The following is a 56,706-nucleotide window of genomic DNA, read 5'->3' on the forward strand; positions in this document are numbered from 1 at the left end:
CAGAGTGGTGAAGACGGACGCGGTACCGCGCAGTCGGGGGCGCGGGAGCAGGCGCACGGGTCGCGGCAGTCGCGGCACGAAGACCTCCGGGGGCGGTTCACGGGACACCGTCACCCAGACTGTGTGTGTTTGTCGTATTGCGCCCTGTTTTTCTGCACCAGACGAGTGAGGACGCGGAAAGCGGGCATCACCCCGGCACCGCCCCGCGCCGCCCCCGCACCGCCCCGACACCCCCGGAATTCTCACGGAACGTCACAAGCGGTCGCGAGCCCGCAGAACCGGTCCAGGTGCGGGCAGAAACGATCTGTCAGAACGGCGGGTTGTTCCGGGACACTGGGCATGGGCTGCGCGGGTCCCCGGGCAGCCTCTATGATCGGCAGACTTTCCTGCACGGACAGAGATCGAGTGCACTGCGGGAGCGAGCGGTGAGCGGAACGTCCGAAGGGCCGACGCCCGCGGCAGACCTCGACCGGTCAGCCGTCACAGAGAGTGACCTCAACAATACGAGCGGCGGGCCCGCGGCCTACCGGTCCGTCTTCGCGGCGGCGCCGCTCGCCATGGCCGTCGTCGACCGCGAGGGGCGGATCGTCGACGCCAACGCCGCGCTCGGCGCACTGCTCGGCGGCGGCGGCGTCCCACTGACCGGGCGGGTCGCCTCCGACCTGCTGGACCTGGCCTCCGACGCCCGGATCCGGCACGCCTACCGCGAGGTGCTGCGCGGCCGGCGGGCCAAGCTGCGCTGCACCCGGCGGCTGAAGCAGCCCGACGGGCACGCGCTGTGGGCGCAGGTCACCGTCTCACCGCTGGAGGCGCAGACCGCGGGGGCGGAGACGCCCGGGGTGCTGCTCTCCGTGGCCGACGTCAGCGCCCAGCGTGACCTGCAGGCGCGGCTGCGGCATCTGCAGATGCACGACCCGGTGACCCGGCTGGCCAACCGCACGCTGTTCTTCGAGCGGGTGTCGGCCGCGCTGGAGGCGGAGGCCGAGGCGGAGGCGTACGAGCAGGGCGGCACCGGCCGGATCGGCCTGTGCTACCTGGACCTGGACGGCTTCAAGGCGGTCAACGACACCCTCGGCCACCGGGTGGGCGACCGTCTGCTGGCCGCCGTCGCCGAGCGGCTGAACGGCTGCGCCGAGAACGCCGGGCGGACCAGGCCGAGCGTGCCGCTGGTGGCCCGGCTCGGCGGGGACGAGTTCGCCCTGCTGGTGGAGGACTCCACCGGCACCGACCAGCTCGCCGACCTCGCCGAGTCCGTGCTCAAGGCGCTCCAGGCCCCCTTCGACCTGGCCGGGCACCGGCTGAACGTGTCGGCGTCGATCGGGGTGGTGGAGCGGGCCGCGGCCGGCACCACCGCGACCGGTCTGATGCAGGCCGCCGACACCACTCTGTACTGGGCGAAGGTGGACGGCAAGGACCGCTGGACGCTGTTCGATCCCGAGCGCAACGCCCATCTGATGACCCGGCAGGCACTGGCCTCCACGCTGCGTCCGGCCATCGAGCGCGGCGAGTTCCGGCTCGACTACCAGCCGCTGGTCGGCATGTCGGACGGCCGGCTGCGCGGCGTGGAGGCGCTGGTCCGCTGGGACCACCCCCGGTTCGGACTGCTGTCGCCGAATCGGTTCGTCGCGCTGGCCGAGGAGGACGGCTCGATCGTCCCGCTCGGCCGATGGGTTCTGGCCACCGCCTGCCGCCAGGCACGGCAGTGGCAACTGGACAATCCGGACGATCCGCCGCTGTTCGTCAGCGTCAACGTGGCGGTGCGTCAGGTGTGGGACTCCGACCTGGTGGCCGACGTGGCGGAGATCCTCGCCGAGACCGGGCTCGCGCCGCACCTGCTCCAGCTGGAGCTGACCGAGTCGGCGGTGATGGGTTCGGCGGGACGGCCGTTGCAGGCGTTGCAGGCGCTCAGCGACATGGGCGTGGGCATCGCGATCGACGACTTCGGCACCGGCTACTCCAACCTCGCCTATCTGAGCCGGCTGCCGGTGTCGGTGCTGAAGCTGGACGGGTCCTTCGTGCGCGGCTTCCAGTACGAGAGCGACAAGGAGGGGGCCACCCCGCCGAACCCGGCAGACCAGGTCGTCGTCGAGGCGATGATCGACCTCGCCCACCGGCTGGGGCTGACCGTCACCGCCGAGTGCGTGGAGACGTCCGCGCAGGCGACCCGGCTGCGCAGCATCGGCTGCGACACCGGGCAGGGCTGGCTGTACTCCCGCCCGGTCTCGCCGGACCGCATCTCCGAGCTGCGCGGGACCGCCGAGTCCTACGCGGTCGGCAACCCGTAGGCGTCCGCGACGAGTTCGTAGGAGCGCAGTCGCAGGGCGCCGCGGTGGGCGTGACTGGTGAGCATCAACTCGTCGGCGCCGGTGCGCTTGTGCAGGTCGTCGAGGCCGGTGCGGACCTCGTCGGCGGTGCCGTGGATGATGTTCGCCGTCCACGAGTCGACGAACTCGCGCTCCAACGGGCCGAGTTCATACGCCTGCGCCTCCTCGGGGGACGGGAACAGGCCGGGGCGGCCGCTGCGCAGCCGGACCATGTTGACGCCGGTGGCCAGGACCTGGCGGCGGGCCTCGCGCTCGTCGTCGGCGGCGAGCACGGAGACGCCGATCAGGGCGTACGGCTCGGCGAGCACCGCGGAGGGCCGGAACGACGCCCGGTACAGGTCGAGGGCCGGCACGGTGTTCTGCGCGGAGAAGTGGTGCGCGAAGGCGAAGGGCAGACCGAGCGTGCCGGCCAGGCGGGCGCTGAAGCCGGAGGAGCCGAGCAGCCAGATCGGCGGCCGGTGCGCCGACTGCACTCCGCCGGGGGACGTCCCCTGGATCGGGCCCGGGATGGCGTGCACCCTGCGGTAGGGATGGCCGTCGGGGAAGTCGTCGTCCAGGAAGCGGGTGAGCTCGGCGAGCTGCTCGGGGAAGTCGTCGGCGCCCTCGCGCAGGGTGGCGGTCCGGCGCAGGGCGGCCGCGGTTCCTCCGTCGGTGCCCGGGGCGCGGCCGAGGCCGAGGTCGACGCGGCGGGGGGCCAGCGCCTCCAGGGTGCCGAACTGCTCGGCGATGACGAGGGGCGCGTGGTTGGGCAGCATCACGCCGCCGGAGCCGAGCCGGATGCGGTCGGTGTGGGCGGCGAGGTGGGCGAGGATCACCGCGGGCGAGGACGAGGCGACGCCGGGCATCGAGTGGTGCTCGGCGACCCAGTAGCGGTGGAAGCCGCGCGACTCGGCGAACCGCGCGAGGGCGACGCTGGTGCGCAGGGCGTCGGCGGCGGTGCTGCCGGAGCCGACGGTGACCAGGTCCAGTACGGACAGGGGGGTCGGGGCGCTGCCGTGTGCCGTGCCGCGGATCCCGTCCGCCGCCGTCGGGTCGGCCGGCTCGGCCTCTGCCGGCGTCTCTTCTGCGGCCACGGGGGTCCTCCTGTCGTCAGCCGTGTGCTGTCCTCGCAGCGCTAACAGGAGGCTGTCCCCGCTTATTCCCGGCGGGGACACGGGACGACGGCGATACGAGGCCTCGTACCGGGGCCCGCACCTCGTACCGGGGCCACGCACCTCGTGCCGGGCCTCACACCTGGACGACGGGCTCCCGGGTGAACAGGGTGCCGAGCCCGGGCGCGTTCACCCGCCGGTCGGTGAGGCGCAACGCCTCCCACACCGTGACCTGGTTGGCGGTGAGGACCGGCTTGCCGAGCTCCTTCTCCAGCTCCGGCAGACAGGCGACCGTGTGCAGGGCGGTGCCGGGCAGCAGGACCGCCTGCGCCTCGGGGGAGTCGGCAGCGCGAGCGAGGGCGAGCACCTCCGCCTCGCCCCACGCGCCGACCTCGGCCGCCGTGACGATCCCGGCGCTGTGGACGCCGGTCACCCGGACGCCGCCCACCGCGAGGAAGTCGGCGAAGAGGGCGGCCACGTCGTCCGGGTAGGCCGCCCCGACGGCCACCTGGGCGGCCCCGACCTCCCCGGCGGCCCGCACGAAGGCGAAGGAGGTCGAGGAGGCCGGCGTCCCCGCGCTGGTGGCCAGCGCGCGCACCTGCTGCTGGGCGCCCTCCCAGCCGTGCACGAACCCGCCGCTGGTGCTCGCCCACACGATCGCCTCGACGCCCGCGAGCCGCAGTTGCCCGACGCCGTCCGCCAGTCGCTCGGTCGCGCCCTTCTGCCGCAGGGCGTCGACCCGGTGGGCGTCCTCGCCGACGTCGGTGTGGACCAGGTCCAGCCGGACGTCGCTGCCCAGGAGCTGCTCCATGCGCGGGTAGTCGTCCTCGGCCGAGTGGCCCGGGTAGAGGAATCCGAGTGCGGTCATGTCCAGCCTTTCCTGCTGCTCTTCTTCCGGCAGTGCCGGCGGCGGGTCCGGCGGTGCGGGCCGGCCTCCGGCGGTTTCGGTGGGCCGCACGCGCGCGCCGGGATGTCCAGCAGCACTCCACGGTCCCATCGCCCGGGTACCCAGTCGGCGCAACGCCGCCCACGCGGTCACCTGGTTGGCCGAGATGAGCGGTATGTGCGGGGGGTCGCTGGGGCGGTGGGTCGCTGGGATGGTGGGGCGGCGGGGCCACCGGTCGCGGGGGCGCTCCGCATGCTCCGGCCGTGCACTCCCCCGGTGCCCGTCGGCTCCGCCGGGGCCCCTGCGGAGGGGACGGGCAAGGCGCCGCCGGCGCAGCCGTGTTGACGACGGTGGGTCCGGGTGCCACCGTGGTCCATCCGCGCAGGTCGGAATCCGCGCACGTCAGACGCGCCGGGGAAGGGACACCGGATGGCCGCCGTCCCCCCGTCTCCCGCCGCGCCGTCTCCCGCCACTCCTCCCACGCTCCTCGTCCTCGACGCCGATCCGCCGCCCCGGCTCGGGCGGCTCACCGGGCGGGTCCGGGTGGTGCACACCGACGAGGCCTCGCTCGCGGAGCGACTGCCGGCCGCCGACGTCCTGCTGGTCTGGGACTTCACCTCGCACGCGGTGCGCGCCGCCTGGCCGGGCGAGGGCCCGCGGCCGCGCTGGGTGCACACGGCGAGCGCGGGCGTGGACCACCTGATGTGTCCCGAACTCACCGCGTCGGACGCGGTGGTGACGAACGCCCGCGGCGTCTTCGACGAGCCGATCGCCGAGTACGTCGCCGCGCTGGTACTGGCGATGGCGAAGGACTTGCCGCTGACCTGGGAGTTCCAGCAGCGGGGCGAGTGGCGGCACCGGGAGGGCCGGCGGGTCGCCGGGACCCGGGCGGTCGTCGTCGGATCGGGGCCGATCGGGCGGGCCGTCGCCCGCACGCTGAAGGCGCTCGGCGTGACCGCGGCGGTCGTCGGCCGCGTCCCGCGGACCGGCATCCACGGCCCCGACGACCTGGACCGGCTGCTGGCCCGCGCCGACTGGGTGGTCGCGGCCGCCCCGCTCACGGAGCAGACGCGCGGCATGTTCGACCTTCGGCGGTTCGGCGTGATGCAGCCCTCGGCCCGGTTCGTGAACGTGGGCCGCGGACAGCTGGTCGTGGAGGAGGCGCTGGTGCAGGCCCTGGAGCGGCGGTGGATCGCCGGCGCCGCTCTGGACGTCCTCACCTCGGAGCCGCTCCCTGCCGACAGCCCGCTGTGGCGGGTGCCGGGGCTGCTGATCTCACCCCATATGAGCGGTGACACGGTCGGCTGGCGGGACGATCTCGGCGCGCAGTTCGTCGAGTTGTTCGAGCGGTGGGCGGTGGGTCGGCCGTTGCGGAACGTGGTCGACAAGCGACGCGGGTACGTGCCCGGACACTGACGTCCCCAGCGCGTGGGTGTCCGTCGCCCGGGGCGGCTCAGGCGTTGTCCGGGGCGGTCCGGCGCAGCTCGTCACGCCAGAGGACGCTGTCGACGTAGTGGTTGTCGTAGTGCTCGGAGCTCGCGCGGATCTCCTCGACGCTCGCCTCGCCCTGGTGCACGCGCTCCAGCAGCCGGTAGTAGTCGAAGCGGTGCAGTCCGGGCGTGAAGAGGACGAGCAGTTCGGCGGTGCTGCCGGGAGCCGGCGCGAAGGCGTGCGGGACGGTCGGCGGGACCGTCAGGAAGTCGCCCCGGTCCAGCGTGCGCACCTCGTCGCCGACCAGGAAGCGCATCCGGCCGTCCAGGACGTAGAACACCTCGGTCGCCTTGGTGTGGAAGTGCGCGGGGGCGCCGGGCGAGCCCTCGGAGAACGTCGCCTTGTTGGCGGTGAGGGCCTCGCCGGTGGCGTCCGCGTCGGCGAGCAGCGTGATCAGGCTGAGGGCGCCGTCCTGGAGGGTCTCGGCCTCACCGGAGCGGACGACGAGGGGGCTGACGGCGAGGGGGCTGGAGACGAGAGGGCTGGAGACGAGGGGGCTGGTCATGGGAACTCCCGGAGATCGGTGGGCGATGGACGGTGGGCGGCTGCCGGCCTGCGGCCGTTCGGACCCGTCACAGATGAATCTATGCCGCCGAAAGACCCGCCGAAGGGTGCATTGCAGTCCCGTTTTCATGGGTCAATCCGATCGCGTCCCGCCGCGCCGGCGGTGGTCGTCCCGCCGCGTCGCCGGTGGTCGTCCCGTCGCGTCGGCGGCAGCCGTCCCGCGTCCGGGCAGCGGGTGACGCGAGGCCCTTCGCGCACTCCCTCGTGACGAACGGGGCCGGAAGCGATCCGCATAACTCGCCGGAAGCCGGGTAGCGGCGCGCCCATGGCTCGACCACAAGCACACAGATCAGGAACCGGCCCCCGACCCCACAGAGGACCCAGCCGCCGTTCGCTGCTCGTCGCGGCGGTGTCGCTGAGCGCCGCGGCGGGTCTGGGGGCGGCCGGCTGCAGTCGCGTCCCGGACGACGGAAAGGTTCTCGGGGGCAGCCTTCTGGACGCCTTGCGGGAGCAGGGGTCCGTGAAGATCGGCATCGCGAGCGAGCCGCCCTTCGGGTACGTCGGGGACGACGGGCAGGCCACCGGGGAGGCGCCCGCGATCGCGAAGGTGATCTTCAAGCGGCTCGGCATCGACGAGGTGAAGCCGGTCCCGGTGGACTTCGGCGCCCTCATACCGGGACTCAAGGCCCGGCAGTTCGATGTGGTGTCCGCCGGGATGTACATCAACCCGGTCCGGTGCGAGCAGGTGCTGTTCGCCGACCCTGACTATCTGATGCTGGACTCCTTCATCGTCCGCAAGGGCAATCCGCACGGCATCAAGACGTACGACGACGTCAAGAAGAAGGGGCTCAAGCTCGCCTCCGGGAAGGCGTACGCCCAGATCGACTACGCCAAGGCCGCGGGCATCGGCGACGTGCTGGTGCTGCCGGACCAGGTGGCCGGTCTGGACGCGGTCGCCCAGGGCCGGGTGGACGCCTTCGCGGGCACCCGCATCACGGTGAAGTCGGCGGTGGAGAGCTCCGGACGGGTCTCCGCGACCGAGCCGTTCCAGCCAGTGGTGGACGGCGAACCGGCATACGGCGCGGGCGGCTTCGCCTTCCGGCAGTCCGAGAAGAACTTCCGTGACGCGTTCAACGAGGAGCTGCTGAAGCTCAAGAAGGACGACTACCGGGAACTCCTGCGGATCGTCGGCCCCTTCGGCTTCGAGAAGGCCGACATGACGGACCTCACGGCGAAGGAGCTGTGCGGCTGATGATGAGTTCCGAGTTCTTCACCACCTGGTTCCTGCCGGGCATCTGGGTCACCGTCCAGGTGACGGTGTACGCGGCGGCCCTCGGCGCGGCCGTCTCGTTCGCGATCGGACTGGCCCGCGGTTCGCGGTACTGGATCGTCCGCTTTGTCGCCGGGATCTACTTCGAGGTCTTCCGGGGCATGTCGGCGCTGGTGCTGATGTTCTGGATGTTCTTCGCGCTGCCCCTGTTCGGCTGGCAGCTGGTGCCCATGTGGGCCGGCGTCAGCGCGCTCGGCCTGACCTACGGAGCCTACGGCTCCGAGATCGTCCGCGGGTCCCTGGCCGCCGTCGCCCCGGCGCAGAAGGAGGCGGGCGTCGCGCTCAACTTCACCCGGCTGCAGCGGCTGCGCCTGATCGAACTGCCCCAGGCCTGGCCCGAGATGGTCCCGCCCTTCAACAACCTGCTGATCGAGCTGCTGAAGGGCACCGCCCTGGTCTCGGTCATCACCGTGGCCGACATGACGTTCGCCGGCAACCTGGTCCGGCTGGGCACCAACGAGACCACCCCGGTCTACACCCTGCTGCTGGTCCTGTACTTCGTCCTCGCGTTCCTCATCACCCGCGGCATGCGGCTGCTGGAGCGCAGGGCCAAGGCGGGGGTCGGGCAGCTGCCCGAGAAGCCCGGCGGGACCACCCGCACGGCCGGTGGAACGACCCGAACATCCGGCGGGAGCACCCGCACGTCCGACGCCCGCGGTGAACACCTGCCCGCCGGTTCGCGGTCCGCGGCAGGAGGCACGGCATGAACTGGGACTGGAACGTCGTGGACGACTTCATGCCGCGCTTCTGGGACGGCGTGCTCGTCACCCTCCAGGCGCTGGCCGTCGGCACGCTGATCGCCTTCGCGCTGGGACTGGTGTGGGCGCTGGCCCAGCGGTCCGGGCGGGTGTGGGTGCGCTGGCCGGTCGTCGCGGTCACGGAGTTCATCCGCAACACCCCGCTGCTGGTGCAGCTGTTCTTCCTCTTCTACGTGGTGCCGAACTTCGGCCTCTCGATGTCGCCGCTCACCACCGGCATCGTCGGCCTCGGTCTGCACTACTCCACCTACACCGCCGAGGTCTACCGCGCGGGCATCGACGGCGTGCCCGCCGGCCAGTGGGAGGCGGCCACGGCGCTGAGCCTGTCCAAGGGCCGCACCTGGCGGGTGGTGATCCTCCCGCAGGCGATCCGCCGGGTCGTCCCGCCGCTGGGCAACTACGTCATCGCCATGCTCAAGGACTCTCCGATGATCGCGACGATCGGCGCCTTCGACATGCTCGGCGAGGCCCAGACCTTCAGCAACGAGACCTTCACCACGGAGGCGCTGACCGTCGTCGGCGTGGCGTTCGTCGTCATCGCCTACCCCGCCTCCCTTCTGATCCGAGCCCTGGAGCGACGCCTTGTCCGCTGACACCGATCCCGCGCAGCCCCTCGAGTCCGTCGAGTCCGCCGAGTCCGCCCAGTCCGCCGAGTCCGCCGAGTCCGTCCGGTCCGCCCAGTCCGCCGAGTCCCTCGCCAACCCGCCGGTGGACGGCAGTGAGCTGATCCGCTTCGACAAGGTCACCAAGCGGTTCGGCGACCACACCGTCCTCGACCGGCTCGACTTCTCCGTCGACTCCGGCAAGCACGTCACGCTGATCGGCCCGTCGGGCTCCGGCAAGACGACGATCCTGCGGCTGCTGATGACCCTGGCCACGCCCGACGAGGGCACCATCCGGGTGGGCGGCGAGTACCTGACCCACGAGGAACGCGACGGCAGACTCGTCCCGGCCGGCGAGAAGCACGTCCGCGAGGTCCGCAAGAACATCGGGATGGTCTTCCAGCAGTTCAACCTCTTCCCGAACATGAAGGTGCTGCGCAACATCACGGAGGCGCCCGTCACCGTCCTCGGCCTGTCCCGGGACGAGGCCGAGCAGCGGGCGCGCGAGCTGCTCGAACTCGTCGGCCTGACCGAGCACATCGACAAGTACCCGAGCCAGCTGTCCGGCGGCCAGCAGCAGCGGGTGGCGATCGCGCGGGCGCTGGCGATGCGGCCGCAGGTCCTGCTGCTGGACGAGGTGACCTCCGCGCTCGACCCGGAGCTGGTCGCCGGCGTCCTGGACGTGCTGCGGGACATCGCCCGCACCACCGACATCACGATGCTCTGCGTGACCCACGAGATGGGCTTCGCCCGGGACATCTCGGACCAGGTGCTGATGTTCGACTCGGGCCGGGTCATCGAGTCGGGCACGCCGGAGAAGATGTTCAGCGACCCGGAGCAGGACCGGACACGGGAGTTCCTCAGCGCCGTGCTGTGACGCGCCGTGCCACCGTGCTGTGACGCGCCATGCCGTGGAGCGCCGTGTCGTGGAGCGCCGTGCCGTGGAGCGGGCTGGGCGGTTCCTCCGGTTCCTGCCTCTGATTCCTCCAATTCCTCCAATTCCTCCGGTTCCTGCCTCTGGCATATGACAAAGGAACAGTCTGCTGGAGAGGGGGTCGGCAATCCCGCCGAGACCCCTCCCCGCGGGCCCGTCGCCGGTTATCGTGATAACGGTTCACTGACCGGATTACGGCCCATAGGCAAGCGCAGCCGACACCGCGAGCGCAGGGGGAACCGTGGCGCTGAAACACGAGCCGACCGCGCCGTACCACTCGACCCAGCACGCCCTGCGCGTCCTGGAGAGCGTGGCACGGCACCCCACCGGAATCACCGACAGCCGACTCGCCCGCCTGACCGGCCTCAGCCCGGAGCGCCTGACCACGCTCCTGCGGATGCTCCGCCGCGAGGGATACGTCGAGCAACTCGCCGACGGGGTGTACGTGACCGGTGACGCCCTCACCCGCCTCGGCTCCGCGCAGGACCACGACCAGGCCCTGCGCGCGAGGCTCCAGCACACCCTCGACCGGCTGCGCGACTCCGTCGGCGCGGCCGTCTACATCAGCCGGTACGTCGACGGCGAGGTCACCATCACCCAGTACGCGGACGGCCCCGCCACCCCGTCCGTCAACGAGTGGTTCGACTTCCGCCGCTCCGCGCACGCCACCGCGCTCGGCAAGAGCCTGCTCGGCCAGCTCGACCACAACGGCCGCCGCGACCACCTCTCCCGGCACAAGATGGCCCGGCTCACCTCGCGCACCATCACCAGCGACAGGCTGCTGCTGTCCCGTCTGGAGGCCCAGGCGCCCACCGTCCCGGTGCTCGACCTCCAGGAGTACGCGGTCGGCACGGTCTGCGCGGCCGTCCCGATCACCGCCGGCTCCACGGCGGGCTGTCTGGCCCTCTCCCTGCCCGTCGCCCACGCCCACCGGCTCCGCCAGGCCGCCGAGACCCTGAACAGGAACGCGGCGCCGGTCCTGCTGTCGCTGGCCATCTGAGGCGCGTCCCCGGGGGTGCCGCCGCGTGGTCGGAAGCACCCTCGCGGACCAGGTAGTATTTTCTTCGTCGCAGGCCGCCGAAGGCGGAGGGCGAGAGTCATGCGCCGCTAGCTCAGTTGGTTAGAGCAGCTGACTCTTAATCAGCGGGTCCGGGGTTCGAGTCCCTGGCGGCGCACAGATGAAGGGCCTCTCGTGAACACGAGGGGCCCTTCGGCTTCCCCCGCCGTCAGCCTCCGGTAGGCGGACTCCCCCGGCGGCCGCCACCACACCGGGTCGGCGCAGCGCGGCCCCTCGCGGCGCAGCAGCGCCCGGTGGATCTTGTTCGTCGCGGTGACGGGCATCCGCTCCACCACCCGCACGAACCGGGGCGCCATCTTCGTGCCCAGGTCGGGCTGGGCGAGCAGGAACCCGGCGAAGCCCGCCGGGTCGAACGTCCCGGCCAGCGCCGCCATCACCTGGTCGCCGGTCACCGGGTCCGGCACGGCGTAGACGGCGACGGCGTCCGCCCCCTCGTACCGGGCGAGGATGTTCTCGATCATCGCGGCGGCCAGGTTCTCGCCGTCGACGCGCAGCCGGTCGTCCGTGCGGCCCGCGAAGTAGAGGAAGCCCTCGCGGTCCCGGTAGAAGAGGTCGCCGGTCCAGTACGCGCCGCCCTTCCGGCGCCGCTCCGCCTCCGCCGCCGGGTTGCGCCAGTAGCCCTCGAAGGGGTTCGGGCCCCGGTTGACCAGCTCCCCGATCGCCGCGTCGCCGTTCAGCAGCCGTCCCGCCGCGTCGAACACGGCCCGCGGACACTCCTCGCACGTCTCCGGGTCGAGGACGACGAGCCCCTCGCCCGCCCTGCCGACGGCACCCGGCGGAGTGCCGGGCGACCACTGCACCGCCGCCCCGCCCTCCGAGGAGCCGTACCCCTCCACCAGCCGGACCCCGAACCGCCGTTCGAAGGCGGCGGCGTCGACCGCTCCGGCCTCGGTGCCGAAGCCCAGCCGCAGCGCGTGGTCCCGGTCGTCCGGGCCGGGCTCGGTGGCCAGGACGTACTGGATCGCCCGTCCGACATAGGTGAAGTACGTCGCGCGGTGGCGTCGTACGTCCGCCAGGAAACCGGACGCCGAGAACCGCCGCCGCAGCGCCACGCCGGCGCCGGCCGTCAGCGCGGGCGCCCAGTCGGCGATCACCGCGTTGCCGTGGAACATCGGCATGCAGACGTAGTGCACGTCGTCCGGGCCGACGGCGAACTGCCCGGCCAGGGAACGCCCGGCGGCCGCCAGTCGGCCCTGGGTGCAGATCGCGGCCTTGGGGGCGCCGGTCGAGCCGGAGGTGAAGTAGAGCAGGAGCCGGTCGGCGGGCGTGGCACGGGACGGGTCCGGGCGGGCGTCCGCGTACGGGGCGAGGAGCGCGTCGTACTCCGGCGTACCGGTGATCAGCAGGCGGACGCCGGGCAGGTCGAGCCCTCTGAGCAGCGGCAGGTGGGCGTGCTCGGTGATCAGCAGCCGGCACTCGGTGTGCAGAACGTCCCGGGCCAGCTCGGGGCCGCGCCGGGTGGAGTTGATCCCGGCGACGGCCGCCCCGGCAAGGGCGGCGGCGGACAGCCAGAGCGGGAACTCCGGGGTGTTGTCCAGCAGCAGCCCGAGGTGCGGCGGGCCGTCCGGCGGCAACAGGTCGGTCAGCAGGGCCGCCCGGGCGGCGGCGCCGGCGGCGACCTCGTGGTGCGTGAGGACGGTGTCCTCGCACCACAGCCCCGGCCGGCGGTCGCCCCAGCGGGCGGCCACGAGTTCGGCGACGGTACCGGATCCGGGCCCGGGTCGGGTACCGGTGTTCCTGGTGGACTCCATGAGCGCGCACGGTAGTTGACGTATCGTCAGATGTGGAGGGTCGGGGGGAGCCAGGGAGAGCCGGGGGACCCGCGCCGTCGGATGTGCGGCGTCAGGGAACGCACCGTCAGGGCATCATGCTGTCCGCCTCGGAGAAGAAGGTGTGGGCGAAGACCATGAAGCCGATGCAGAAGGCGATGAACACGGCGCAGAGGGCCAGCAGACAGCCGGTGCCCGCGGCGAGCCTCCCCCGGTTCGGCCGTTGGGCCGTGGCCCCCTCCGGGTGGTCCGGCGCGTAGAAGACGGTGACGATGTCACCTTCGATGACGGTGCCCGGACCGCCGCCCTCGTCGAAGCGGTAGGCGCGGCCGTCCCTCGTCGTGAACTCGTAGACGTGGTGCAGGGTGGTGCTCACCGAGGTGTCGCCGCCCCCGCCGCTGGTGCGCGTGTAGGTCCGCAGACAACGGCCCTCGGCCGTGACCCCGCTGTCCCAGGCCGCTCTGACCTGCCGGGTCCGGCCGAGGGTCTTGTACGCGAGGAAGAGCATGACGGCGATCACGATGCTCGGCACGACATAGAAGAACGTTTCCATGAGCTCCCCCGGTGTTCTGAGATGTTCCCCCACGCCGGCCTGGTCTTGCCGGCGTGCAGGGAACGTACCCGTGCGCGGGCCCGGGGGAGCTCAAGCGATGCTCAGGAAAACCGGTCGGACGCTCAGAACGCGACGTCGGAGCAGGCGTAGAACGCGTTGGCCGTGTCGGCGATCGTCCACACGGCGACGATCATGTGCCGTCCGCTGAGCCCGGACGGCAGCGTGCCGCTGTGCGAGAGGGTCGACGGGGGCCGCTGACCGCCGTAGGGCACGGTCAGGAACGGCGTGAGGTCGAGGTCGGAGCGGGCCAGGTGGTGGTTCTGGTTCCAGCCCTGCCTGGTGACGTAGTACGCGAAGCCGGTCGTGGCGTGCATCGCGGTGAACTGCCAGCGGAAGGCGTAGCTCCGGCCGCCGTTCACCCGGGTGGCCGGCCACGCCCCGCCCGAGGGCGTCCGCGGACGGTCGAGCTGGGCGAAGCGGGTGTTGCCGCCGGAACATATCCGGCCGTCCGCCGGGCCCGAGCCCGGGAAGCCCTTCGGGCCCTCGACGCTCTGCGGCTCCCACTGGATGTCGCCGCAGCCGGTGACGGAACCGTTCTGGCAGAGCTTCTGCCGGCTGACGGGGAGGTCGGTGTAGCCGTGGCCGCTCGCGCCGCCGGCGGTGAACACGAGGGCCCCCGCCGTGGTGAGCCCGAGCGCGGCGGCGTACCACTTGGTCTTTTTGCGCATGCTGCCGCTCCTGGAGAACGTGGGGAGTTCAGTGAGCCGAGCCGAGCTGATCCCAGACGAGCTGAGCCGAGCCGAGCAATGCAGGTCTAGACCAAGTTCGAGATTATGGGCGAGCGCTGAACATGTCCATAGCCGTCGCGGGTTCTGTTCGACGGGCCGTCAGGGCGATCGCAGTTCCGTTTTGTTCGACGGGGCCGTCAGGGCGACTGTTCCCGGCCCGCGCAGAAGGCGACGGTCAGGTCCTTCACCAGCGCCTTGCGCTCGTAGTCGTCCAGTTCCACGAGCCCGCGCATGGTCAGCCGGGTCACTGTGTCCTCCACCGAGTCGACGACCGAGGTCAGCACGGTGGCCCGGTGCTGGGCGTCGAGCGCGGCGATCCGGCGGCGGTGCATCGCGGCGGCGACCTCGGGGGCGTACTCCACCCGGACCGGCTGCACCGAGAACACCTCGATGCCGACCACCCCCGCCTCCCGCGCGACCAGCCGGGTCAGCGCCTCCCCCGCCGCCTCCACCGAGCCCCGGCCCGCGCCCGGCGTCTCCACCGGGATCCGCGCCAGGGCCGCCTCGACGCACTCACGCAGATACGTCTCGTGGTCCTCCACCCCCAGCGTGGCCCGCGCCGTGTCCCGCACCCGCCACACCACCAGGGCCACCACCCGCAGCGCGACCCCGCTGCCGTCGGCGGCGAACAACGGCTCGCTGCGCCAGTGCCGCAGCCGCACGTCCACCCGGCGGCGCAGCAGCAGCGGGTTCACCCACAGCAGCCCGGTGCGCCGCACCGTGCCCCGGTAGCGGCCGAACAGGCCGAGCACCCAGGCACGCCCGGTCCGGCCGCGGGCGAGACCGCCGAAGCCGAACAGGGCGAGCGTGCCCGCGCCCGCGTACGCCGCCCACTGCGCCGGACCGAGGCCCGCACGGGCGATCCCCGGCAGCCGCAGCGCCGCCACCGCGAGCGGAGGTAGGACCCCGGCCCACCACGAGGCGGCCACACAGCCGGTCACGCCGCAGACCCCGGCGAGCACTCCCACGGCGCCGGGCAGCACCCTGGCCGGCCGCTCCGCCAGCTCGGGGTCCGGCTGCGGTCCGGGGCGGGGCTTCGCCGTCATCGGCCGGCGCAGCCTCGGTTGCTCCCCGGTGCCCGCCCGGCCGGCCACCACGGCGGGTCCGAGCGGCACCGGCCACGGCTCGGGCTCGTCGCGGAACAGCAGGTGGACGGGGATCTCGGTGGTCGCCTCGTTCTGGATGAGCCGCGCGGGCCTGGACGGCCCCTCGGACTCGGGTGTGGGAGAAGTGGTCGTGTGCATTGCGTGCCTCCAGCCTCCGCGCCAGATACGCCATGACAGTGGGGGGAACGGTGTGCGGGGAACGGTGTGTGGGGGAAGGGTGTACGGGGAACGGTGAGCCCGGGGACGGCGTGCGGGGGCGGCGGTTTACGAGAAGAGCCGCCGCCAGGTCTCGGGGCCCGGGTAGCCGTCGGCCGCGCCGCCGCGCCAGCCCTGGGCGCGCTGGAAGGCCTCGACCGCTCGCCGGTCCGCCTCGCCCCAGCGCGGTCCCGGGCCCGTCGCGTAGGACCTGCCGAATCCCTTCTTCACCAACTGCCGCCCCAACTCGGTGACATACGCGTCCTGCGCGCCGGGCCGGAACACGGCCCGGCCCGGATAGGCGGGGACGCGCGGCGCCGAGGGGGTGTGAGCGGCGGGTGGCCCCGGAACCGGGGGGATGTGCGGAACCGGCGGGACGTGCCGGGTCGTGATGTCCCTGCCCCTGCCGGTGACCAGCAGTGCCCAGGTCCGCGGGCCGGGCAGGCCGTCGGCGTCGGGGCCGCGCCAGCCCTGGGCCCGCTGGAAGGCCCGGGTGGCCCTGCCGTCGGCGGCCGTCCAGCGCGGGCCGGGTCCGGACGCGTAGAAGCGCTCGGCGCCGCGCTCGACGAGGAGCCGGCCGAGCAGGGTGATGTGCTTGTCGACCGCGCCGGGTCCGAACGCCGCCCGTCCCGGGAACGCCGGCAGCGCGGCCTGTCGCCCGCCGGGCTTGTCCCCGCCTTCGCCCGTGTTCGGGCCCGCGTTCGCGCCCGGGTTCCCGCTCATGGCGCCGGACTGCTCCCCGGCGCCCTTCGCGTCCCGCCCGCCCTTCGCGTCCTGCCCTGCCTTCGCGTCCTGCCCTGCCTGACCGAGGCCCTTGTAGCGATAGGGGATGTAGCGGTCGGAATGGCTCCAGTAGGCGTAAGGAGTGGCCTGGCTGCGAGCGGCGGGACGGGTCTGCTCGTACACGATGTAGTTACTGTGCGTGTAGTCCGTCCAGCCGCCGAAGAGGACGACGTGCGAGCCTTTCTCGGGGTCGGACGGATTGTGGAACAGCAGAATGTCGCCGGGCTGGAGTTCCTCCTTGGAAATCCTCGTCCCGTACTGGTGAAGACTGCTCGTCCACTCGTTCCGGGGCAGACCCCAGGCCATGGAGACGAAGCCGGAGCAGTCCTGCCGGTATCCGTCAGACCAGTAGGCGCGCATGCTGTACGGCACCTGCGCCGAAACCCATTCCTTGGCCCGTCTGATGATGTCGGCGCGGGTCGTCGGAGGCGTTATGACCGGTTCCGCCACCCCGTCGGGACGCGCCGGCTGCCCCGCGGGACCGTACAGTGGGGTCCTCACCCCCTGAGGCGTCTTGGGCTCGTCACCTGCGGGAACGCCGGGACGGTCGGGGGTCTGCGGAGCTGCGGCGGCGGGCGCCGCGACCGTCACCGTCGTCGCGGCCGTCGCGGCCGTCGCGGCCGTCGCGGCGGCCACGACCAGGGCGCGGTGAGCGGACGGGAAGCCGTTGAACGGGCCGGACGGGGAATTCCGGGGCACCCGTCGGTGTGCCGCACACCCGGGGCAGTCGCAGTCGCTCTCGGGATCGAATTCCTCGAACACCGGAGGCTCCATGCGATTCCCCTCACACCTCAGCTGGAAATGTCCGCGACTGCTCACATTCGCCAGTTTCGCAACTGTCTTGTCGACGCGCATGCTGACGGTCCGAATGACGTAAGCGGCGATGTGCGCGGCACTCTCCCGACCCGTCGGCCCGGGGCCCTGGACGGTCAAAAACACCCTCTCCGGTCCTGTAGAGTTACGACGTCAGTGCAAGCGCCGCTAGCTCAGTTGGTTAGAGCAGCTGACTCTTAATCAGCGGGTCCGGGGTTCGAGTCCCTGGCGGCGCACAGACGACGAAGGCCTCTCGCGCGAGCGAGGGGCCTTCGTCCGTTCACGGCAACAGCAACGGCAAGAGCAGAGACGTCACGCGCTCGTGCCGGTCAGGTACGCCGACACGATCACGTTGGCCGTGTAGCTGTGGCTGGCCCGGTCGAAGACGCCGCCACAGGTGACGAGGCGCAGTTCGGCGCGGCCCGCCCGGCGGACGCCGTAGGCCAGCCGGGCGTCGAAGCGGTCGCGCCGGACGACCTCGACGTCGTCGACGGTGAACTCGGCGACCTTCCCGTCGTCCCGGACCACGCGAACCTTCTCGCCGCCCCTGAGCGTGCTCAGCTTGTAGAAGACGGCGGGCCGGGTCTCGGTGTCGACGTGCCCCACCAGCAGGGCGGCGCCCCGCGCACCGGGTTTCGCGCCGCCGGCGTACCAGCCGACGACGCCCGCCTGGTCGAAGGGCGGCGGGTCGACGGCCCCGTTCCCGTCGAGGCCGCGGGCGACGACCGGGGCCTGCACGCCCAGCACGGGGATGTCGACGCGGCGCGGCAGCGCCTGTCCCAACGGCGCTGCGGCCGGTGGGAGCGGGACCGGCGGCCGGCCGGCCGCGGCCATGTCGCTGGCGGCGGGGACGGATCCGCCGGGCCGCACCTCGGTCACCTCGCGCCCCCACAACCACAGCCCGAGCAGCAGCACCGCCCAGGCCAGACCGGTCAGCACGCGGCCGGAAGCACGCCCGCGCTCACGGTCGCGGTCATGATCTCGATGGCGGTCGCGGTCCCGGTCGCGGTCACGTTCGCGGTCGGACACGGCTCAGTCCGTCCTGCGTCTCCGCCGCACGCCGCGGAAGACGACGGCGGCCACGGCGACGCCCGCCAGCACCAGCCCGATGATCGCCTGCACCGCGCCGGGACCGTCCACCCGGGCCTCCTCCACGGAGGCGAGCGGAGCCGTCCCGCCGCCGCCCGCGCGGACCGGGGCGACGGGAGAGGCGGCGACCGTCGGCTCGTCCAGCACCGCATGCCCGGGCGACTCCCGCGGCCGCGACGGATCGGCGGGCGACGGGGCGACGACGCTGATCCGGCCCTTGACCGTGAAGTCGACGCAGGTGATCCGCACGTCGTAGCCGCCGACCGCGACGGAGGAGCGGACCCGCGTGTCGCCGGCGAGCGAACCGCCGGAACCGCTGAGCCGCGCGTCCGAGACGAAGGCGTCCGAGGTCGCGGTGGCCGTGCGGCCGGCGCAGCCCGTGACCTTCAGTGTGATGTCGGCGCCGGGCGAGGGCTTGGACGGGGTGACCGAGACGGTGCCGTCACCCGAGGCGTGGGCCGTGGGGGCGTACGCCATGGGGACGAGCACGGCGGGGACGAGCACCGCGACAGCTGCCGCGGCGCCCGAACAGAGAGCGACCTTCAGTGAACTCATCGTGAACCTCCAGCTCTCTGGAGGGTCCCCCGCCGGGCCGCCGGACGCATCCCCTGGCGGGGTTTCCCTGCTCCGCACGGGTGGCAGGCACGGCCCCGCGGGTTTCGGATCCCGTCCGCGCCGCGCGTTTCGGATGCCCTAGGGCGCGTTTCGGGTCCCGTCGGGGCCGCGCGTCTCGGGTCCGGTCGATGCCGCGGGTTCAGATCCGGTCGACGAGGTCCGCGATGGAGTCCACGATCTTCGACGGCCGGTACGGGAAATCCTCGACCTGCTCGGGCCTGGTCAGGCCGGTGAGCACCAGGAACGTCTGCATGCCGGCCTCCATCCCGGCCAGCACGTCGGTGTCCATGCGGTCGCCGATCATCGCGCTGGTCTCGGAGTGGGCGCCGATGGCGTTCAGCCCGGTGCGCATCATCAGCGGATTCGGCTTGCCCGCGAAGTACGGGTTCTTGCCGGTCGCCTTGGTGATCAGCGCGGCGACGGCACCCGTGGCGGGCAGCGCGCCCTCGGCGGAGGGGCCGGTCTCGTCCGGGTTGGTGCAGATGAAACGCGCGCCGTCGTTGATGAGGCGGACCGCCTTCGTCATCGCCTCGAAGGAGTAGGTGCGGGTCTCGCCGAGGACGACGTAGTCGGGCTCGTGGTCGGTGAGGACGTAACCGATGTCGTGCAGCGCGGTGGTCAGGCCCGCCTCGCCGATGACGTACGCCGTGCCCTCGGGCCGCTGGTCGCCGAGGAACTGGGCGGTGGCCAGCGCGGAGGTCCAGATGTTGTCGATCGGCACGTCCAGGCCCATCCGGCGCAGCCGGGCGTGCAGGTCGCGCGGGGTGTAGATCGAGTTGTTGGTCAGGACGAGGAAGGGCTTGCCGGACTCCCGCAGCTTCTTCAGGAAGGCGTCGGCGCCGGGGATCGGCACGCCCTCGTGGATGAGCACACCGTCCATGTCGGTGAGCCATGACTCGATGGGCTTGCGGTCTGCCATGTGCGGGATCTCCCTGCCGTGCGCGAGGACGCAGTCGCTGCGTGCGCCCCACCCTAATCACAGGGCCGATCTTGGGGAATGGCCGCTTCCGGGCCGTCCACCTGCTGGGACGCGCCCCGCGACGTCAGCGTCGTCGGCGGGCCAGCAACAGGGCCGCGCCGACGATCAGGAAGCCGCAGCCGACGACGCCGAGGGCGGCGGGTGAGGACAGGCCTGTGCGGGCCAGCTCGGCGGCCTCATCGGCGAGGGAGAGCGCCCCGGTTTCGGCGGCGGAGGGGCGGGGGGAGGGCGTGACGGGCGGCGCGGTCTGCGGGGCGGCCGAACCGGAGCCCGGCTCGGCCTTCCCGGTCCCGGGTTCGGTGCCCGGTCCGGTGTCGGCACCGGGTTCGGTGCCCGGTCCGGTGTCGCGTCCGGGTTCCGTTTCGGGTGGGGTGCCGGGGGCGGTCCCCACGGTGAAGCGGTAGTCGTTCGACTGCCCGACCCAGTCGCCGTCGTCACCGTGCCGCTGGACGACCGCCGCGTTGGCGGTGACGACGTTCGGGGCGGTGCCCGCGGCGAGGGCCAGCCGCAGCTTCACCGTGAGGGTGCGGCCGGGGCCCACCCGGAACCCTGAGAAGCCGCCGGAGCCGGACCGGTGCTCGTCGGCGAAGACGCCGACCAGCTCGTCGTCGTCGGTGAGCTCGAAGCGGACCGGGTGCTGCCGTCCGCCGGCGTAGAACTCCAGGCGCGGCTGATCCGGTTTCAGCAGGTGCGCCTCGTCGACCAGGACGACGACCGGGTGGACGTCGTCACAGGTGCGGCGGGTGGTGTTGGTGAGGTCGAGGTACCAGGCGCCGAATCCGCCGCCGGGCCGGTAGGAGTCGGGACCGCCGCGCAGACGGGTGGTGAGCGGGAAGCCGTCGGCGCCGGACCCGGCACAACCCGGTCCGGCTTCCGCGTACGCGGGCACGGGGACTTCCGCGTACGCGGGCGCGGGAAGGAGGGCGGCGGCCGCGGCGAGACAGAGGAAGACAGGCGGGCACAGTCGCATGAACACGTGAGCTTGCACGATGATCCGACCGGACCGCCCCGCCACACCGCACGGCCGTACGCATCTCCCTCGTTCGCCCTTCGGTTCCCCCTCGTTCGGCGTACCGGGCTCGCCCGCCGGTCGGCCCCTGCGGTTCAACTCCGGTTCGACTCCGGTTCAGCCGGACTCCCGGCCGAACAGCGGGGCCAGGAGGAGCTGGGCCGGCCTGCGGGGTGCGAAAGTGGTGCTCATGACTGCACGCAAGACTGACGGGACTGACGGGACTGACGGGACTGACGGGACTGACGGGACTGACGGGATCCGCGGGACCGGCGGGACTCCTCTGCGCGTGGGCCTGATCGGGTACGGCCTCGCGGGCTCCGTCTTCCACGCCCCGCTGATCGCCGCCACCGAGGGCCTTGTGCTCGACACGGTGGTCACCTCGTACCCGGAGCGGCAGGAGCAGGCCCGCGCCGAGTTCCCGGACGTGCGCCTCGCCGCCGCCCCGGACGACCTCCTCGCCCGGTCCGGCGAGCTGGACCTGGTCGTCGTCGCGTCCCCGAACAAGACGCATGTGCCGCTCGCGACCGCCGCCCTCAAGGCCGGTCTGCCGGTCGTCGTCGACAAGCCGGTGGCGGGCACGGCGGCCGAGGCCCGTGCGCTGGCCGCCCTCGCCGAGGAGCGCGGGCTGCTCCTGTCCGTCTTCCAGAACCGGCGCTGGGACAACGACTTCCTGACCCTGCGCAAACTGCTGGACGAGGGCGCGCTGGGCGACGTCCAGCGCTTCGAGTCGCGGTTCGAGCGGTGGCGGCCGCAACTGAAGGGCGGCTGGCGGGAGTCCGGCGACCCGGCAGAGATCGGAGGTCTGCTCTACGACCTCGGCAGTCATGTCGTCGACCAGGCGCTGGTGCTCTTCGGCCCGGCGGTCCGCGTGTACGCGGAGGCGGACGTCCGCCGGGCGGGCGCGGAGACCGACGACGACACGTTCATCGCGATCACGCACGCGAACGGCGTCCGCTCCCACCTCCACGTCTCCGCGACGACCGCCCAACTCGGCCCGCGCTTTAGGGTGCTGGGCTCGCGGGCGGGGTACGTGAAGTACGGCCTGGACCCCCAGGAGGCCGCACTGCGCGAGGGCCTGCGGCCCGGCGGCTCGGACGGCCTGAGCAGCTCGACCGGCTCGGCCGGCTGGGGTACGGAACCGGAGGAGCTGTGGGGCCGGGTCGGCGCCGGAGAGTCCCCGCTGACCGGCGGTGGACGCCCTGTGCAAACCCTCCCCGGCGACTACCCGGCCTACTACGCTGCGGTGACCAAGGCACTGATCGACGGCGGCCCGGGCCCGGTGACCGCCGTCGAGGCGGCCGCCGCCCTCGACGTCCTGGAGGCGGCCCGCCGTTCGGCACGAGACAAGGTGGCGGTGACGCTGTAATGGGCACCCACGAGATCACCCCGAAGTTCACCCCGGAGATCACCCCGACCCTGGAGGAGCTGCAGACCCAGGAACGTCGGCTGGTCTTCCGCCAGTTCACCCACGACGACGCGTGGGCGCTCGGCTCACTGCTGGTGGAGCTGGCCCGGGAGCGCCAGGCGCCGGTGGCCGTCGACATCCACCGGTCGGGCCAGCAGCTCTTCCACGCCGCCCTGCCCGGCTCGACCCCCGACAACGACGCCTGGATCGCCCGCAAGCGCCGGGTGGTGGAACGCTTCGGCGCCTCGTCGTACCTGGTGGGCTCCCGCTTCCGCGCCAAGGGGACGACGTTCGAGGAGTCCTCCCGCCTCGACCCGGATGTCTACGCGGCCCACGGCGGCTCCTTCCCGGTCACCGTGGAGGGCGTGGGCGTCGTGGGCGCGGTGACGGTCTCGGGCCTCCCCCAACTCGAGGACCACCGCTTCGTGGTGGCGGCCCTGGAGCAGTTCCTGGAGAAGTACCTGTAACGAACGGCAGGGGCGAAGGGGGCGGCTGGGCAACCCCCTTTGGGGGCGCGGGGAACTGCGCGACCAGCCACTCCCGACCCGCACCCGCCCACCACGAGTCCCCCGCCCCCGTGGTCCGCCGGCCGACCCAGCGGAGCGCTACGCGTCGCCGAACACCTGCCGCTGCCGCCCCAGCCCCGAGATCTCGAGTTCCACCACGTCCCCGCCCCGCAGGAACGGCTTCGGGTCGGGCGCCCCGAGGGCCACCCCGGCCGGCGTCCCCGTGTTGATCACGTCCCCGGGGTACAGCGTCATGAACTGGCTGACGTACCGCACGACCTCCCCGACGGCGAAGATCTGCTCGGCCGTGGTGCCGTCCTGCTTCAGCTCCCCGTTGACCCAGAGCCTGAGGGAGAGGTCCTGCGGGTCGGCGATCTCGTCCGCCGTGACGAGCCAGGGGCCCAGCGGGTTGAACGTCTCGCAGTTCTTGCCCTTGTCCCAGGTCCCGCCGCGCTCGATCTGGAACTCCCGCTCGGACACGTCGTGCGCCACCGCGTACCCGGCGACGTGCGCGAGCCCCTCCTCGGCCGACTTCAGGTAGCGGGCCGTGCGCCCGACGACGACGGCCAGCTCCACCTCCCAGTCGGTCTTGACGGACCCGCGCGGGATCAGCACGGTGTCGTGCGGCCCGACGACGGTGTCCGCCGCCTTGAAGAAGATCACGGGCTCGGCGGGCGGCTCGGTCCCGGTCTCCCGGGCGTGGTCGTGGTAGTTCAGCCCGATGCACACGATCTTGCCGATCCGTGCCAGCGGCGGTCCGATCCGCAGCCCGGCGGCGTCCAGCGCCGGCAGCGCCCCGGATTCGGCGGCGGCCCGGACCCGGCCGAGCGCCGCGTCGTCGGCGAGCAGCGCCCCGTCGATGTCCTGGACGACTGCGGAGAGGTCCCGCAGGACCCCCTCGGAGTCGAGCAGCGCGGGACGCTCCGTGCCCTTCGCACCGACTCGCAGCAACTTCATGATGACCGTCTCCCTGGATCGCGGATCGTCCTCCGACGGGTGCAGCCATCGGAGGACTGGTCGATCGTCCAAGCCCGGCGTTCGCTCCGCAATACCCGGTTCACGTACTGGACCGTCACCGAAGCCACCGAAGTCACCGAAGTCACCGAAGTCGTCACCGGAGTCCCGGAGTCACCGGACGAACGCGGGGACGCGGGGACGGTCATCGGTACAGGACGGCCCGTTCGACCGCGCTCCACGTGGTGGACGTGATCACGTACAGCGCGGCGGCCATCGGGACGACCGCCACGGTGATCAGGGTGAGGAACGACATGAACGGCATGACCTTGGTGAGGGCGCCGAAGCCGGGCACGTCCTCGCCACCGCCGGTCACGGGCAGCGGCGTCCGCTTGGCGCGCAGGTAGTTGAAGGTGGCGACCGCGGCCACGACGGCGAACAGCGCGAGGTAGACCAGCCCGGCCCCGCCGACCGGTCCGCCCCCGGTGAGCGCGTCCGCCCAGCGGTCGCCCAGGGGCGCGGCGAACAGCCGGTGGTCGAGCAGCCCGTTGCTCTCGCCGCCGATCGAGGTGCTGGAGAAGAGGTGGTAGAGCACGAGGAACGCGGGCGCCTGGAGCAGGCTGGGCAGGCAGCCGGAGAGCGGTGACACCTTTTCCTCGGCGTGCAGTTCCAGCACGGCTTTCCGGAGCCGTTCGGGGTCCTTCGCGTGCTTCCCGCGCAGTTCGGCGATCCTCGGTTGCAGGGCGGCGCGGGCCTTCTGCCCTCGGGCGGTCGCGCGGGACAGCGGATGGACGAGGAGCCGTACGAGCGCGGTGAACAGGACGATCGCGGCGGCCGCGGCGGCGGCGCCGAACAGGGGGTGGAGCAGGTCGGCGAGGTGCTCGACCAGGCTGGCGAAAACGGACATGGGTGAGGAGCCCTCCGGGGGTCTCGTCGTGCCGGGGACAACGGGGTTGGCGGCATGACGACCCGCGCGGGGCCACGAGGACGACGACGTCGGACAAGGTCGGACGACGTCGGACTCGGCCCTACGCGGCGGTCGCCGGGAGGGCGTGACCGGGCGCTCGGGGGCGGGGCCGGCCGGACGCGTCGGGATCGCGTTGCGGCAGGAAGGCCGTGCGCCGGGCCCGGTCCCTGATCGCCGTGCGCACCCGGGTGGGCGGCACGCGAGGCACGCTGCGCGCGGCGACGACGGCGCAGACCGTCAGCGCGGAGGAGGCGGCGGCGGTCGCGGCGAGGGCGACGGCGGCCGTGAGACCGCCGGAGTCGAGGAGCGACACGTCGAGGACGAGGAGGGGCAGGAGCAGGAAGGGCATGACGGCGCGACGCGCGGCGAACCGGTTGTGCGGCATGCGTCTCCTCCCCTGCCCCCAAGAGGACGTCCGGGACGCGGCAAAGGTTCCGCGACCCGCGTGGGCGCTCGCGACGGCCTCAGCGCGCTGCCGAGGTCACGCCGACGAGGCAACTTGTATCAGGGGTTTGACACAAGATTCCGCTCCCGGCATCTTGTACCCACCAGTTGATACAAGTACCCGACCGGGGGGTCCGCCATGCTCGACACCGTCCCGCCCGAGAGACTGCTGGCGCGCGCCGACCTCTGCGCCCGCTGGGCCGGCCTGGCCCTGGGCGTCGTCGTCGCGCAGCCGCTGGCCGCCTGGGACAGCGACGACCTCGCCATGCGCTTCCTCAGCGCGGTCACCGCGTTCGGACTGTGCGCCGTCGGCGGGGTCCTGCTCGGCGACTCCCTCACCCCGGTTCCCCTGGAAGCGGTCCGCACCGCCGCCCTCGCCCCGCGCCGGGTCCGGGACCACGTACCGCCCCGGATGGCGCCGTTGCTGGTCTTCGAGGCGGCCTGCATCACCGTCCTGCTGACGATCGGGACCCTCATGGCCTCCCCCGACGTCCACGGCCGGGCCGGCCGTGGCCTCACCGTCGTCTGCGCCGTCGGCAGACCCCGGATCCTCGGCCCGTGGCCCGGCCTCCACTACGCCGCCCCGGCACTCGCCGCCCTCGCCCTCGGCACCGCCGCCTGCGTGTGGGCGCTGCGCCGCATCGCGCACCGACCCGGCGACAACCTGCGGCGCCACGACCGCAGTTGGGCGATCACCGGGGCCTGGGGGCTGCTGGTCTCCAGCCAGCTGCTGATCGTCCTCGGCATGATCGGCCGGGTGCTGTCGTACACGACCTGCGCCGGCATGCTGGGCAACGTCACCGCGCTGGTCATCTACCCCCTGGGGCTGCTCGCCCTGTTCACCCTGGGCTGGTGCCTGTTCACCGTCGTCGCACCCCGGGCCGTCGGCGATGAGTGAGCCCGCGGTACGCGTCGACACCACCAGCCAGGTGCCCCCGTACGACCAGATCCGGTCCCAGCTCGCCGCCCTCATCGTCACCGGCCGGCTGACGGAGGGCGAGCGGCTGCCGACCGTGCGCCAGCTCGCCGCCGACCTGGGTCTGGCGCCGGGGACGGTGGCCCGCGCCTACCGCGAACTGGAGGCCGCCGAGCTGATCCGCACCCGGCGCGGCGCCGGCTCCCGGGTGGCGGCGCCCCGGGCCCGCCCGGCCCGCCCCGACCCCGAGCAACTGGCCACGCTGGCCCGTGACTTCACGGCGTCCGCCCGCGCCCTGGGCGCCGACACCGACGCCGTCCTGACCGCCGTCCGCGAGGCCCTGGAGGAGGGCGCGTAGCGGCCGGGGGGCGGTACACCGCGACGCGGTCCGCAACCGCCCGCCCCGCCGGACCGCTCTACATGACCATGCACCTGCACGACAGGCACGGCAGGCACGGCAGGGACGACAGGGACGACAGGGAGAACCTGCACCACAGGCACGATCAGCCTCACATGCACGGCCGGCCCCGCATGCACAGGAGAGTGGCCCGCGGGGTCAGGACGTTCGCCGGTCAGCTGGCACGCTTCGGCTGGGTGCAGGCGCGCTGCTGCGCCTTCGCGGTCGCGCTGCTCGGCGGCATGGCCGTCTCCAGGCTGCTCCCGGTCCTCCCGGTGGCCCGCTACGACCTCCTCCTCGCGTACGGCGTGCTGCTCACCGCGGTCGCGTGGCTCCTGGGCTGGGAGTCCCGGCGGGAGGTCGCGGTGGTGGCCGTCTGCCATCTCCTGGGGCTCGCGTTCGAGCTGGTGAAGGTGCGGGTGGGTTCGTGGAGCTACCCCGAGCCCGGCCTCACCAAGATCGCCGGAGTGCCGTTGTACGGCGGCTTCATGTACGCGGCCGTCGGCAGTTACGTCTGCCGGTCCTGGCGGCTGCTCGACCTGTCGCTCACCCGCTACCGGGCCCGTTCCACCGCCGTGCTCGCCGTCGGCCTGTACGTGAACTTCCTGAGCCATCACTGGCTGCCGGACCTGCGGCTGCCGCTCGGCGCGCTGCTGCTGGCCGCCACGGCGGGGACGTGGGCGCACTTCACCGTCGGCAGGCTGCGGCACCGGATGCCGCTGGCGCTCGCCTTCACGCTGATCGGCTTCTTCCTCTGGCTCGCCGAGAACATCGCCACCTACCTCGGCGCCTGGACCTACCCGTACCAGCTCGACGGCTGGGAGCCCGTCGCCCTCTCCAAGTGGGTCTCGTGGGCGCTGCTGATCAGCGTCACCTTCGTCATCTGCGGGGCGCGACGGGGACGCGGGGAGAGCAAGGAGCGCGGGGAGAGCAAGGAGCGCGGGGGACGCGGGGAGCGCGGGGCGAGCCGTGAACCCCGGGAGCCCCGGGAGCCCCGGCGCGACGGCGTCGTCCTAACCGCGGGGCCGGGGCTGCGCGGCGACCAGGACGCCCCAGACGACCAGCCGGTACCGGGAGGTGTACTCGGGCGTGCAGGTGGTGAGGGTGAGGTAGCGGCCGGGGACGCCGTAGCCGAGGCCGGGCTTCGTGAGGGAGCGGGGCACGGGCCCGATGACGCCCGCGTCGCGAGGTGAGGTCTGCGGCAGGACCTTGTCGACGCGGTAGGTGTAGGTGGCGTCCCGGGTCTCCACCTCCACCTTGTCGCCCTTCCCCAGGCGGTTGAGGTACCGGAAGGGCTCACCGTGCGTGTTGCGGTGCCCGGCGACCGCGAAGTTGCCCTGCTGGCCCGGCTGCTGGCTGCCGCTGTAGTGCCCCGCGTACCCCTTGTTGAGGACCTTCTGCTTGCTGGTTCCCTCGGCGACCGGCACCCGCAGGCCGAGCCGGGGAATGCGCAGGACCGCGTACGCCTGGGAGGAGCGCGGGACGCCGCTCCCCGCGTCGCCCGCCGACGACGAGCCGCTACGGCCGTCGGGCCTTCCTGCGCCTGCGCCGCCCTCGTCGCCCTCGCCGGGCGGGTCGCCGGCGGCGGTGTCGGCGCCCGGGCCCCCGTCACCGGCGGCGCCCTGCGGATCGTCCGCCTCGCCGTTCCCCCACTCCTGCTCCAGGGCCGCCACCCTGCGCTCGGCGCCGTCCTTCGCCTCCCGGTTGGTCCACCACAGCTGGTGGACGACGAGGAGGAGTACCAGCACCCCGGCGGTGACGAGGAGTTCGGCACCGGTCCACAGCGCTGGACGGCAACGGGCGCGCCGCCGCCGGGTGCTGTGCCGAACGACGGGGACGCGCCGACGGAGGAGGACGCGTCGGCCGACGCGGGTCCGCTGTCCGGGGGATGTCCGCACGCGGGCACGATAGAGGGAAGGGGACAAGGTCTCCAGACCCGCACATAAACGGACCGTCCACACTTCGCCCGTTCGTCCCCTCGAACCCCTTCCACCCCTTTCTCCACAGGTTTGAGAAAGGGCTGCCAGAACTCTCGACAACACCACGGACCACGCCCGATGCTTCGTGACGCACCGAGCAACGCGGAACTCACGCATCCACTTACCCGACGCTTTCACGCACGCACACCGGCATGCACGCACGCACCACCGCTCCACCGCACGCAGACGAGCGTGCACGCACGTATCGCACTGACGCATTCCGACGACGCCGGCGGGACGACCGGCGGTCGATCGCTGTCATGAAGCGGAGAAGTCATGATCCGACGCAGAACACTGCTGGCGGCCACGGGTGGCGCGCTCCTCGGAAGCGCGCTCGCGACGGGCACCGCCCGCGCCGACTCCACGATAGCCGTCAACCCCTCGACGACCTACGGCACTTGGGAGGGCTGGGGCACCTCCCTGGCCTGGTGGGCGAACGTCTTCGGCGCGCGCGACGACTTCGCCGACATCTTCTTCACGACCAAGTCGGTGTCCTACAGCGGTAAGACCCTGCCCGGCCTCGGCCTCAACATCGCCCGCTACAACCTGGGCGCGTGCAGCTGGAACAGCGTGGGCAGCACGTCGATGGCGGAGTCGCCCAACATCCCCGGGTTCAAGCAGATCGAGGGCTACTGGCAGGACTGGAACAACGAGGACCCGACGTCCTCGGCCTGGGACTGGACGGCGGACGCCACCCAGCGCGCGATGCTGCAGAAGGCCGTGTCGCGCGGCGCGACGACCGAGCTGTTCGCCAACTCCCCCATGTGGTGGATGTGTCTGAACCACAACCCGTCCGGCGCGTCGGGCGGCGGCAACAACCTCCAGTCCTGGAACTACCGCCAGCACGCCTCCCACCTCGCGGCGGTGGCCCTGCGCGCGAAGAACAACTGGGGCGTGAACTTCGCGACGGTAGGCCCCTTCAACGAGCCGTCCTCGTCCTGGTGGACGGCGACCGGGACGCAGGAGGGCTGCCACATGGACGCGGCCGTGCAGGCGGCCGTGCTCCCGTACATGCGCAGCGAGCTGGACAAGCGCGGACTGACCGCGACGAAGATCTCCGCCTCCGACGAGACGAGCTACGACCTCTCCCGCACCACCTGGAACTCCTTCTCCGCGACGACGAAGGGGTACGTGAACCGGGTCAACGTCCACGGCTACCAGGGCTCCGGCGGCCGCCGTGACCTGCTGTACACGGACGTCGTGACGACGGGCAAGAAGGCGCTGTGGAACTCCGAGACCGGTGACAAGGACGGCACCGGTCTCACGATGGCGAGCAACCTGCTCTACGACTTCCGCTGGCTGCACCCGACGGCGTGGGTCTACTGGCAGGTCATGGACCCGTCGGCGGGCTGGGCGATGATCCGGTACGACCCCGACACGCTGGCGGCCGGCGCGGTCACCACGAAGTACTACGTGATGGCCCAGTTCAGCCGTCACATCCGGCCCGGCATGACGGTCCTCGACACGGGCGTGAGTTACGCGGCGGCGGCCATCGACAAGACGGCGAAGCGCCTGGTGATCGTCGCGGCGAACACGTCGTCGTCGGCCCAGACCCTCACCTTCGACCTCTCCCGCTTCACCACGGTGAGCGGCGGATCGGGGGGGCTGGTCCCCCGCTGGAACACGGTGACCAACGGTTCCGGCGACCTCTACGCAGCCCACTCGGACACGCACCTGAGCGGCAAGTCGATCAGCGTCCCGTTCGCGGCGGGCGCGGTGCAGACCCTTCAGGTGGACGGGGTGACGATCTAGGACGTCCGGCGCGGATTCCGGGTGGGCGGGGCGGCGATGTGGTCGCTGGCCAGCAGGTATCTCTCCTTTGTCGGCGGGCGGCGCTACCGTGTCACCCATGCGCCCCGACACGCCTGCCGAGAACGTCGACCACACCGCCGAAGCGGCACGCCTGGAGCGGACCGCCGGCCTGTATCCCGAGGACGCCGAAGCCCTGCTGCTGCAGGCCGCGGCCCACCTGGAACTGGCCGGCGACCGCCCCGCCGCGACGACCCTGTACGACCGCCTCCTGTCCCCCTCGGACGGACAGGAGGCGGCAACCCTGGAGAGCCCCCACCTGATCCGCGCCCTGAAGGCCTCCAACCTGTGGGAGTACGGTCACGAGGCCGAGGCCCGGGCGATCATCGACGGCATCCGCGCCACCGCCCCCCGCGACCCGGCCCCCTGGGTCATCGTCGCCGAGTCGCTGGAGGCCCACGACGAGCTGGAGGAGGCGCACAAGACGTTCACCGAGGGCGTCACCCTGCTCCTGGCGGACGTCCCGGAACCCCCGCCGCACGCCTCCCACCCGCTGCTCTTCGGCCGCCACCGGGTACGCCGCATGCTGGGAGCCGCCCACGACGACTGGGACGTGCTGGCCGACACCCTCCACTCCTCCCCCGTCCCCCTGGACGAACTCCACGACCCCAAGCGCGTGTGGTCCCTCGGCTCGGACAACCCGGCCGAGCTGCAGGCCGAGATCTCCCGCCTCCGCGCCGAACTCGGCGCGTACCGGGAGGAACTGTCCCGCCCGTTCCCGGTCGCGGTCCTGCACTGGCCCACGGGAGAGCTGGCAGAGCTGCTCGGGGCGTACCCGACGCTGTCGGACGAATACCCCTCGCACGAGGAGCACCTGGCGACCATAGAGGCGTCCCTGCGCGAACTCGCCGCCTCCGGCACGCCCAACCTCGGCATCGTGACCGGCACGGTCCCCTCCTACGAGGCCTTCGCAGCCTCGGAGGCCTCATCTCCGGGGGACGCGAACCTGCTCCCCCAGTACGCGACGACCTTGGCAGCCCGGGGCCGGGCCGCGGTATGGCCGCCGGAGCGGGGGGCGGGATGCTGGTGCGGGTCGGGAAACAGCTATGCAACGTGTCACGGCACATCAGGGGCCTGAGACCGGCACCGTGGCGCTCCGGGGACTCTCGGCCCGCAACGCCCGCCCACGGGAGGAGCCGGTGGCGGGAGCCCCGTTCAGGACGATCATCGACCGTGACCCCATGCATTCGTGAGGCGTGACGACAGTGAACAGCGTTACGCCCTCTTCTCCCGGCGTCTCAGCCCGCATGAGCAGGCAGCCGAGCAAGGACACCGGTGTCGAGCTGGCCGTGCGACGGCTGCTGCACGCGGAGGGTATGCGCTACCGCGTGGAGTACCCCGTCCCTGGAATGCCACGACGACGGATCGATGTGGCGTTCCCCCGGGCCCAGGTGGCGGTCCTCATCGACGGCTGCTTCTGGCACGGCTGTCCGCAGCACGCCACCCACCCCAAGTCGAACGCGGAGTGGTGGCGGACCAAGCTGGAACGCAACATGGCGCGGGACCGGGAGACGACCGAGCACCTGACCGCTCAAGGGTGGACGGTGTTGAGGTTCTGGGAGCACACGCGGCCGGAGGAAGTCGCCCACACGGTGCGCACCACGGTCGACCGCAGGAGACGCGAGATGCGGGAGAGTGCCGTCCTCAGGCGGGAGGTGGGGGAGGATAATCGGCGAACGAGCCGAGGGGGAAAGACGGTTGACTGACAGACTCACGTTCGTGGACGTCTGCTCCGGTGCGGGCGGGTTGGCGTCGGGCCTGGAGAGCGCGGGCTTCACGCCGACGCTGCTCCTCGACGACAAGCAGCAGGCGTGCGAGACGCTCCTGGCCAACCGCCCTCACTGGAACGTCGTCCGCGAGGATCTGATCGACTTCGTGCCGGACGAACACCGGGAGAGTCTGGACGTCGATCTGCTCTCGGCCGGTCTACCGCGAGTGCGGTCCTCCGCTGCCGTGGGACGCTCGGACAGCGAGCCCGAGCTGCACCTCCTGCGAGCCGCGGTGTACCTCGTCCACGGAATCCAACCGCGCGCGCTGCTCCTGGAGAACCTGCCGGCACTCGTGCACTCGCCCGCGTACGAGGAGGTGCGCCGGTTCGTCTCGGAGGAACTCGCCCACCTCGGCTACCGGTTGCGCTGGTTCGTGTTGAACGCAGCGGACTTCGGTGTGCCGCAGGACCGTGAGCAGGGCGTCCTGGTGGCGCTCAAAGAGCCCTGGTTCGACGGCTTCACGCCGCCCGGGCCGACGGTCGACACGCATGTCCCGGTCGGAGAGGCGCTACGGAAGTCCATGGCGGCGCGGGGCTGGACGGAGGCCGATGCCTGGGCGGATCAGGCGAGTGCCGTGGCTCCGACGCTCGTCGGCGGCTCGGACAACCGGGGCGGTGCCGACGTCGGTCCGACGGGCACGAAGCGTGCCTGGGCGCGCATGGGGATCAACGGGAACGCGTTCGCCGACGAGGTGCCGGGACCGGACTACGTATGGCCCCGCTCGGACGATGTGGCACACATGCCGAAAATCACGGTGGACCAGGCCGCCGTCGTCCAGGCGTTCCCCCCGGATTGGCAGATCACGGGACAGAAGACCGCCCGATACCGGCAGATCGGCCATGCCACCCCTCCGCCGGTCGGCAGGGCACTCGGCGTGGCGATAGCGACCGCGCTGCGGTCCTCGGGCGGGGAGTAGCCCGTGGGCAATGGCACACCTGACAGCCGGCTACACTTCTCGCACATGAGCCACGCCAAGCACACACCCTCCTCACCTGCGATTTTCCGCATCGTGGATCTTTTCGCAGGGCCTGGAGGTCTGGATGTGGCGGCGGATGTCCTCGGTCATCACGTCACCGGGATCGAGTGGGACGAGGATGCCTGCGAGACCCGTGCGGCGGCGGGAATGGACACCTTCGCCGGCGACGTGAGGGAGTTCCGCGCCGCCCACTTCCCGCACGCCCAGGTGCTGACCGGTGGGCCGCCCTGTCAGACGTTCACCGTCGCCGGCCACGGCGCTGGCCGCAGGGCCTTGGACGACGTCTTGGAGTACATCGCACGGCTGCACGACGCCGTGCGCTCGGAGTCGACGCCTTGGCGTGAGGTCTTCCGTACCTGGCGCAGGATCTCCGAGGAACTGCAGCACAGGGCAGCCGAGGCGGAAACGGTCAAAGCCGCGAAGCGTGAGGTCGAGGCGGTCCGCTCGGTCACCCGCAAGGCAGCCAGAAAGAACCTCGCCGAGCACGGCTGCTCGGCCGTGGAGATCAAGATCGCCTTGAAGACGCCGGAGGCGCCGCTTCACCTCGTCCGTCGGGACGCCGACCTCAAGACGCTCTTCGACACTCTCGTCTCACTGGAGAAGGCCCTCGACGCGCATCGAGTCAGGTTGGAGGAGCTGGGCGACGAACGCACCGGGCTCGTTCTCCAACCGCTGTGGTGGGTGATCGAACGAAGTCGCCGCCCGGGACTGGTGCCATACGAGGCCGTCGTGCTGGAACAGGTGCCCGCTGTGATGCGGGTGTGGGAAGAGTACGAGAAGGTGCTGGCCACCCTCGGTTACCGGACCCGTAGACAGCTGATGCACACCGAGGCATTCGGCGTTCCGCAGACCCGCCGGCGTGCCGTGCTCATGGCCAGGTTCGGAAAGACCGACATCCCGGAGCTGGAGGAGACCCACGAGCGCTATCGGCCCGGCGGCGTTCCCGCTGCCGCCCGGGGCGCTGATCCCGCGGACGGGCTGCTCTGGGACATCGACGAGAAGACCGTCGGCAATAGCAAGGAAAAGCCGAAGGACTCCTGGGTGTCCATTGAGGCCGCCCTGAAGAAGGTTCGGGACATCGCACCGGACCTGAACCTGCCGGACCGCCCCGCCTTCACCGTGGTCTCGAACTACGGCACCGGTGGCGACCCTGGCGCGCGCGGGCGTCGGGACCACGACGTGCCGTCCTCGACGGTCACCGGGAAGGTGTCCCGCAACCGGCTCGTGCACAAGGGGACGGACACGGACCTCCCTGAGTTCAGCCGTTTCGAACTCGCCGAGGCCGGGGTGCTCCAGACGTTTCCCGTCGCGTACCCCTGGCGGGGCGGCGACCGATCCCAACAGATCGGTAACGCGGTGCCGCCCCGGCTCGCCCTGCATGTACTCCGGCATGTGCTCGAACCGGAGTTGAGCGAGAAGGAGGCCGATGCCAGGCTGGAGCAGGCCATTGCGAAGCTCGAGAACTGGCGTCCTCCGAGCGAACCGGTGAAGGTCCGCCGACGCAAGGATCTGGAGACTCACCCGCACACCGCCGGGTGAGCCCCGCGGATCATGCCTGGGGGGTCTTCCCCCTGACGGGGGCCGTCTCGAAGAGTTCCGCGAAGTAGTCCGTCAGCTTCTCGATCGACGCCTCGGGCACAGGATCTTCGTCGGGGCCGCTCGGCGGATCGTGGCGGGCCACCGGAGGGGCGTTCTCGGCCTCGGCGATCCAGCGCCGCAGATCGTCGGGATCTCTCGGCTCATCCTCGGCCATGGCGTCGTAGACGAGGGTGGCACCGGCGGTGTTGATCGCTGCCATCAGGCCGTTGATCTCCCGGCCGGTGGTGGCGATCCCCTTCTGGAGGAGCCGGACCAGCGCCTGGGCTGTAGGCCGGTGGTCGATGAGGGACACGCGCAGGACGGTGTGGATCAGGTCCTGGTTGGAACAGGCGACCTTTACCGGCGAGTAGTCCGGACCGTTACGGAACAGTTCGGCCGCCCACCACAGACGCGAGAAACACTGGCGGTCGGCGACGCCCTTGAATCGGGCCGGGCTTATGCGAGGCTCGGGACTCTTCGCCGTGGGCGCGCCCATGTGCCGCCACGCCACGTAGTCCGGGGCGACGCCCACTGCCAGGTGATTCCAGATCCGCTGGTCGGCGGCCTCCCGCCGACTGATACGGAGCGCGGCATGAAGTCGGGGGGCCAGCCACGCGTCGGCCGCGGTCCGGTTCTCCGTGCCCCTGTAAGGAGCGTCCTCGATCAGCCCCCGCAGCGGTTCCACCTTCCAGCGGGGATCGTCCTCCGACAATGGTTCGACGACCTTCGCCAGGTCGACTCCACCGTGCCCCTGGATCCCCCGCAGGAGATCCTCGGTCAGAAAGGGGTCGGCGGCCGTGGCGGAGAGCTTACCGAGTCGCTCCGGCATGTGCTGAGGTGCGAGGCGTTGGTACCGGTCGTTCACGGCTGGTCCTCCCAATTGTTCCGCTGGAGCGCGCGCAGCATGTTGGTGAGCGACTGGCGCGCTCCCGCTCGACGTACGGCCGCGTAATGGATGCGGGTCTGGAGTTCGGCCCATCCCGCGTCCTGGGTCCGTCGGCGCTGGACCTGGTGGAGGGCGTCCTCGGGACGGAGGCCGGGTACCACGTCGGGAAGCATGTCCCGCAGCACCTCCCCTCTCCAGTCGGTGGGAAAGACCGGCGACCCATCGGGTTCGATCTCCAGATCGCCGATCGCGCTGTGGAAGACGGCCGTCCACACGTCCGTGGCCATCTGGGACAGCAACAACTCGTGGACCTTGTTCTCCATCCCGCCGGTTTCACCGTCGAGAAGGTCCGCGAACCCCTCCACGTCGGTATTGATCATCACCAGGGGAAGCCGGCCCGAGGCGTCGACGATCCAGGGCGCGTCGGCGTACGGGCGAAGCCATTCACGGGCGCTCTTGGAAAAGCCCGTCCGTTTCACGTCCAGGGCCAGGCCTTCGAGCGGCTCCTCCGCCGTGGTGTCGATCTTCCAGTCGGCATCCGTCTCGGTGATCGCCCTGCCGGGGATGCCGTCGACGGTGGCCACAGCGTGGACCGTGAGAGAGGCGCGGCCCGCGTGGTCGTCACGGCGTACGTCGATCGTCCCGGACCACTCCTTGCTGTCCGGGCCGTCCTGTGTGAGGTCCACGGAGGTACGCACGTTGGTGTCGCCGTCGGTCAGTACCGCGAGGACCCGCAGCTCGCTCCACGGGGCGCCAGCGTCCGTGGCCCCGGGCGGCAAGGTGGCGGACAGGGCGATCCGGGCCGTCACCCAGTCCTCGTGCTGGGCGACGCCCAGGGCGACAGTGCGCTTGGGGGTCGAGAAGGACGAGGTGTCCAGACGGTCACGCGAACCGTCGGGCAGCTTCAGGGAGACCGAGGTCACCCTCAGCGCAATGGGACGGTTGAGCCTCTTGTACGGATAGAACTTCATGCCTCACTCCCGGCACGAAGCTCGAGTACGAGTCGCGACAGTTCGGTGCGAACCGGATGGCTGGTGGGATCGGTCGCGCCGCGGAAAACGGCCCGACGGACACCGGGCGTGAAGTGGAGTACGCCGTCCCGGACCTCGCAGCCCTCCACCGCGACGAGTTCGGCCCAGTCGAGCCGTGGCCGTCCACCGGAGCGGACGTCGAGAAGGACCATCGGGGTCATGGCGGGCAGTTCGTCGGCGCGCGGCAACTTCACTTCTGCGGTGATACGCCATTCCCTCTTCTCACCGATCGTGGCGTCCAGTTCGGAGAGTTCCGGCAGGCCCGAACCCGCCGGGCGTTTGGCCGGCGTCGACTTGCGCGGGACGGTGAGCTTCTTGCGGAGCTTGGTGCTCTCCTGCGATCCGGGGCGCTTGGTGCGGACGACGAGTTCCTTCACCGCGGAATTGACGTCCGTGGTGAGCCGGGCGATCCGATGGTGGGCGCTGTGGGACCAGCGGAGCGTCAACTCCTCGGTCTGGCCCCATCGGTCGTGCTCGGGCGGCTCGGCGGCCCGCAGAAACTCCTCGGCCTCCTTCGCGAAGGGCGCCGACTCCCCCGCCGCGTGCCCCACCAACAGCACCGCCTGGAAGGCCGTGACGCCCAGCGGTAGACCGTGGACGGACGACTTCTTGATGGTCATCCGGTTGCCGCGCAGGGAGTGGACCTGGTTCGGAGTCCCGTCCCTGTCCTCGCCCTCCGTCACGAGGAGCACGCCCTGATGGACGCCGAGGGTGCCCTGCCGACCGCCGGACAGGGGAAGCTTGAACGGGACGGTACGGAGCGCGACCTGACCGGACTCGGTGAGCCGGTCCACGGTCGTGCCCTCGTAGAAAGCTCGTAGGGCCCTGCTGCGAGAGGGCTCCTCCTCCACGGGGTCGACCTGTTGCTCCTCCACGACGACCTCGCCGTTGCGCAAGGTGCGCACCGAGGTCTCCAGCAGCGGGAGGCGGGGGCCGCCTCCGGTCATGGCCGCCCAGAAATCGCGACCCAGCGCCTCGACCAGGCGCTTGTGCATGTTCTTGATGTCACGGGTGCCGTCGTCGTCGCCGTCGGTCTCGGTCTCGGCGGAGGAGTCATTGGCCGGGGCGAGGCTCGCCACGTCGTGGGCGCCGACGATGAGGAAGGACGTGCCGGGCTCTTCGCTGTCACGCGTGAGGTGAAGGCGTTCGACCGTCTCCTCGTCGGCCCACCAGGACCGTACGACTTCGGCGTTGGGCGTCTCGGGGTCGGGGCGTCCGAGCCAGGCGGGGCCCGCGTACGCGGTGCCGCCGACGGAACGCCACGGCAGTTCCAACCGTCCGATGACACGACGCTCGGTACGTCCCTCGTGCGGGACGGAGAGAGTGGAGTTGATCAGCACCAGACCCAGTGCGCTGGTCGCCCAGAGGGTGGCCTTGCCGAGACCGTACGAGCCGCCGGCTCCGGAACCGGACTTGAGGCTCTCCAGTTGTCGGCGGACGACGGCCGCGAACTTTCCGTCGTCGTAATCGTCTCCGGTGAGACCGGAGGCGTTGTAGTCGTCGACCCGCAGCAGGATCAGACGACCCTTCTCGAACATGTCGCGCACGCCGGCGTCCACGACCCGGCCGACCTTCTGATCCGCGGACGACTCGGACACGGCCGAATAGTGGGGCTGGAGCTCGTCCCAGAGGATCGCGGCACGAAAGGCCTCCAGTTTCCCGCCGGTGAGTTCGTGGATGGTGTACCGCACGCGCACCGGACGGCCGTTGTGCACGAGCCGCTCGTCGAGGCTGTTCTGACAGGTCTCGCGCGCGAGGACCTGAACGTCCGCGTCGAAGGCGAAGGCCGCCGCGTTGCCGCCGTCGCGCCCTCCGTCCCGGTAGCCCGGTCGGTGGTACCAGGTGACGGGCAGACCGGCCTGGGTGTCAGCGGTGCGCGTGTGAACCGTGCCGAGGTCCGTACCGAGCGCCTCGGCGATCTGCGCCATGACCGAGGGACGCGGCACGGAACGCCGGGTGACCCAGGCGGAGACCGCCGCGCGGGTCATCTTGAGTTCCTTCGCCAGCTCCGTCTGGCTCATGTTCGAGATCGCAAGCTGACGGGCCAGCCAGGGCCCGAACTCCTCAGCGGCCTCCATGTGCCCCCTAACTCCTTGTGTCTCCGCCGTTGTGTCCACGGCCCCGAACAGGCTAATTTGACAGGCAACCCCTCGTCAACAAACGCTTGACGAGACCTCGGCGTCGACCGCCGACCACACATGTCCTATTCATTCACAATATGCCGATCCGGCGCACAATGACCGAAGCGTAACTTTCCCGATCGCAATCGTTTGCAGTGAATCGGAATTCCACCCTCCGGAAGTCGGCTCGTTAAATCCAATCCCCCGAACGAGTGAACCTGCTAGGGTCGTTGAAGGCGGTTCTACCTCCTGGCTCAGGAATTATTGAGCGGCATACGGCACAGCCATGTCTTCATCGTGAAATTTCCCGGAAACTCTCGTGGAACGAGAACCCGGAAACGAAACAGGAGGAAACGGAACGTCATGGAAGAGTCTTCCGGGGAGAAGGATCTCCCGTACACTTTCGAACCTTTTTCCGGGCGTGAGATCCACTGCCTCGAACTCCAGTATTTATCAGACGGAGACGACGCACGGAAGAAGCAGATCTACAACTTTTCCGGGCTCACGCCCGTGGATTTCGACGAATCCTGATGTGCGGTTCCAGGATTCACCGAAGCCCGTGAGGTTCGACCGTGAAATCCCTGGACGAGCCCTCCGGAACCCGGCGGCACCTCGGCCTGGCGTCCTCATCTGCGCACTTCAGAGCAGATTCGCATCGTTGTTTCCGCTCACCCCCTTCCTCGTCCCGTCGTCCCTCCCACCGCAGGAGCCGTGAAGAAGCAGTGTCCGAGTCATCGTCGCCGCTGTCGCCGGTCATCGCGACCGTCCTGGAACAGTCCTCGCGTGTTCTCCAGACGTACGAGGTCGACCCCGGGCTGATTCCCGAGCACGCCAACGGCGAACGCCGTATCACCCAGGGCGGGTACGGGGACAGGCAACTTTTCGAGCTCGTCCAGAACGCCGCAGACGAAATCGCTGACGCGCCCGGTGGCACCACTCATGTGGTTCTCACCGCCACCCATCTCTACTGCGCCAACGAGGGTTCACCGGTGACGGCCGAGGGCGCCGAAACCATTCTCCGTATGAGCATGTCCCGCAAAAGGGGCGGCCAGATCGGTCGATTCGGCGTAGGAGTCAAGTCCGTTCTGGTGGTCACCGATACCCCTCAGTTCTTCAGCATCTCGGGGGCCTTCGGGTTCGATCGCGAATGGGCATGCGAACAGATCCGCTCGGTCCCCGGCGTGCGGAAACGACTCGGCGACCGGTTCGAGGCGCCGGTGCTGCGGATGGCCCGCCCGCTCGACGAGGCTGCCGAGCGGGCAGCGGACCCCGTGCTCGACGAGCTGCTCGGCTGGGCCACCACCGTCGTGCGGCTGCCCCTGCTCCCCGGGGCCGCCGGCAGGTTGGCGTTGGACATGCACGGAGGGAAGACCTCCACCGGGGCGAGCCGCGAGGAGTTCCCCCTCGGGTTCCAGCTCCTCTCCCCGCACGTGGCGAGGGTGGTACTGGAGGACCGCCGGACGCTTCCTCCGGCCCATCGCGTGCTCACCACCGAGCGGGACGGGAACCTGCACACGGTGCGGGAGGAACGCACGGGCAGATCGCCCCGCGAGACCCGGTGGCGGGTCTTCACCACCAGGTACGAGCCCGGCCGGGCCGCCCGTGCCGACGCCGGTGAACTGCACGACCGTCTCGATCTCGAACTCGCCTGGGCGGTACCGGCGTTCGAGAAGGACACGGACAGCGGACTCCACCTCAGTCGGTCCCGAGGACGTGGCCGCTTCTGGTCCTTCTTCCCCACCAAGTACGAGATGTCGTTGAGCGGCATCCTCAACGGCGCGTGGAAGACCAACGAGGACCGGCAGAACCTGCTGGACTCCTCCGCGTTCAACGAGGAGATGATCAGGGTCTCCGCAGCCCTGGTGGTCGACTCCCTCCCGGCCCTGTCGCCGGCGGAGGACCCCGCCGCATACCTCCCGCTCCTGCCCGGGCGTACGAAGGAATCGATCAGCTGGGCCGACGACTTCCTCACCCAGGAGATCTGGAAGCGGGCCGCCTGCCGCCCCTCGCTGCCCGATCAGGAAGGCGTACTTCGCGTACCGACCGAACTGCGGATTCCCCCACGCCTCGACAAGGATCGCATCACGACCTGGGCGCGGATGTGGCACGAGACACCCGGTCGACCGTCGAACTGGCTGCACCCCGCGGCGGAGGTCAACATCCTCCGTTCGGGAAAGGTCCAGCACGTGCTCGACGCGGCCGAACACGAGCGGTCAGGCGTCCGCGAGTGGCTGGAAAACCTGGTCTCGGACGGCTCCGCGGTGACTTCCGCGACCGCCGTCCGCATCCTGGCGGACATGGTCCGGACGGGTTCGTCCTACGTCGAAGAGGCGCGCAGGGCACGGATCGTGCTCACCGAGGAGCACGGCATGGTGCCGCCGGTCCCCGGTCAGGTTTTCCGCCGCGCCGACGACGACGGGCCCCGCGAATCCCTCGTGTACGTGGTGCCCGAGATCTCCGAGGACCCCGAACTGGCCTCCGCCCTCGACGCGCTCGGCATTCGCGAGGCCGATGTGGAGGGCCGCTTCGTCAGCGTCCTCGACCGGGGCCTCGACGGTTACGGCGACGGCGACTGGGAGCGCTTCTGGAACCTCTTCCGTCAGGCCGGCGGGCACCGGCTGATCGACACCGTGCTCCAACACGTACCGGACGTCCCCCGGACCTTGCGGGTGCGGACGGCCGACGGGAGGTTCCGGCCACTGCGCGACTGCATGCTGCCGGGCGCGGTGGTGAGCGCCGAGCGTGACCCGCGCGTCGCCGTCGACATGCGCTTCCACTCCGACGACATCGCTGTCTTCCGCCAGGTAGGGCCGAGGGAACGACCCACGACGGCACGGCCCGAGGGTGAGGCCTGGTTCGAAGAGTACCGGGAGGCAGTCCACGCGACCTACCTGCACGGGCTGGACAAGCGTGCCCCCAGGCCCACCCTCAACCGGTTGAAGGTGGAGGGAGCGCCCATCGGCGGACCGCTGCACCTGTTCCCCACGCTTTCCGAGGAATCCCGCGCAGCCTTCCTCAAAGCCCTGCCGGACGACGCCGTGGTGGACAACTGGACGCGTCAGATCGGCGCACAGTCGAGCACCCGGCAGGCCGTCGAGTCACCGATCCGCTGGATGCTCAGGAAGCACGGCACGGTCCTCACCTCCCGGGGGGTCAAGCCGCTGGCAGAAGCGGTCGGACCTCAGCTGGCCTCCTACCGCGACATCCTGCCGGTGGCCGACCTGTCCCCCGAGAAGGCCCGGAAACTGCGGTTGCCGACCACGGTCGACGACGTACCGGCCGAGCTCTGGGCACCGCTCCTGCTGGAGCTGACCCGCAGCGAGGACGACAGGTTCGTCGGCAACACGTACGTCATGCTCACTCGACTGGGTGCGGACTTCCCCGAGGATTCCCTGACCCGCTGTCGGATCGGCGACACCTGGAGCACTCGCCCCGATGACGAGATCGTCGTCGCCGTCGGCGCGTCCGAGTACCGTGCCCTGCGTGCGGAGCAGCTCCCCACGCTGCTCGTGGGGACGGCCGCCGACGCCGAGCTGATGATCGAGCAGTGGGGCATGAAGTCCTACCAGGGTGCGATCACTCGTGAGACCCGCGAGGTTCCCGAGGGCGAACCGGTCCCGCTCGTCGAGCTGTATCCCGCGCTGCGCCAGCGGCTCGGCAGCGCCCTGCGCGGCAGTCTGGTCCAACGGTGCACGGAGTTGGAGGAGGTGACCCGTACTGACAACGGCACCAAGTCCCGTGCTCTGGACGCGATCCGACAAGGGACCACAGTCAAGGTCCGGCTCCCCCTGGAGCGTGAGCCGATGCTCCGGCTGATCGACCGCGAGCTGGAACTCGGACTTGGCGCGAGCGGCTGCCGGACGGTCCTGGAACGTGAGGAACAGATGGCACGGGACAGCGCGGTGCAGGCCGCGGTGAAGGCCGTACGTGACGCGACGGACGTGGTCACCAAGATCGAGCTGCTGATCGGTGCCGAGGCTCTCCGTTCGGGGCTGCCGGACGGTCTGCTGGACGCCGAGGCTGAGGCGACGGGGGGCACGGAGCCGTCCGCGCACCGGGTCGCGCAGATGGCATTCAACGCGCGCGGCGACAGGGTGCTGCACCACCACGCCCGTGACATCCAGGCCCGGCTCCCCAACGCGCCTGTCGGTTATGGGGGTTCGGCCGCGGCGATCTCGTTCGTGTCCGGTCTCGGCCTGCCGATGACCTTCGCGGGCTCCCGCACGCCGTCCCCGCCCGCCTCCGAGACCGTCGACGGGCCGCGGGACTTCCCCGCGCTCCACGACTACCAGGAGGATCTGGTCCGCAACATCACCACCCTGCTCGACCGACTGGCGCCGCAGCGGGCCATGCTCTCCCTGCCCACCGGTGCCGGCAAGACCCGGGTCACGGCCGAGGCCGTGATCCGCTGGGTGAAGCGGGTGGGCGACCTGGAGGGGCCGCTGCTCTGGATCGCACAGACCGAGGAACTGTGCGAGCAGGCCGTACAGAGCTGGAAGTTCGTCTGGGGCAAGGTGGGTGCGGAACGTCCGCTCACGATCAGCCGGCTCTGGGGGGGCAACGAGGCCGGTGACGTCCAGGGGCACCCGCATCTGGTGGTGGCCACCGACGCCAAGCTGGAGCGGTGCCTGGACGGCGACGCCTACGAGTGGCTGCGGAAGGCCTCCTTGGTGATCGTGGACGAGGCGCACACCGCGATCTCGCCCCGATACACCGACATCCTGGGGAAGTTGGGGCTCACGCAGTACGAGACCCGACGGCATCTGCTCGGTCTGACCGCCACCCCCTTCCGCAACACCAATGAGGAGGAGACCGGCCGTCTGGTGGGCCGCTTCGGCCGACGCCGTCTGGACGAGGGCGTCTTCCCCTCGGGCAACCCTTACCGGGACCTCCAGGAGTGGGGCATGCTCGCTCAGGTCGAGCACCGCACCCTGGAGGGCGGCAGCATCGAGCTGACCAGTGACGAGAAGGTCCAGGCGGACCGCATGGCCATGCTCTCCCGCTCGGCCGAGCAGCGCCTGGCGGAGGACCACGCACGCAGCCTCCGTATCGTCGAGGAAGTGGCCGGCCTTCCCGAGGACTGGCCGACCCTGCTGTTCGCGACCTCCGTCGACCACGCCAACTCACTGGCCGCCCTGCTGAACGACCGGGGCGTGCCCTCCGCGGCCGTCGACTCGACCAGCAGCATGCAGGACCGTCGTAGGCGCATCGACGACTTCCGGGAAGGGCGCATCCGCGTGCTCACCAACTACGGCGTGCTGACGCAGGGATTCGATGCCCCCGCCACCCGTGTCGTGGTCGTGGCACGCCCGGTGTACAGCACCAACGTCTACCAGCAGATGATCGGTCGCGGTCTGCGGGGCCCCAAGAACGGTGGCAAGCCGACCTGCCTGATCCTCAACGTCAGCGACAACATCGCGAACTTCGACACCCAGCTCGCGTTCACCCAGTTCGAACACCTCTGGAGCCGTAGGTGACCGACGCCTATCTGGACAGCCCCCTGCTCACGGACGAGCAGCGGGCCGTCGTGGAACAGCCCTGGGGCGCACGGGTGTTGGTGACGGCGGGCGCCGGAGCCGGCAAGACGCACACGCTGGTGCGTCGGCTGGACGCGCTGTGTGGCCACGAGGACCCGGAGGAGGCTTTGGAGGCCGCCGAGATCCTGGTCCTGACCTTCTCCCGGGCCGCCGCCCGCGAGCTGCGCGAGCGGATCGCCCGGCACGGCGAGCGGGCCCGCCGGGTGCGGGCGCAGACCTTCGACGCCTGGGCGTACGGAGTGCTCGCCAAGGCACATCCGGACGGGGACTGGAAGGGCACGTGCTTCGACGAGCGGATCGCCGCGGCGGTCGACGCGGTGGAGAAGGGAGCCCTGGAGATCGGCGACTCCGATCCGCCCTCTCACGTCGTCGTGGACGAGGTGCAAGATCTGCTGGGCGTGCGTCGCGAACTGGTGGAGACGCTGCTCGACCGATACCGGGACAGCTGCGGTTTCACGGTGGTCGGGGACATGGCCCAGTCCGTGTACGGGTTCCAGATCGCCGACCCGGCCGAACGGCTCGACGAGACCGGCCGGTTCTTCGACTGGTTGCGCGTCTCCTACCCCGATGACCTGGTGGAGCTGGAGCTCACCGGCAATTTCCGGGCCACGACCGACGAGGCCCGGGTGGCGCTGACGCACGGCCCGCGTCTCCAACGGCTCACCGATCGGGAAGAAGCCGGCACGCTATACGGCGAGCTGCGCGAGCTGCTCGTGGACCCGGCGAACGGGATCGGCGACCTCGACGACGAGTTCACCCTGTCCGGGCTGCGTGATCTGTCCGACACGTGCGCGATCCTCACCCGCGACAACCACGAAGCCCTGGTGGTCGCCGAGCTGCTGCACGCGCACGGCGTCGAACACCGCTTGCGGCGTCCGCTCGAAGAACGTCCCGTGCCGTACTGGGTCGCCGAGTTGCTTCGTCGTACCGACGCGACAGCTCTCAGCGCGGACCGGTTCCGGGCCCTGCTCGCCGAGATCCCCCTGCCGTTCGAACCGGACCCCTCGATGCTGTGGCCCGTCCTGCGGCGGGCGGCCCGCGGGTCCGCGCGGGGCGTGCTCGACCTCGTCCGACTGCGGCACGCGGTCGCGGCCGGCAGATTCCCCGACGAGGCGGCCGACCCCGAGCCCACCCGGATCGTCGTCTCGACCGTCCACCGGGCCAAGGGGCTGGAGTTCGACCGGGTGATCCTCCTGACCCCTCCCAGTGTCGAGGAACTCGAACGCCGGTACGCGGCCGACCTGGACCTGCCGGCCGAGGCACGCGCCCTCTACGTGGCGATGACCCGTGCCCGACAGGACCTGTACCACGTGAAACCCCCGGAGCTGCCGCACTTCGGACGGACGGGCAAGCGAGGCGTGGGCCGGCGCTACCTCGGCGGCTGGCAGTCGTACAAACGATTCGGCATCGTCGCCGAGGCGGGCGACGTGGATCGGGACGACCCGCCGGGCGCCGAAGGGGACGCCCGCGACATCCAGACGTACTTGTTGGAGCGGGTCGCACCCGGGCACGCCGTGGTGCTCCGCAAGCGGCACGACATGCCCATGGGCGAGTCGCAGAGCCCGCCCTACGCCCTGCTGCACGAACGACGGGAGATCGGCGAGACCTCGCGGCGGTTCCGCGAGGACCTGTTCCGCGTGCAGAAGGTGAGCAGAACGTGGGAGCCCTCCTGGCCTGCCGAGATCCACGGCCTGCGGATCGACACTACGGAGACCGTGACGGGCAGCACCGCGGCCGGCGCCAACGCCGGTCTCGGCGACCGGGGCGTGTGGATCGCCCCCAGGATCACCGGCATCGGACGGTACCGGTGGACGAACCATGACGAGGAGCGGAACACGTGACGAACGGGGCGGACGGGCACAGCGAGCATTACCGCGTGCGAGACGAAGATCTCCTCGTGGGGCTCCGCCGCGAACTCCTCGGCCCCGCCGAGGACGCGGACAAGGACGACCGGAACGAGATCCTCACCCAGGACACTCCCATCGACCGCTACCCGACCGGGGTGCTGTACCCGGGTTCGGCGGACACGGGAGCGGCGGAGGCTCGGAAGGAGGAGGCCGCCGAGCAGGACGGCTTGGACGCCGCGCCTGTGCTCACCCGCGACAGTGTGGAGGAGTCCGGCGCGGAGCGGGACCCGGGGCGGCCCGGAGACCGTCGGCCCTCCTCCATGGGCCTGACGTTTGCGGTCGACCCGGACATAAGCAGGACGATCGTGGTCTCGACGCGCGCCGCCGCGTATCGTCCGACCGACGGGGACGGCAGGCCGGTCGAAGCACGCCGGGCCGAGGCCCGCACCCTGTCCGCCCAGCGGGAGCACTGGCGGCGGGAGGAACTCGACCTCCCGGACCACACGCTCGACGTCACCGTGCCGGGCAGCGGTGTACAGACTCGGCTGCACGCCGACAGAAAGGTCGACCTGCACGCGATCGTCCGTCGCCCCGATCCACGAGGAGTGGTCAGCGTCACGGTGACCCTGATCAACGCGGAACAGGTCGGCAAGTATGACCTGAAAGACGCATTCTCCCTGTTCCAGTGCGGTCTTCGGGTCCGCGCCGCCGACGGTTCCACCGCGTTCGTCGAACGGTCCGCCAGGACGACCTCCCACGACCCGGAGATCGCCATGAGTCGGCTGCTGCACCGGCACGCACCGACCTTCGCCGTCGGGCACGGCTGCTCGGCGGAATGGGACTGGACCCCGTCGCCCATCGGGGTGACCGACACGACCGACGGCGGCGTCCCCGAGGTGCGCAGCCAGTTCGTACCGTCCGTGGAGGTGCTGCTCACCGACTCCAACCCGGAGATCGACAGTTCGGCACTATCCATGCTGGAGCTGGCGGAGAAGTCTGACGCCGAGATCCTGGCCGCGCTGGAGAATCTCGCCTCGGGGTACGAGCGGTGGATCGACCGCAAGCGGGACGAGGCCGAGGCACTGGCCGGCACACACCACGAGGAGCCCGCGCGGAAGCAGGTGGCAGCCTGCCACGAGGCTCTCGGACGCATCCGGGAGGGCATCGAACTGCTGCGGACCAAGCCCGAGCTGATGCGGGCGTTCCGGCTGGCCAACCGTGCCATGGCCGACCAGCGCGCCCGCAGCGACTGGGTGCGGAAGGGGCGGGTCGGTACGCCCGACCTGGCCAAGGGCCGGTGGCGCCCGTTCCAGATCGCGTTCGTGCTGCTCTGCCTGGCCGGGGTCGACGACCCGAGCCACGACGATCGCAAGCTCTCCGACCTGCTCTGGTTCCCCACGGGTGGTGGCAAGACGGAGGCCTATCTCGGCCTGATCGCTTTCACGTCGTTCCTGCGCCGTATCCGAAAGAATGCGGCTGGCGGTGGGGTCACAGTCATCATGCGGTACACGCTGCGACTGCTCACCCTTCAGCAGTTCGAGCGCGCGGCGATCCTGCTCTGCGCGATGGAACAATTGCGTCGCCGTACCCCGGAGCTGGGCACAGAGGAGTTCTCCGTCGGCATGTGGGTGGGCCGTTCGGCCACCCCCAACACGCTGGCCAAGGCAGACGAGAAGCTTGTAGAGCTGCGGCGGAACCTCGGCAGGAGCCTCGCCAAGGAGAACCCCGTCCAGTTGCACGCATGTCCCTGGTGCGGCGAGCGACTCGACGCGCGCCACTACGAGGCCGACGTCGAAGCCCGACGGATGTTCGTCCGCTGCCCCGCCGAAGACTGCGACTTCGCCGACGGACTGCCCGTCCACCTGGTCGACGAAGCGGTGTACGCGGCACGGCCGACGCTGGTGATCGCCACCGTCGACAAGTTCGCGTCGATGCCGTGGCGTCCCGCCACCGCGGCGCTGTTCAACCGGAACGACACCGACGACCCCACTCCGCCGCCCGAGTTGATCGTCCAGGACGAACTCCACCTGATCTCAGGCCCGCTGGGAACCCTGACCGGCCTCTACGAGACGGCGGTGGACGCCCTCGCGAACAAGCCCAAGGTCATCGCCTCCACCGCGACCATCCGTCGCGCCGCCGATCAGGGCAAGCACCTCTTCGCCCGCGGCGTACGCCAGTTTCCGCCCGCCGGCCTGGACGCGCGCGACTCGTGGTTCGCGGTGGAGACCCCTCGCGAGGAGAAGGCGAGTCGCCGCTACATCGGCCTCCTGGCCCCCGGCACCAGCCAGTCCACGCTGCTGATCCGCACGTACGCCACGCTGCTGCACCGGGCGATGCACGCGGACACCGAGGACGACAGGGTGAAGGACACGTACTGGAGCCTTGTCGGCTACTTCAACAGCCTGCGGCTGCTCTCGGCCGCCGAACTTCAGGTCCACGACGACGTGGTGGCGTATCTGGAACTGCTCGCCGAGCGCGAGGGGAAAGAGGTCCGACCGATCCCCAACTACTCGGAGCTGACGAGTCGTGTCGACGCCAGCGAGATCCCGACCCGTCTCAAGCGCATCGAGAAGTGTTACCCCGACGAGGACGCCGTTGATGTCCTCCTCGCGACTAACATGATCGCGGTCGGCGTGGACGTCGACCGCCTCGGTCTCATGGCCGTGATGGGCCAGCCGCAGACCACGGCGGAGTACATCCAGGCCACCAGCCGCGTCGGTCGCGCGCACCCGGGGTTGGTAGCGGTCATGCTCAACTCCTCCCGCTCACGCGACCGTTCACACTACGAGAGCTTCCAGCACTTCCATTCGGCTCTCTACCGGGAGGTCGAGTCGACCTCGGTCACCCCGTTCTCCGCGCGCGCCCGCGACCGGGGTCTGCACGCGGTGATCGTGGCCCTGGCCCGCATCCTGATCCCGGCTGCCCGCCCCAACGACGGTGCCGCCAAGGTCGAGTCGTACGTGGAAGTACTCGAGAGCACGGTGAAGGACGTCATCCTCGACCGTGTCGGAGCAGTCGACAGCAAGGAGAGCACTGCCGTGTCCCGGGCGTTCGACGAGTTCCTGAACTGGTGGCGTGACGAGGCCGACAACCACAGCGGCCTGCTCTTCGAACCTCAGCGAGGCAACCGCTCCCCCTCGATCCTGAAGTCGTACGACGACGAGACGGACGGCCCCGAGGCATGGCCCACGCTGTGGAGCCTGCGCGACGTCGACGCCGAGTCCGCACTGTTCCTGGAGGGAAGCCGATGACCCCGCCCCCCGCCCGCCGCCGACGCACAGGCCAAAGCGGCACGCCGGCCCACAACCTGCCCCGGAGGGGCTCGGTCCGCCGCGCTCAGGCCATCACCACCTACGGCGTCGGCTCGCTCATCGCGGTCGACCAGGAATCCTTCGTCGTCTCGGGTCTGGACGACGCGGAGAAGAGCTGGCCGACGGACGAAGCTCCTCGGATCTACGAACGGCGGCTGGCTCGGCTCCTCGACGTAGGTTACTTCCGGCTGCCCCCCGCGTCCGGCGACGACAGCAAGGACGGCATGCGGGTCCGGCGCTTCCCTCAGATGCACTCCTGCCCGGAGTGCGCCGAACTCCAGCGACATCGCGACTTCAACCCGCCGGAAGGGCGCAATGTCTGCGGCACCTGCGAGGTCGCCCTGGTCCCCTCCCGCTTCGTCGTCGCGTGCGAAGCCGGGCACCTCGACGAGTTCCCGTACTGGCACTGGATCCACCGGTCCACCGAACCGGGGGCCGTCGCCGAGCAGTGCGGTGGGAAGCTCAAGCTGCGCTCGTCCGGCCGTACGTCCTCGCTCCGCTCGATCGTCGTCTCCTGCGACTGCACCCCGAAGCCCGAGGCCTCGATGGAGGGATCCTTCCGCAAGGCGGCACTCAAGGACCTCGGACTCAGGTGCCAGGGCGCTCGTCCCTGGCTCGGGAATTCAGCGAAGGAGACATGCGGGCTGCCCCTGCGTACCCTCCAGCGCGGTTCCTCCACCGTATGGCAGCCGGTGTTGAAGTCGGCCCTGTCCATCCCTCCGTGGAGCGACGGCCGTTCGGACCCGCTCGCCGAACACTGGGACGCGCTGCGCGAGTGCGCCGACCGCAGTGAGGTGGCGGGGTATCTGAAGGCCGCCCTCAAGGGCAAGGCGCCCATCCCGTTGGAAGTGGTGATGACGCTCCTGGACGCGGAGCGCGAAGAGGACCCCGACGGCGACACGGCTCCCACCTTCGACCACCGCTATCGCGCTCTGCGCAACAAGGAGTACGAGCGTCTCCGCGCCGGGAACGAGGAGAGCGAGCACACCCGCGGCGAGCAGTTCCTCTGCGAGCCCCCGGAGGGAGACACTGCCGTGCTGAAGCCTCTCGGCGTCGGCGACCCGATGTTGGTCAAGCGGCTTCGCGAGGTACGCGCTCTGAAGGCCTTCACCCGGCTCGCCGATCCCGACTCGTCCACCGAGGCGAGGGAGGTGCCGCTCGCCGACGGTCCTCTGCCGTGGCTCCCGGCGATGGTTGTCCATGGCGAGGGGGTGTTCCTCCGCCTGGACGAACAGCGGCTCGGCTCCTGGGAGCGGGCGGTCGGCGTGGCGACCCGCGCGGAACGTCTGCGCAATGCCCATCAGCGCATGTTGGAAGAGAGGGCGGGCGACCGTCACCAGGCCGTCCAGTCACCCGCTTCCCCCCGCATGGTGCTGCTCCACACACTTGCCCATGTGCTCATCAACGAGTGGAGCCTGGAGGCGGGTTACCCGGCGGCGGCACTCCGCGAGCGTTTGTACGCGGACGACGACATGGCCGGAATCCTGATCTACACGGCGACGAGCGACTCGGCGGGCAGCCTCGGCGGCCTGGTCGCACAAGGCGAACCGCATCTGCTGGATCAGACGGTCCGCTCCGCCGTCCGCCGTGCCGAGTGGTGCTCCTCCGATCCGCTCTGCATGGAGAGCGGTGTGTCCGGCATCGGTGGCACGAACATGGCTGCCTGCCACGCCTGCGTGATGCTCCCGGAGACGAGTTGCGAGCACAACAACGTCCTGCTGGACCGGGCGCTGCTCGTCGGCACTCCAGAGGATCCGGACGTGGGGTTCTTCGCGAACCTCCTGGAGCGTTGACACGACCCTTCACGGTGATGTGGCGAGCAGTGGCTTGTCGCCCTGATGCAGACCCGCCCTCCCAGGGCAGGGATGTCGGGTGGCCTGCACGATGCACTTCTGCTCGCCGCGCACGTTGCGGATGTTTTCGGCGGGGCCGCCGTCAGACGGTCGATGCGCGTGAGACCCCGTCGCCGCGGTTGCCCAGTTCGACGTCGTAGCGCATCTGAGCACGGTCCAGGGCTTCATCAACGTCGCAACCGTGGACGCGAAGCCAGTGCAGGAAGTCCGCGATGGCCGTGATCACCGAATCCTCGCTCATGGCCCTCCCGAGTCTCCCCGGTCCGGATCGGAGCGGCGATCTCCCATCCGCGTAGGACGCCAGAAGGGCCTCGGCCCGGCGAACTCCGGGGCCTTCGACATGGCCGTTCGGCGACGTGAGACCGGTCGCCAGCTCACACCAGGTGACTTTCCGATCGAGCTGGAGCCGTACACCCCAGCGTGCGGCGACAGCGTCGACGAGGGCCATGCCTCGGCCACCCTCCGATTCCGAGTTCGCGTCGAGGAGGGTGGGCAGGGCTCGGGTGTCGGGGTCGTGGACCTCGATGCGCAGATGCACCCCGTTCATCGACACCGCGAGTGTGGCCGGCGTGCCGGGGCCGACGTGCGTGATGACGTTGGCCGCCAACTCGCTGACGCACAACTGCGCTTCGTCCGTGACCTCGTGCAGGCCCCAGATGCCGAGGTGCAGACGCATGACCCGGCGCAGCGCTGCGACCTCGGCCGGCTCGGCGCAGAAGGCCAGATCCCACGGTTTGCGCGTCATGCACGCGTCCTCTCCCACGAAAACCCCTGTCGTCGCAGGTGACACCCCGTGGAGCACGCACTGTCACGGGGAATCACGATGAGTTGCTCTGTCTTCAGAGTGCAGCCGGCGCATCCCCTTGTGCAATGTGCACGGCGGGATTCCCACTTCCGAGTGATTGGCAAGCACACCCCTTGGCGCCAGACTGAACACCCGCTACCAGGAACGGGGTTGATATGGCCGGATCACCCACCGCACGCCGTCGCCGTCTGTCGATCGAGCTGAAGAAGCTCCGTGAGCAGTCCACTCTGACCTGTGCCCAGGTCGGCGCGGCCCTTGACTGGAGCGGCTCGAAGGTGAACCGCATGGAGACGGGCAGCGGCCGGGTCCAGCCGTCGGACATCGACGCCCTGTGCCGGTTCTACGTGACCAGCGAAGAGCTGCGCGAGTTCCTCAAGTCGCTCGCCCGGCAGGCCAGGATGCGCGGCTGGTGGCAGGTCCACGGCTCGGGTGTGCCGGAATGGTTCAACATCTACATCGGCCTGGAGCAGGAGGCTTCAGCTTTCCGCCAGTACCAGTGCGAGGTGGTGCCCGGTCTCATGCAGACCAGCGCCTACGCGTCCGAGCTCCACAAGACCGGCGCGCACATGTCCGCCGAGGACATCGCCAGGGCCGTTCAGGTGCGCATGGAGCGTCAGGCCCTGCTGAACGGGCCCGACGCTCCGGAGGCCTGGTTCATCGTGAACGAAGGCGCTCTGCGCAACGTCATCGGGGACCGCGCGCTGATGCGTGATCAGCTCGAACGGGTTCTGGATGCCGGCCGACTGCCCTCCGTGACCCTTCAGGTCCTCCCCTTCGACTCCGGCACCTATCCGGCCACGGGCTCATTCACCATGCTGGGCTTCCCCGCGCCGGAGGACCCCGACATCGTCTACCGGGACGGGATCACCGATGCGGTCTACCTGGAGGGCGAGCATCATGTCCGTGAGTACACCCGAGCGTTCGACGGCCTACGGGCCGCAGCCCTGAGCCCTCAGCGTTCGGCCCACCTGATCGAAACCGTCCTGAAGGAATACGCAAGGTGAGCATTGCAGCGCCCAGCGAGAACGGTCGTCCGACGTGGTTCACGTCGTCGTACAGCAACGGTGCGGGAGGCGAGTGCGTCGAGTGCGCGCTGATGGACGACCGCGCCCTGGTTCGTGACTCGAAGAGGGCAAGAGGGGTTGAGATCGTTGTGCACAGCGAGGCTTGGTTCGCCTTCATATGTGCTGTGCAGCGGGATGCCGAGGACTGAGGGATCCTCAGACCGTATCGCAGAGCCCTCTCCCATCACCAAGTCGCCACGGTCGACTCGTAGTGCTCTGCCAGAGCGCTCCGGTCGATCAGGTCCGTGTCCGCGATTCGCAGCGAGGCGCCTTCCAGTTCGCTGTACGTGGGGTAGCCGCTGAGACTCGGGGCGACTTGGACGATAAAGTCTTCAGGCCTGATGGCCAGAAGCCCGCTGTCGAAGAGGTGATGGATGTCCGAGCGTAGGAGAAGACCTTCCTCCGCTCTGTGCTGTTCCGTGATCGCGAAAGCTCGGAGATGGGCGGCTTGGAGCACTTCCGCGGGAGCTGGCCCCGTTACCGCGCAGATCATCCCGTATCGACGGACCAGCGCCCGACGGAACGCATCCTGTCCCCGTCGTACTGCCACCGTCGTGCGCCGACGCCCGCCGGGCAACGCAAAGGGACGAAGCCGGACGCCGGCGGATGCCGGTCTCCTGCGGGGAAGCCGGACGCCTCTGAAGGCCACGGCCGCAAGGACGCCGGAGTAGTCCAAGGCTTTGATCGACTGCTGGTCGGAATTGGTCAGGCTGAGTTCGGAGAGCAGGGCCTTTTCGAGGCAGCCCTCGAGAGCCTGCCAGGTGCCTCCGTAGTGGGCCCGGTAGGAGGTCACCTTTATCGTCTCGGTCGAAGGGTCGTCGAAAGATTCTCCGCACGGACTGCACCTGAACCTGGGAAGCACAGAGCTCCGCTCCTTGAAGCCGGTGCTCCCGCAACCAGGGCATCTGCTCCGGAGCTTCTCTTGATTCGGGAAAATCTCCAACTGCTCGACGTAGCCGATGCCAAGTGCCTCGCCTCCGCTCCGGACCACCACCAGGTCATCCAGCGCAACCCGTCGATGATTGCCCACCGTGGAGTCGTAGCTGTAGGACTCCTCGATGATGTCCTCGTAGCCGGCGTTCCCCTGGAACTGTCGATCCTCCCCCGCGATCAGGAACGACCAAGCTCTGCCGACCGATTCCCCCGTGACTATCCCTGCCTCGTCCATGACACGAGCTTATGAGCCGACACTGACATCACCCGCCGGGCCGGGGTGTCCCAACGTTTCTCCGGCCTGTCATGCAGCAACCAGATGACCGGGCCTTCCTTGGACAGGTCGGGTCTGACCGCCAAGTCGGTGATGGGTCGCTACTGCAGCGCCTCGATCGCCTTCAGTATCAAGTTCCGGGCCTCAGCTCCGTAGACGGCCATGCTGCGCAGCCGCTCGAAAGCCCTGATGTACAAGCCGATCTCCGAAGGTTGGGTGATGTTCACCTCGGCGGAGATCAGCTCGACGGATACCAGGGTGTCGTCGTGGACGTCGAACGTCTCCTGTGGCCAAAGAGTCCGTTCGCGCGTCGACATCGGGATGACTCCGAGGGACACCGTCGGGAGTGCCCCGGCGGTCAGCAGGTAGCCGAGCTGCGCCGCCATCGCGTCCGCGTTGCCCAACTGGTAGTACAAAACGGCCTCTTCGACGACCATCACGAAGCGATGGCCGGACTCGTGGATGATCTGGGAGCGCTGGAGGCGTGCGGTCGCTGCTTCGGCCGCGTCGTCGGGGACGCCGAGGAGGCGTGCGTTGGTGCTCAACAACGCCCGTGCGTATCCCTCTGTCTGCAACAGCCCGGGCACCAGCACCGGGGAGTAGGTTCGCAGCAGGTCGGTGGACCGGTAGAGCTCCACGTAGCTGTCCTGCAGCTTGCGAAGGCCTGCCCGTACGCGTCGGCGCCACTCACGGTAGAGGGATTCGGCGTCCTGAGAGGCTGCGATCAGGTCCTCGGCCTGGTCATCCGCGCCGGTCCCGTGGCACCAGACGCGGATGTCCGCGGGGGACGCCGGCGTCCTGGCGTTCTCGATGCGGGAGGTCTTCGAATGGTGCCAGTGGCATCGCGAGGCCAGCTCGGTGACCGTGAGGCCGGCATTCCTTCTCAGATCGCGCAGCCGTCGCGCCACGTTCTCGCGAGCGGCCTGGGCGGAGGAGGACGGGGAAGTGGACATGACCTGGCCGAAGTTGCTTTCTGTCAGTGGATCTCGTAGTCGTCGTGCGGGACGGCGCGCTCCCATACTGCCTCGAAGGCGTCCGAGCACTGCTTGACGGTAGTCGGCTCGGTGCGTAGCTCCATGGGAACGTCACCGCTCCAGTCGCCGTCGCCCGAGAAGTGGTTGAAGAGAACCTGTGTGTCGTCGAAGATCCACAGGTCGGCACCGGGCAGCATCAGGTCCGCCGCCCCTCTACGGGGCAGCCAGCGAACGAGTTCGCCTGCGTGCAGATTGACGACGGTTCCGGCGTGCTCGTAGCGGACGTAGTCGGTGACCGGTTCGGACACGATGCGAGCACGTCGTACCACCACTCCACGGGCAACCGCTCGGGAGATCAGGGCGACCCACGGAGCCCAGTACCGGGAAGTGGGATCCGTGTCCCGCAGGCCGGTGCGCAGCCAGGTGTCGTAGTCGTCGGCCTCGTCGCCGACCGCGTACTGATCGCGCATCTCCAGGTGCACGGCGGAGAGCTGCGCGGCGTCCATCAGCTCGTCAAAGCTGGGTACGTTCTGCGACATCGCAGGCCTCCCGCAGGATCGGCACCAGGCGAGCCGGAATGCGCACCACCGTCTCGTGGTCGGGGATGCCCTTCACATGTCCGGGAGCCGGGTTGTCCACGCATTGAGCTCGTGTCGGCTCGTCCGCCGTGTAGCTCTGGATCACGATGTCCGCCGTCTCCAGATCCACCCATGCTGTCGGCGACCCGTTCTTTCCCGTATCCGGGTCGATCCCGATGAACCGTAAGCGCATGGTCGCCTCCGTTGTCGATGCTGTGCGCCGATGTGCACCAACTTCTCGGATACACGCTGTTCCGTCAAGGTGGCAAAGCATCCGACGGGGCATTTTAAGTGAAGTGCACATTCGTGCACATCACTGGTGGTGGAGCACACCGCACCCCTAGCTTCGGCACGGTGACGGACACGAGAAGGCGGGCTCCGCGTCCCGCCGAACCAGAACCGGGGATCTTCATCCACTCACGCGCCGACCGCGAGTCGGCCGCCGCCCATTGGCTCCTGTCGGCTCACCCCATACCCAGCCGGGCGGCCACGGAGTGGACGGAATGCGGCATCGCACTGCTACCTCTCGGGACTCTCATGCCAGCAGTACGGCTACCCCAGGACCTTGTACGCGCCGTTGCCAATACTCCAACCGCGGAAGCAAAGTATTTCCGCTGCAAAGGAGCCCATCTCATGGCCCTCACCGTCGCCACCAAGCCCCGCACCGGCCGTTCCCTGGTCACCGACACGGAGTTCGAGACGCTCGCCGCGTTCTGCGCCGACGAGTACGGCCTGGAACGCTGTGTCGCCGACCGGGTCATCGACCAGGCCCTCGCCCTCGTCTTCGTCATGGGGAGCAGCGGCGACGGGGCGAGGATGGCTCCGTCGCGGCTGGTCGATCCCGGCTGGCACACCCTCATCCTGCACACCGGCTGGTACGCCGACTGGTGCCAGCGCAGCTTCGGCTACTTCCTGCACCACCAGCCCAACGCCAAGGTCCGCACGCGTGGGCTGATGATCGACGTCGTGGGCCGGTTGCGTACCGCCGGGTTCGAGGTCGACGAGCGGTTGTGGGGCACCGCCGCCGAGTGCAACCCGCCCACCTGCTGCGGGGACGGCGACGGCTGCTGACCACTCCCTCTCCGTCACAGCG

Annotated in this window: 49 protein-coding genes, 2 tRNA genes and 1 pseudogene (1 of these 52 running past the window's edge); 27 read left to right on the plus strand and 25 right to left on the minus strand. The window is 70.4% G+C overall.

Features of this window, described 5'->3' with window-relative positions:
- Window positions 1–108, minus strand: the beginning of a protein-coding gene (locus tag QA802_RS16230; protein WP_334534677.1) for a M6 family metalloprotease domain-containing protein. It extends 1,365 nt beyond the left edge of the window; the window shows 108 of its 1,473 coding nt (coding positions 1–108); its start codon is at window positions 106–108; its stop codon lies off the left edge, out of view.
- 317 nt (window positions 109–425) lie between these two features.
- Between QA802_RS16230 and QA802_RS16235 the strand changes: the two genes are divergently transcribed.
- Window positions 426–2,285 carry a putative bifunctional diguanylate cyclase/phosphodiesterase gene (locus QA802_RS16235; protein ID WP_334522886.1) on the plus strand — a complete coding sequence of 620 codons (1,860 nt, stop codon included), beginning with the start codon at window positions 426–428 and terminating at the stop codon, window positions 2,283–2,285.
- Here the strand turns inward: QA802_RS16235 and QA802_RS16240 are convergent.
- Window positions 2,264–3,397: an LLM class flavin-dependent oxidoreductase gene (locus QA802_RS16240; protein WP_334522889.1), complete on the minus strand. Its 1,134-nt coding sequence runs from the start codon at window positions 3,395–3,397 to the stop codon at window positions 2,264–2,266. The genes QA802_RS16235 and QA802_RS16240 overlap by 22 nt on opposite strands.
- A gap of 154 nt (window positions 3,398–3,551) precedes the next feature.
- The gene (locus QA802_RS16245) at window positions 3,552–4,283 is read right to left on the minus strand and encodes a maleate cis-trans isomerase family protein (RefSeq protein WP_334522891.1); all 732 of its coding nucleotides are present in this window, start codon (window positions 4,281–4,283) and stop codon (window positions 3,552–3,554) included.
- Window positions 4,284–4,730: 447 nt separating this feature from the next.
- Here QA802_RS16245 and QA802_RS16250 point away from each other — a divergent pair, with 447 nt between their 5' ends.
- Window positions 4,731–5,717 carry a D-2-hydroxyacid dehydrogenase gene (locus QA802_RS16250; protein WP_334522894.1) on the plus strand — a complete coding sequence of 329 codons (987 nt, stop codon included), beginning with the start codon at window positions 4,731–4,733 and terminating at the stop codon, window positions 5,715–5,717.
- 37 nt (window positions 5,718–5,754) lie between these two features.
- Here the strand turns inward: QA802_RS16250 and QA802_RS16255 are convergent, their stop codons facing one another.
- Window positions 5,755–6,297 carry a cupin domain-containing protein gene (locus QA802_RS16255; RefSeq protein WP_334522897.1) on the minus strand — a complete coding sequence of 181 codons (543 nt, stop codon included), beginning with the start codon at window positions 6,295–6,297 and terminating at the stop codon, window positions 5,755–5,757.
- A gap of 324 nt (window positions 6,298–6,621) precedes the next feature.
- On the opposite strand from QA802_RS16255, the gene ehuB reads away from it, so the two are divergent.
- The 6 genes from ehuB (at window position 6,622) to QA802_RS16285 (ending at window position 11,095) form a co-directional block, all read left to right on the plus strand.
- Complete coding sequence (gene ehuB / locus QA802_RS16260; protein ID WP_334522900.1) at window positions 6,622–7,548, plus strand: ectoine/hydroxyectoine ABC transporter substrate-binding protein EhuB; 927 nt, start codon at window positions 6,622–6,624, stop codon at window positions 7,546–7,548.
- A complete protein-coding gene (ehuC, locus tag QA802_RS16265) occupies window positions 7,548–8,333 on the plus strand; it encodes an ectoine/hydroxyectoine ABC transporter permease subunit EhuC (protein WP_334522903.1) in 786 nt (261 codons plus the stop codon). The genes ehuB and ehuC overlap by 1 nt, the downstream gene beginning before the upstream one ends.
- Window positions 8,330–8,977, plus strand: a complete 648-nt coding sequence (gene ehuD, locus QA802_RS16270; protein WP_334522906.1) for an ectoine/hydroxyectoine ABC transporter permease subunit EhuD — start codon at window positions 8,330–8,332, stop codon at window positions 8,975–8,977. The genes ehuC and ehuD overlap by 4 nt, the downstream gene beginning before the upstream one ends.
- Before the next feature lie 115 nt (window positions 8,978–9,092).
- A complete protein-coding gene (gene ehuA / locus QA802_RS16275; protein WP_334534679.1) occupies window positions 9,093–9,863 on the plus strand; it encodes an ectoine/hydroxyectoine ABC transporter ATP-binding protein EhuA in 771 nt (256 codons plus the stop codon).
- Window positions 9,864–10,161: 298 nt separating this feature from the next.
- The gene (locus QA802_RS16280) at window positions 10,162–10,920 is read left to right on the plus strand and encodes an IclR family transcriptional regulator (protein WP_334522909.1); all 759 of its coding nucleotides are present in this window, start codon (window positions 10,162–10,164) and stop codon (window positions 10,918–10,920) included.
- Window positions 10,921–11,021: 101 nt separating this feature from the next.
- A tRNA-Lys gene (locus tag QA802_RS16285) sits at window positions 11,022–11,095 on the plus strand.
- Here QA802_RS16285 and QA802_RS16290 read toward each other — a convergent pair.
- The 5 genes from QA802_RS16290 to QA802_RS16310 all read right to left on the minus strand — a co-directional run bounded on the left by QA802_RS16290 (window position 11,061) and on the right by QA802_RS16310 (window position 16,966).
- Complete coding sequence (locus QA802_RS16290; RefSeq protein WP_334522912.1) at window positions 11,061–12,749, minus strand: long-chain-fatty-acid--CoA ligase; 1,689 nt, start codon at window positions 12,747–12,749, stop codon at window positions 11,061–11,063. The genes QA802_RS16285 and QA802_RS16290 overlap by 35 nt on opposite strands.
- 106 nt (window positions 12,750–12,855) lie before the next feature.
- Window positions 12,856–13,320, minus strand: a complete 465-nt coding sequence (locus QA802_RS16295; protein ID WP_334522915.1) for a DUF3592 domain-containing protein — start codon at window positions 13,318–13,320, stop codon at window positions 12,856–12,858.
- Between the two features lie 122 nt (window positions 13,321–13,442).
- Window positions 13,443–14,048 carry a lytic polysaccharide monooxygenase auxiliary activity family 9 protein gene (locus tag QA802_RS16300; protein ID WP_334522918.1) on the minus strand — a complete coding sequence of 202 codons (606 nt, stop codon included), beginning with the start codon at window positions 14,046–14,048 and terminating at the stop codon, window positions 13,443–13,445.
- Between the two features lie 197 nt (window positions 14,049–14,245).
- A complete protein-coding gene (locus tag QA802_RS16305; RefSeq protein ID WP_334522921.1) occupies window positions 14,246–15,352 on the minus strand; it encodes an SPFH domain-containing protein in 1,107 nt (368 codons plus the stop codon).
- Between the two features lie 126 nt (window positions 15,353–15,478).
- A complete protein-coding gene (locus QA802_RS16310; protein ID WP_334522924.1) occupies window positions 15,479–16,966 on the minus strand; it encodes a peptidoglycan-binding protein in 1,488 nt (495 codons plus the stop codon).
- Between the two features lie 201 nt (window positions 16,967–17,167).
- On the opposite strand from QA802_RS16310, the gene QA802_RS16315 reads away from it, so the two are divergent.
- A tRNA-Lys gene (locus QA802_RS16315) sits at window positions 17,168–17,241 on the plus strand.
- A 76-nt stretch (window positions 17,242–17,317) separates the two neighbouring features.
- On the opposite strand, the gene QA802_RS16320 is transcribed toward QA802_RS16315, so the two are convergent.
- From QA802_RS16320 to QA802_RS16335, 4 genes are all read right to left on the minus strand, one after another.
- Window positions 17,318–17,944, minus strand: a complete 627-nt coding sequence (locus tag QA802_RS16320) for a class F sortase (protein ID WP_334534681.1) — start codon at window positions 17,942–17,944, stop codon at window positions 17,318–17,320.
- 93 nt (window positions 17,945–18,037) lie between these two features.
- Window positions 18,038–18,649 (minus strand): hypothetical protein, encoded by a 612-nt coding sequence (locus tag QA802_RS16325; protein ID WP_334522927.1) that lies wholly within the window; start codon window positions 18,647–18,649, stop codon window positions 18,038–18,040.
- A gap of 199 nt (window positions 18,650–18,848) precedes the next feature.
- Window positions 18,849–19,628: an HAD-IIA family hydrolase gene (locus tag QA802_RS16330; RefSeq protein ID WP_319168146.1), complete on the minus strand. Its 780-nt coding sequence runs from the start codon at window positions 19,626–19,628 to the stop codon at window positions 18,849–18,851.
- A 124-nt stretch (window positions 19,629–19,752) separates the two neighbouring features.
- On the minus strand, window positions 19,753–20,658 hold the full coding sequence (locus QA802_RS16335) for a hypothetical protein (RefSeq protein WP_443042281.1): 906 nt from the start codon (window positions 20,656–20,658) through the stop codon (window positions 19,753–19,755).
- Window positions 20,659–20,986: 328 nt separating this feature from the next.
- On the opposite strand from QA802_RS16335, the gene QA802_RS16340 reads away from it, so the two are divergent.
- Together QA802_RS16340 and QA802_RS16345 are read left to right on the plus strand one after the other, a co-directional pair.
- Window positions 20,987–22,066 carry a Gfo/Idh/MocA family protein gene (locus tag QA802_RS16340; RefSeq protein ID WP_443042126.1) on the plus strand — a complete coding sequence of 360 codons (1,080 nt, stop codon included), beginning with the start codon at window positions 20,987–20,989 and terminating at the stop codon, window positions 22,064–22,066.
- Complete coding sequence (locus QA802_RS16345) at window positions 22,066–22,572, plus strand: heme-degrading domain-containing protein (RefSeq protein ID WP_319168144.1); 507 nt, start codon at window positions 22,066–22,068, stop codon at window positions 22,570–22,572. The genes QA802_RS16340 and QA802_RS16345 overlap by 1 nt, the downstream gene beginning before the upstream one ends.
- Window positions 22,573–22,710: 138 nt before the next feature.
- Here QA802_RS16345 and QA802_RS16350 read toward each other — a convergent pair whose 3' ends face one another.
- From QA802_RS16350 to QA802_RS16360, 3 genes are all read right to left on the minus strand, one after another.
- Window positions 22,711–23,568: a fumarylacetoacetate hydrolase family protein gene (locus QA802_RS16350; protein WP_334522934.1), complete on the minus strand. Its 858-nt coding sequence runs from the start codon at window positions 23,566–23,568 to the stop codon at window positions 22,711–22,713.
- A gap of 202 nt (window positions 23,569–23,770) precedes the next feature.
- On the minus strand, window positions 23,771–24,472 hold the full coding sequence (locus QA802_RS16355) for a YidC/Oxa1 family membrane protein insertase (protein ID WP_334522937.1): 702 nt from the start codon (window positions 24,470–24,472) through the stop codon (window positions 23,771–23,773).
- A gap of 121 nt (window positions 24,473–24,593) precedes the next feature.
- On the minus strand, window positions 24,594–24,917 hold the full coding sequence (locus tag QA802_RS16360; protein WP_334522940.1) for a DUF6412 domain-containing protein: 324 nt from the start codon (window positions 24,915–24,917) through the stop codon (window positions 24,594–24,596).
- A 198-nt stretch (window positions 24,918–25,115) separates the two neighbouring features.
- Here QA802_RS16360 and QA802_RS16365 point away from each other — a divergent pair, with 198 nt between their 5' ends.
- The 3 genes and pseudogenes from QA802_RS16365 to QA802_RS16375 form a co-directional block, all read left to right on the plus strand.
- On the plus strand, window positions 25,116–25,874 hold the full coding sequence (locus QA802_RS16365; RefSeq protein ID WP_334522943.1) for a hypothetical protein: 759 nt from the start codon (window positions 25,116–25,118) through the stop codon (window positions 25,872–25,874).
- On the plus strand, window positions 25,867–26,250 hold the full coding sequence (locus QA802_RS16370) for a GntR family transcriptional regulator (protein ID WP_319168140.1): 384 nt from the start codon (window positions 25,867–25,869) through the stop codon (window positions 26,248–26,250). Before QA802_RS16365 ends, QA802_RS16370 begins: the two co-directional genes overlap by 8 nt.
- A gap of 173 nt (window positions 26,251–26,423) precedes the next feature.
- Window positions 26,424–27,107, plus strand: a pseudogene (locus QA802_RS16375) (DUF817 domain-containing protein); the annotation flags it as partial.
- 195 nt (window positions 27,108–27,302) lie between these two features.
- Here QA802_RS16375 and QA802_RS16380 read toward each other — a convergent pair.
- The gene (locus tag QA802_RS16380; RefSeq protein WP_334522947.1) at window positions 27,303–28,187 is read right to left on the minus strand and encodes a class E sortase; all 885 of its coding nucleotides are present in this window, start codon (window positions 28,185–28,187) and stop codon (window positions 27,303–27,305) included.
- Window positions 28,188–28,544: 357 nt separating this feature from the next.
- Between QA802_RS16380 and QA802_RS16385 the strand changes: the two genes are divergently transcribed.
- From QA802_RS16385 to QA802_RS16405, 5 genes are all read left to right on the plus strand, one after another.
- Complete coding sequence (locus QA802_RS16385) at window positions 28,545–30,020, plus strand: glycoside hydrolase (protein WP_334522950.1); 1,476 nt, start codon at window positions 28,545–28,547, stop codon at window positions 30,018–30,020.
- A 97-nt stretch (window positions 30,021–30,117) separates the two neighbouring features.
- Complete coding sequence (locus QA802_RS16390; RefSeq protein ID WP_334522953.1) at window positions 30,118–31,155, plus strand: SEC-C domain-containing protein; 1,038 nt, start codon at window positions 30,118–30,120, stop codon at window positions 31,153–31,155.
- Between the two features lie 169 nt (window positions 31,156–31,324).
- Complete coding sequence (locus QA802_RS16395) at window positions 31,325–31,783, plus strand: very short patch repair endonuclease (RefSeq protein ID WP_334522956.1); 459 nt, start codon at window positions 31,325–31,327, stop codon at window positions 31,781–31,783.
- Entirely contained in the window at window positions 31,776–32,762 is a 987-nt protein-coding gene (locus QA802_RS16400; protein WP_334522959.1) for a DNA cytosine methyltransferase, read from the plus strand. Before QA802_RS16395 ends, QA802_RS16400 begins: the two co-directional genes overlap by 8 nt.
- 45 nt (window positions 32,763–32,807) lie before the next feature.
- On the plus strand, window positions 32,808–34,361 hold the full coding sequence (locus QA802_RS16405; RefSeq protein WP_334522962.1) for a DNA cytosine methyltransferase: 1,554 nt from the start codon (window positions 32,808–32,810) through the stop codon (window positions 34,359–34,361).
- A 10-nt stretch (window positions 34,362–34,371) separates the two neighbouring features.
- Here QA802_RS16405 and QA802_RS16410 read toward each other — a convergent pair whose 3' ends face one another.
- Genes QA802_RS16410 through QA802_RS16420 form a run of 3 tightly spaced genes read right to left on the minus strand, consistent with a single transcriptional unit; the run spans window position 34,372 to window position 38,395 of the window.
- Window positions 34,372–35,229, minus strand: coding sequence for a DUF6339 family protein (locus QA802_RS16410; protein ID WP_334534685.1), 858 nt, complete (start codon window positions 35,227–35,229; stop codon window positions 34,372–34,374).
- A 32-nt stretch (window positions 35,230–35,261) separates the two neighbouring features.
- Window positions 35,262–36,257 (minus strand): hypothetical protein, encoded by a 996-nt coding sequence (locus QA802_RS16415; RefSeq protein WP_334522965.1) that lies wholly within the window; start codon window positions 36,255–36,257, stop codon window positions 35,262–35,264.
- The gene (locus QA802_RS16420; protein ID WP_334522969.1) at window positions 36,254–38,395 is read right to left on the minus strand and encodes a helix-turn-helix domain-containing protein; all 2,142 of its coding nucleotides are present in this window, start codon (window positions 38,393–38,395) and stop codon (window positions 36,254–36,256) included. The genes QA802_RS16415 and QA802_RS16420 overlap by 4 nt, the downstream gene beginning before the upstream one ends.
- A 405-nt stretch (window positions 38,396–38,800) precedes the next feature.
- Between QA802_RS16420 and QA802_RS16425 the strand changes: the two genes are divergently transcribed.
- The 5 genes from QA802_RS16425 to drmB all read left to right on the plus strand — a co-directional run bounded on the left by QA802_RS16425 (window position 38,801) and on the right by drmB (window position 50,925).
- A complete protein-coding gene (locus QA802_RS16425) occupies window positions 38,801–38,968 on the plus strand; it encodes a hypothetical protein (RefSeq protein WP_334522972.1) in 168 nt (55 codons plus the stop codon).
- Window positions 38,969–39,159: 191 nt separating this feature from the next.
- Window positions 39,160–43,914: a DEAD/DEAH box helicase gene (locus QA802_RS16430; protein WP_443042127.1), complete on the plus strand. Its 4,755-nt coding sequence runs from the start codon at window positions 39,160–39,162 to the stop codon at window positions 43,912–43,914.
- Window positions 43,911–45,815 carry a UvrD-helicase domain-containing protein gene (locus QA802_RS16435; RefSeq protein WP_334522974.1) on the plus strand — a complete coding sequence of 635 codons (1,905 nt, stop codon included), beginning with the start codon at window positions 43,911–43,913 and terminating at the stop codon, window positions 45,813–45,815. Before QA802_RS16430 ends, QA802_RS16435 begins: the two co-directional genes overlap by 4 nt.
- On the plus strand, window positions 45,812–49,072 hold the full coding sequence (locus QA802_RS16440) for a helicase-related protein (protein ID WP_334522977.1): 3,261 nt from the start codon (window positions 45,812–45,814) through the stop codon (window positions 49,070–49,072). Before QA802_RS16435 ends, QA802_RS16440 begins: the two co-directional genes overlap by 4 nt.
- Window positions 49,069–50,925: a DrmB family protein gene (drmB, locus tag QA802_RS16445; RefSeq protein ID WP_334522980.1), complete on the plus strand. Its 1,857-nt coding sequence runs from the start codon at window positions 49,069–49,071 to the stop codon at window positions 50,923–50,925. Before QA802_RS16440 ends, drmB begins: the two co-directional genes overlap by 4 nt.
- 142 nt (window positions 50,926–51,067) lie before the next feature.
- On the opposite strand, the gene QA802_RS16450 is transcribed toward drmB, so the two are convergent.
- Window positions 51,068–51,730, minus strand: a complete 663-nt coding sequence (locus QA802_RS16450) for an ATP-binding protein (RefSeq protein WP_334522983.1) — start codon at window positions 51,728–51,730, stop codon at window positions 51,068–51,070.
- Between the two features lie 215 nt (window positions 51,731–51,945).
- Here QA802_RS16450 and QA802_RS16455 point away from each other — a divergent pair, with 215 nt between their 5' ends.
- Window positions 51,946–52,794: a helix-turn-helix domain-containing protein gene (locus QA802_RS16455; RefSeq protein WP_334522986.1), complete on the plus strand. Its 849-nt coding sequence runs from the start codon at window positions 51,946–51,948 to the stop codon at window positions 52,792–52,794.
- On the plus strand, window positions 52,791–53,003 hold the full coding sequence (locus QA802_RS16460) for a DUF397 domain-containing protein (protein ID WP_334522989.1): 213 nt from the start codon (window positions 52,791–52,793) through the stop codon (window positions 53,001–53,003). The genes QA802_RS16455 and QA802_RS16460 overlap by 4 nt, the downstream gene beginning before the upstream one ends.
- Window positions 53,004–53,038: 35 nt before the next feature.
- Here the strand turns inward: QA802_RS16460 and QA802_RS16465 are convergent, their stop codons facing one another.
- From QA802_RS16465 to QA802_RS16480, 4 genes are all read right to left on the minus strand, one after another.
- Complete coding sequence (locus tag QA802_RS16465; RefSeq protein WP_334522992.1) at window positions 53,039–54,022, minus strand: HNH endonuclease; 984 nt, start codon at window positions 54,020–54,022, stop codon at window positions 53,039–53,041.
- 140 nt (window positions 54,023–54,162) lie between these two features.
- Entirely contained in the window at window positions 54,163–55,014 is an 852-nt protein-coding gene (locus QA802_RS16470) for a helix-turn-helix domain-containing protein (protein ID WP_334522995.1), read from the minus strand.
- A gap of 23 nt (window positions 55,015–55,037) precedes the next feature.
- A complete protein-coding gene (locus tag QA802_RS16475; protein WP_334522998.1) occupies window positions 55,038–55,574 on the minus strand; it encodes a DUF6879 family protein in 537 nt (178 codons plus the stop codon).
- Window positions 55,549–55,806 carry a hypothetical protein gene (locus QA802_RS16480; RefSeq protein ID WP_306952092.1) on the minus strand — a complete coding sequence of 86 codons (258 nt, stop codon included), beginning with the start codon at window positions 55,804–55,806 and terminating at the stop codon, window positions 55,549–55,551. Before QA802_RS16480 ends, QA802_RS16475 begins: the two co-directional genes overlap by 26 nt.
- Before the next feature lie 440 nt (window positions 55,807–56,246).
- On the opposite strand from QA802_RS16480, the gene QA802_RS16485 reads away from it, so the two are divergent.
- Window positions 56,247–56,684, plus strand: a complete 438-nt coding sequence (locus QA802_RS16485; protein ID WP_334523003.1) for a UCP032817 domain-containing protein — start codon at window positions 56,247–56,249, stop codon at window positions 56,682–56,684.
- The last annotated feature ends 22 nt before the right edge of the window (window positions 56,685–56,706 follow it).

Origin of the sequence: Streptomyces sp. B21-105 (assembly GCF_036898465.1) — a bacterium.
Taxonomy (GTDB): Bacteria; Actinomycetota; Actinomycetes; order Streptomycetales; family Streptomycetaceae; genus Streptomyces.

Excerpts from the sequence above, each read along its gene's own strand:
- QA802_RS16245 (WP_334522891.1), bottom strand. The coding sequence starts at position 4,283 with ATGACCGCACTCGGATTCCTCTACCCGGGCCACTCGGCCGAGGACGAC.
- QA802_RS16250 (WP_334522894.1), top strand. The coding sequence starts at position 4,731 with ATGGCCGCCGTCCCCCCGTCTCCCGCCGCGCCGTCTCCCGCCACTCCT.
- QA802_RS16255 (WP_334522897.1), bottom strand. The coding sequence starts at position 6,297 with ATGACCAGCCCCCTCGTCTCCAGCCCTCTCGTCTCCAGCCCCCTCGCC.
- ehuB (WP_334522900.1), top strand. The coding sequence starts at position 6,622 with ATGGCTCGACCACAAGCACACAGATCAGGAACCGGCCCCCGACCCCAC.
- ehuC (WP_334522903.1), top strand. The coding sequence starts at position 7,548 with ATGATGAGTTCCGAGTTCTTCACCACCTGGTTCCTGCCGGGCATCTGG.
- ehuD (WP_334522906.1), top strand. The coding sequence starts at position 8,330 with ATGAACTGGGACTGGAACGTCGTGGACGACTTCATGCCGCGCTTCTGG.
- QA802_RS16290 (WP_334522912.1), bottom strand. The coding sequence starts at position 12,749 with ATGGAGTCCACCAGGAACACCGGTACCCGACCCGGGCCCGGATCCGGT.
- QA802_RS16295 (WP_334522915.1), bottom strand. The coding sequence starts at position 13,320 with ATGGAAACGTTCTTCTATGTCGTGCCGAGCATCGTGATCGCCGTCATG.
- QA802_RS16300 (WP_334522918.1), bottom strand. The coding sequence starts at position 14,048 with ATGCGCAAAAAGACCAAGTGGTACGCCGCCGCGCTCGGGCTCACCACG.
- QA802_RS16305 (WP_334522921.1), bottom strand. The coding sequence starts at position 15,352 with ATGCACACGACCACTTCTCCCACACCCGAGTCCGAGGGGCCGTCCAGG.
- QA802_RS16310 (WP_334522924.1), bottom strand. The coding sequence starts at position 16,966 with ATGGAGCCTCCGGTGTTCGAGGAATTCGATCCCGAGAGCGACTGCGAC.
- QA802_RS16325 (WP_334522927.1), bottom strand. The coding sequence starts at position 18,649 with ATGAGTTCACTGAAGGTCGCTCTCTGTTCGGGCGCCGCGGCAGCTGTC.
- QA802_RS16330 (WP_319168146.1), bottom strand. The coding sequence starts at position 19,628 with ATGGCAGACCGCAAGCCCATCGAGTCATGGCTCACCGACATGGACGGT.
- QA802_RS16335 (WP_443042281.1), bottom strand. The coding sequence starts at position 20,658 with ATGCGACTGTGCCCGCCTGTCTTCCTCTGTCTCGCCGCGGCCGCCGCC.
- QA802_RS16345 (WP_319168144.1), top strand. The coding sequence starts at position 22,066 with ATGGGCACCCACGAGATCACCCCGAAGTTCACCCCGGAGATCACCCCG.
- QA802_RS16350 (WP_334522934.1), bottom strand. The coding sequence starts at position 23,568 with ATGAAGTTGCTGCGAGTCGGTGCGAAGGGCACGGAGCGTCCCGCGCTG.
- QA802_RS16355 (WP_334522937.1), bottom strand. The coding sequence starts at position 24,472 with ATGTCCGTTTTCGCCAGCCTGGTCGAGCACCTCGCCGACCTGCTCCAC.
- QA802_RS16360 (WP_334522940.1), bottom strand. The coding sequence starts at position 24,917 with ATGCCGCACAACCGGTTCGCCGCGCGTCGCGCCGTCATGCCCTTCCTG.
- QA802_RS16365 (WP_334522943.1), top strand. The coding sequence starts at position 25,116 with ATGCTCGACACCGTCCCGCCCGAGAGACTGCTGGCGCGCGCCGACCTC.
- QA802_RS16370 (WP_319168140.1), top strand. The coding sequence starts at position 25,867 with ATGAGTGAGCCCGCGGTACGCGTCGACACCACCAGCCAGGTGCCCCCG.
- QA802_RS16385 (WP_334522950.1), top strand. The coding sequence starts at position 28,545 with ATGATCCGACGCAGAACACTGCTGGCGGCCACGGGTGGCGCGCTCCTC.
- QA802_RS16390 (WP_334522953.1), top strand. The coding sequence starts at position 30,118 with ATGCGCCCCGACACGCCTGCCGAGAACGTCGACCACACCGCCGAAGCG.
- QA802_RS16395 (WP_334522956.1), top strand. The coding sequence starts at position 31,325 with ATGAGCAGGCAGCCGAGCAAGGACACCGGTGTCGAGCTGGCCGTGCGA.
- QA802_RS16405 (WP_334522962.1), top strand. The coding sequence starts at position 32,808 with ATGAGCCACGCCAAGCACACACCCTCCTCACCTGCGATTTTCCGCATC.
- QA802_RS16410 (WP_334534685.1), bottom strand. The coding sequence starts at position 35,229 with ATGCCGGAGCGACTCGGTAAGCTCTCCGCCACGGCCGCCGACCCCTTT.
- QA802_RS16415 (WP_334522965.1), bottom strand. The coding sequence starts at position 36,257 with ATGAAGTTCTATCCGTACAAGAGGCTCAACCGTCCCATTGCGCTGAGG.
- QA802_RS16420 (WP_334522969.1), bottom strand. The coding sequence starts at position 38,395 with ATGGAGGCCGCTGAGGAGTTCGGGCCCTGGCTGGCCCGTCAGCTTGCG.
- QA802_RS16425 (WP_334522972.1), top strand. The coding sequence starts at position 38,801 with ATGGAAGAGTCTTCCGGGGAGAAGGATCTCCCGTACACTTTCGAACCT.
- drmB (WP_334522980.1), top strand. The coding sequence starts at position 49,069 with ATGACCCCGCCCCCCGCCCGCCGCCGACGCACAGGCCAAAGCGGCACG.
- QA802_RS16450 (WP_334522983.1), bottom strand. The coding sequence starts at position 51,730 with ATGACGCGCAAACCGTGGGATCTGGCCTTCTGCGCCGAGCCGGCCGAG.
- QA802_RS16455 (WP_334522986.1), top strand. The coding sequence starts at position 51,946 with ATGGCCGGATCACCCACCGCACGCCGTCGCCGTCTGTCGATCGAGCTG.
- QA802_RS16465 (WP_334522992.1), bottom strand. The coding sequence starts at position 54,022 with ATGGACGAGGCAGGGATAGTCACGGGGGAATCGGTCGGCAGAGCTTGG.
- QA802_RS16470 (WP_334522995.1), bottom strand. The coding sequence starts at position 55,014 with ATGTCCACTTCCCCGTCCTCCTCCGCCCAGGCCGCTCGCGAGAACGTG.
- QA802_RS16475 (WP_334522998.1), bottom strand. The coding sequence starts at position 55,574 with ATGTCGCAGAACGTACCCAGCTTTGACGAGCTGATGGACGCCGCGCAG.
- QA802_RS16480 (WP_306952092.1), bottom strand. The coding sequence starts at position 55,806 with ATGCGCTTACGGTTCATCGGGATCGACCCGGATACGGGAAAGAACGGG.
- QA802_RS16485 (WP_334523003.1), top strand. The coding sequence starts at position 56,247 with ATGGCCCTCACCGTCGCCACCAAGCCCCGCACCGGCCGTTCCCTGGTC.